Origin of the sequence: Klebsiella sp. MBT K-1, assembly GCF_002556465.1 — a bacterium.
Lineage (GTDB): Bacteria > Pseudomonadota > Gammaproteobacteria > Enterobacterales > Enterobacteriaceae > Klebsiella > Klebsiella grimontii.
On record NZ_PDEL01000015.1, the window covers coordinates 114,069 to 171,361 of the forward strand.

The 57,293-nt window shown below is 56.7% G+C and carries 55 protein-coding genes (2 of these 55 cut by a window edge); 15 read left to right on the top strand and 40 right to left on the bottom strand.

Annotated elements, in window-relative coordinates:
- Positions 1-777, top strand: partial view of a 3-mercaptopyruvate sulfurtransferase gene (gene sseA, locus CMQ96_RS21660; RefSeq protein WP_024359354.1) — the 3' portion only. Its footprint begins 69 nt before the window's first position; only the last 777 of its 846 coding nucleotides appear in the window; the start codon falls outside the window, past its left edge; the stop codon is at positions 775-777.
- A gap of 32 nt (positions 778-809) precedes the next feature.
- Here the strand turns inward: sseA and sseB are convergent, their stop codons facing one another.
- The 11 genes from sseB to trmJ all read right to left on the bottom strand — a co-directional run bounded on the left by sseB (position 810) and on the right by trmJ (position 9,675).
- Positions 810-1,586, bottom strand: coding sequence for an enhanced serine sensitivity protein SseB (gene sseB / locus CMQ96_RS21665; protein WP_004136447.1), 777 nt, complete (start codon positions 1,584-1,586; stop codon positions 810-812).
- Between the two features lie 96 nt (positions 1,587-1,682).
- Entirely contained in the window at positions 1,683-2,969 is a 1,287-nt protein-coding gene (pepB, locus tag CMQ96_RS21670) for an aminopeptidase PepB (RefSeq protein WP_098067315.1), read from the bottom strand.
- Positions 2,970-3,076: 107 nt separating this feature from the next.
- On the bottom strand, positions 3,077-3,277 hold the full coding sequence (gene iscX, locus CMQ96_RS21675) for a Fe-S cluster assembly protein IscX (protein WP_004104502.1): 201 nt from the start codon (positions 3,275-3,277) through the stop codon (positions 3,077-3,079).
- A 1-nt stretch (position 3,278) separates the two neighbouring features.
- Positions 3,279-3,614 carry an ISC system 2Fe-2S type ferredoxin gene (gene fdx, locus CMQ96_RS21680; RefSeq protein ID WP_004104503.1) on the bottom strand — a complete coding sequence of 112 codons (336 nt, stop codon included), beginning with the start codon at positions 3,612-3,614 and terminating at the stop codon, positions 3,279-3,281.
- Between the two features lies 1 nt (position 3,615).
- The gene (hscA, locus tag CMQ96_RS21685) at positions 3,616-5,466 is read right to left on the bottom strand and encodes a Fe-S protein assembly chaperone HscA (RefSeq protein WP_049100577.1); all 1,851 of its coding nucleotides are present in this window, start codon (positions 5,464-5,466) and stop codon (positions 3,616-3,618) included.
- 15 nt (positions 5,467-5,481) lie between these two features.
- Entirely contained in the window at positions 5,482-5,997 is a 516-nt protein-coding gene (gene hscB, locus CMQ96_RS21690) for a co-chaperone HscB (protein WP_004104505.1), read from the bottom strand.
- Between the two features lie 73 nt (positions 5,998-6,070).
- A complete protein-coding gene (gene iscA, locus CMQ96_RS21695) occupies positions 6,071-6,394 on the bottom strand; it encodes an iron-sulfur cluster assembly protein IscA (protein ID WP_002913979.1) in 324 nt (107 codons plus the stop codon).
- A gap of 19 nt (positions 6,395-6,413) precedes the next feature.
- Positions 6,414-6,800: a Fe-S cluster assembly scaffold IscU gene (gene iscU / locus CMQ96_RS21700; protein ID WP_002913991.1), complete on the bottom strand. Its 387-nt coding sequence runs from the start codon at positions 6,798-6,800 to the stop codon at positions 6,414-6,416.
- A 26-nt stretch (positions 6,801-6,826) separates the two neighbouring features.
- On the bottom strand, positions 6,827-8,041 hold the full coding sequence (gene iscS, locus CMQ96_RS21705) for a cysteine desulfurase (RefSeq protein ID WP_004134936.1): 1,215 nt from the start codon (positions 8,039-8,041) through the stop codon (positions 6,827-6,829).
- Positions 8,042-8,218: 177 nt separating this feature from the next.
- Positions 8,219-8,710 carry a Fe-S cluster assembly transcriptional regulator IscR gene (iscR, locus tag CMQ96_RS21710; protein WP_004104510.1) on the bottom strand — a complete coding sequence of 164 codons (492 nt, stop codon included), beginning with the start codon at positions 8,708-8,710 and terminating at the stop codon, positions 8,219-8,221.
- A 233-nt stretch (positions 8,711-8,943) separates the two neighbouring features.
- Positions 8,944-9,675, bottom strand: coding sequence for a tRNA (cytosine(32)/uridine(32)-2'-O)-methyltransferase TrmJ (trmJ, locus tag CMQ96_RS21715; protein ID WP_004134934.1), 732 nt, complete (start codon positions 9,673-9,675; stop codon positions 8,944-8,946).
- A 120-nt stretch (positions 9,676-9,795) separates the two neighbouring features.
- Between trmJ and suhB the strand changes: the two genes are divergently transcribed.
- A complete protein-coding gene (suhB, locus tag CMQ96_RS21720; RefSeq protein WP_024359357.1) occupies positions 9,796-10,599 on the top strand; it encodes an inositol-1-monophosphatase in 804 nt (267 codons plus the stop codon).
- Between the two features lie 54 nt (positions 10,600-10,653).
- On the opposite strand, the gene CMQ96_RS21725 is transcribed toward suhB, so the two are convergent.
- Positions 10,654-11,634, bottom strand: a complete 981-nt coding sequence (locus CMQ96_RS21725; protein WP_064410815.1) for a nickel/cobalt transporter — start codon at positions 11,632-11,634, stop codon at positions 10,654-10,656.
- Positions 11,625-12,263, bottom strand: a complete 639-nt coding sequence (locus tag CMQ96_RS21730) for a DUF1007 family protein (RefSeq protein WP_049085708.1) — start codon at positions 12,261-12,263, stop codon at positions 11,625-11,627. Before CMQ96_RS21730 ends, CMQ96_RS21725 begins: the two co-directional genes overlap by 10 nt.
- 124 nt (positions 12,264-12,387) lie before the next feature.
- Here CMQ96_RS21730 and csiE point away from each other — a divergent pair, with 124 nt between their 5' ends.
- The gene (csiE, locus tag CMQ96_RS21735) at positions 12,388-13,665 is read left to right on the top strand and encodes a stationary phase inducible protein CsiE (RefSeq protein ID WP_004134927.1); all 1,278 of its coding nucleotides are present in this window, start codon (positions 12,388-12,390) and stop codon (positions 13,663-13,665) included.
- Here the strand turns inward: csiE and CMQ96_RS21740 are convergent.
- The 4 genes from CMQ96_RS21740 to CMQ96_RS21755 form a co-directional block, all read right to left on the bottom strand.
- Complete coding sequence (locus tag CMQ96_RS21740) at positions 13,662-14,795, bottom strand: 3-phenylpropionate MFS transporter (protein WP_004134925.1); 1,134 nt, start codon at positions 14,793-14,795, stop codon at positions 13,662-13,664. The genes csiE and CMQ96_RS21740 overlap by 4 nt on opposite strands.
- A gap of 77 nt (positions 14,796-14,872) precedes the next feature.
- Positions 14,873-15,709 (bottom strand): aldose 1-epimerase, encoded by an 837-nt coding sequence (locus CMQ96_RS21745; protein WP_098067316.1) that lies wholly within the window; start codon positions 15,707-15,709, stop codon positions 14,873-14,875.
- A complete protein-coding gene (locus tag CMQ96_RS21750; protein ID WP_016809513.1) occupies positions 15,709-17,145 on the bottom strand; it encodes a sugar porter family MFS transporter in 1,437 nt (478 codons plus the stop codon). Before CMQ96_RS21750 ends, CMQ96_RS21745 begins: the two co-directional genes overlap by 1 nt.
- A gap of 70 nt (positions 17,146-17,215) precedes the next feature.
- Entirely contained in the window at positions 17,216-20,491 is a 3,276-nt protein-coding gene (locus tag CMQ96_RS21755) for a DUF5107 domain-containing protein (RefSeq protein ID WP_098067317.1), read from the bottom strand.
- 112 nt (positions 20,492-20,603) lie between these two features.
- Here CMQ96_RS21755 and CMQ96_RS21760 point away from each other — a divergent pair, with 112 nt between their 5' ends.
- Both CMQ96_RS21760 and CMQ96_RS21765 read left to right on the top strand, forming a co-directional pair.
- Positions 20,604-21,800: an ROK family transcriptional regulator gene (locus CMQ96_RS21760; protein WP_098067318.1), complete on the top strand. Its 1,197-nt coding sequence runs from the start codon at positions 20,604-20,606 to the stop codon at positions 21,798-21,800.
- A gap of 74 nt (positions 21,801-21,874) precedes the next feature.
- A complete protein-coding gene (locus tag CMQ96_RS21765; RefSeq protein ID WP_004123642.1) occupies positions 21,875-22,297 on the top strand; it encodes a DoxX family protein in 423 nt (140 codons plus the stop codon).
- A gap of 55 nt (positions 22,298-22,352) precedes the next feature.
- Here CMQ96_RS21765 and glyA read toward each other — a convergent pair whose 3' ends face one another.
- A complete protein-coding gene (gene glyA, locus CMQ96_RS21770; protein WP_004134918.1) occupies positions 22,353-23,606 on the bottom strand; it encodes a serine hydroxymethyltransferase in 1,254 nt (417 codons plus the stop codon).
- Positions 23,607-23,931: 325 nt separating this feature from the next.
- Here glyA and hmpA point away from each other — a divergent pair, with 325 nt between their 5' ends.
- A complete protein-coding gene (hmpA, locus tag CMQ96_RS21785; protein WP_098067320.1) occupies positions 23,932-25,122 on the top strand; it encodes an NO-inducible flavohemoprotein in 1,191 nt (396 codons plus the stop codon).
- A 91-nt stretch (positions 25,123-25,213) separates the two neighbouring features.
- Here hmpA and glnB read toward each other — a convergent pair whose 3' ends face one another.
- The 5 genes from glnB to purL all read right to left on the bottom strand — a co-directional run bounded on the left by glnB (position 25,214) and on the right by purL (position 33,547).
- Positions 25,214-25,552, bottom strand: coding sequence for a nitrogen regulatory protein P-II (glnB, locus tag CMQ96_RS21790; RefSeq protein WP_002914032.1), 339 nt, complete (start codon positions 25,550-25,552; stop codon positions 25,214-25,216).
- Positions 25,553-25,617: 65 nt separating this feature from the next.
- On the bottom strand, positions 25,618-26,955 hold the full coding sequence (glrR, locus tag CMQ96_RS21795) for a two-component system response regulator GlrR (RefSeq protein ID WP_024359365.1): 1,338 nt from the start codon (positions 26,953-26,955) through the stop codon (positions 25,618-25,620).
- Positions 26,942-27,646 carry a two-component system QseEF-associated lipoprotein QseG gene (qseG, locus tag CMQ96_RS21800; RefSeq protein ID WP_049085699.1) on the bottom strand — a complete coding sequence of 235 codons (705 nt, stop codon included), beginning with the start codon at positions 27,644-27,646 and terminating at the stop codon, positions 26,942-26,944. The genes glrR and qseG overlap by 14 nt, the downstream gene beginning before the upstream one ends.
- Before the next feature lie 13 nt (positions 27,647-27,659).
- Positions 27,660-29,096, bottom strand: coding sequence for a HAMP domain-containing sensor histidine kinase (locus tag CMQ96_RS21805; RefSeq protein WP_098067321.1), 1,437 nt, complete (start codon positions 29,094-29,096; stop codon positions 27,660-27,662).
- A 563-nt stretch (positions 29,097-29,659) separates the two neighbouring features.
- Complete coding sequence (gene purL, locus CMQ96_RS21810; protein ID WP_098067331.1) at positions 29,660-33,547, bottom strand: phosphoribosylformylglycinamidine synthase; 3,888 nt, start codon at positions 33,545-33,547, stop codon at positions 29,660-29,662.
- Between the two features lie 174 nt (positions 33,548-33,721).
- Between purL and mltF the strand changes: the two genes are divergently transcribed.
- On the top strand, positions 33,722-35,338 hold the full coding sequence (gene mltF, locus CMQ96_RS21820; protein WP_024359368.1) for a membrane-bound lytic murein transglycosylase MltF: 1,617 nt from the start codon (positions 33,722-33,724) through the stop codon (positions 35,336-35,338).
- Here mltF and tadA read toward each other — a convergent pair.
- Together tadA and yfhb are read right to left on the bottom strand one after the other, a co-directional pair.
- Positions 35,335-35,841, bottom strand: a complete 507-nt coding sequence (tadA, locus tag CMQ96_RS21825) for a tRNA adenosine(34) deaminase TadA (RefSeq protein WP_004134899.1) — start codon at positions 35,839-35,841, stop codon at positions 35,335-35,337. The two genes, mltF and tadA, sit on opposite strands and share 4 nt — an antisense overlap.
- Before the next feature lie 58 nt (positions 35,842-35,899).
- Positions 35,900-36,535: a phosphatidylglycerophosphatase C gene (gene yfhb / locus CMQ96_RS21830; RefSeq protein ID WP_064343101.1), complete on the bottom strand. Its 636-nt coding sequence runs from the start codon at positions 36,533-36,535 to the stop codon at positions 35,900-35,902.
- A 209-nt stretch (positions 36,536-36,744) separates the two neighbouring features.
- On the opposite strand from yfhb, the gene CMQ96_RS21835 reads away from it, so the two are divergent.
- Together CMQ96_RS21835 and CMQ96_RS21840 are read left to right on the top strand one after the other, a co-directional pair.
- Positions 36,745-37,593, top strand: a complete 849-nt coding sequence (locus CMQ96_RS21835; protein ID WP_098067322.1) for a MurR/RpiR family transcriptional regulator — start codon at positions 36,745-36,747, stop codon at positions 37,591-37,593.
- 166 nt (positions 37,594-37,759) lie between these two features.
- Positions 37,760-38,020, top strand: a complete 261-nt coding sequence (locus tag CMQ96_RS21840) for a YfhL family 4Fe-4S dicluster ferredoxin (protein WP_004114478.1) — start codon at positions 37,760-37,762, stop codon at positions 38,018-38,020.
- Positions 38,021-38,056: 36 nt separating this feature from the next.
- Here the strand turns inward: CMQ96_RS21840 and acpS are convergent, their stop codons facing one another.
- The 12 genes from acpS to rseD form a co-directional block, all read right to left on the bottom strand.
- Entirely contained in the window at positions 38,057-38,437 is a 381-nt protein-coding gene (gene acpS / locus CMQ96_RS21845; protein ID WP_004123676.1) for a holo-ACP synthase, read from the bottom strand.
- Entirely contained in the window at positions 38,437-39,168 is a 732-nt protein-coding gene (pdxJ, locus tag CMQ96_RS21850; RefSeq protein ID WP_098067323.1) for a pyridoxine 5'-phosphate synthase, read from the bottom strand. The genes acpS and pdxJ overlap by 1 nt, the downstream gene beginning before the upstream one ends.
- 11 nt (positions 39,169-39,179) lie before the next feature.
- Positions 39,180-39,917: a DNA repair protein RecO gene (gene recO / locus CMQ96_RS21855; protein WP_004134893.1), complete on the bottom strand. Its 738-nt coding sequence runs from the start codon at positions 39,915-39,917 to the stop codon at positions 39,180-39,182.
- An 11-nt stretch (positions 39,918-39,928) separates the two neighbouring features.
- On the bottom strand, positions 39,929-40,834 hold the full coding sequence (gene era / locus CMQ96_RS21860) for a GTPase Era (RefSeq protein WP_004134890.1): 906 nt from the start codon (positions 40,832-40,834) through the stop codon (positions 39,929-39,931).
- Positions 40,831-41,511 (bottom strand): ribonuclease III, encoded by a 681-nt coding sequence (gene rnc / locus CMQ96_RS21865; protein WP_004104573.1) that lies wholly within the window; start codon positions 41,509-41,511, stop codon positions 40,831-40,833. Before rnc ends, era begins: the two co-directional genes overlap by 4 nt.
- A gap of 224 nt (positions 41,512-41,735) precedes the next feature.
- Positions 41,736-42,710: a signal peptidase I gene (lepB, locus tag CMQ96_RS21875; protein WP_004123684.1), complete on the bottom strand. Its 975-nt coding sequence runs from the start codon at positions 42,708-42,710 to the stop codon at positions 41,736-41,738.
- Between the two features lie 14 nt (positions 42,711-42,724).
- Positions 42,725-44,524 (bottom strand): translation elongation factor 4, encoded by a 1,800-nt coding sequence (gene lepA / locus CMQ96_RS21880; protein WP_004123687.1) that lies wholly within the window; start codon positions 44,522-44,524, stop codon positions 42,725-42,727.
- 184 nt (positions 44,525-44,708) lie between these two features.
- Positions 44,709-45,188, bottom strand: coding sequence for a SoxR-reducing system protein RseC (gene rseC, locus CMQ96_RS21885; RefSeq protein WP_098067324.1), 480 nt, complete (start codon positions 45,186-45,188; stop codon positions 44,709-44,711).
- A complete protein-coding gene (rseB, locus tag CMQ96_RS21890; protein ID WP_098067325.1) occupies positions 45,185-46,141 on the bottom strand; it encodes a sigma-E factor regulatory protein RseB in 957 nt (318 codons plus the stop codon). The genes rseC and rseB overlap by 4 nt, the downstream gene beginning before the upstream one ends.
- Positions 46,141-46,791, bottom strand: coding sequence for an anti-sigma-E factor RseA (gene rseA / locus CMQ96_RS21895; RefSeq protein WP_004132795.1), 651 nt, complete (start codon positions 46,789-46,791; stop codon positions 46,141-46,143). The genes rseB and rseA overlap by 1 nt, the downstream gene beginning before the upstream one ends.
- 32 nt (positions 46,792-46,823) lie before the next feature.
- Positions 46,824-47,399 (bottom strand): RNA polymerase sigma factor RpoE, encoded by a 576-nt coding sequence (gene rpoE, locus CMQ96_RS21900; protein ID WP_004104583.1) that lies wholly within the window; start codon positions 47,397-47,399, stop codon positions 46,824-46,826.
- Between the two features lie 39 nt (positions 47,400-47,438).
- Complete coding sequence (gene rseD, locus CMQ96_RS29050) at positions 47,439-47,537, bottom strand: rpoE leader peptide RseD (RefSeq protein WP_155552530.1); 99 nt, start codon at positions 47,535-47,537, stop codon at positions 47,439-47,441.
- 285 nt (positions 47,538-47,822) lie between these two features.
- On the opposite strand from rseD, the gene nadB reads away from it, so the two are divergent.
- Positions 47,823-49,442 carry an L-aspartate oxidase gene (gene nadB, locus CMQ96_RS21905; RefSeq protein WP_049085824.1) on the top strand — a complete coding sequence of 540 codons (1,620 nt, stop codon included), beginning with the start codon at positions 47,823-47,825 and terminating at the stop codon, positions 49,440-49,442.
- Here the strand turns inward: nadB and CMQ96_RS21910 are convergent.
- Positions 49,427-50,167, bottom strand: coding sequence for a tRNA1(Val) (adenine(37)-N6)-methyltransferase (locus tag CMQ96_RS21910; RefSeq protein ID WP_004132794.1), 741 nt, complete (start codon positions 50,165-50,167; stop codon positions 49,427-49,429). The two genes, nadB and CMQ96_RS21910, sit on opposite strands and share 16 nt — an antisense overlap.
- Positions 50,168-50,299: 132 nt before the next feature.
- Between CMQ96_RS21910 and srmB the strand changes: the two genes are divergently transcribed.
- Entirely contained in the window at positions 50,300-51,631 is a 1,332-nt protein-coding gene (gene srmB / locus CMQ96_RS21915; protein WP_024359371.1) for an ATP-dependent RNA helicase SrmB, read from the top strand.
- Positions 51,632-51,675: 44 nt separating this feature from the next.
- Here the strand turns inward: srmB and grcA are convergent, their stop codons facing one another.
- Positions 51,676-52,059, bottom strand: a complete 384-nt coding sequence (grcA, locus tag CMQ96_RS21920) for an autonomous glycyl radical cofactor GrcA (RefSeq protein WP_098067326.1) — start codon at positions 52,057-52,059, stop codon at positions 51,676-51,678.
- A 311-nt stretch (positions 52,060-52,370) separates the two neighbouring features.
- On the opposite strand from grcA, the gene ung reads away from it, so the two are divergent.
- On the top strand, positions 52,371-53,060 hold the full coding sequence (gene ung / locus CMQ96_RS21925) for a uracil-DNA glycosylase (protein WP_098067327.1): 690 nt from the start codon (positions 52,371-52,373) through the stop codon (positions 53,058-53,060).
- Positions 53,061-53,115: 55 nt separating this feature from the next.
- Here ung and CMQ96_RS21930 read toward each other — a convergent pair whose 3' ends face one another.
- Positions 53,116-54,189 carry a tRNA/rRNA methyltransferase gene (locus tag CMQ96_RS21930; RefSeq protein ID WP_049085826.1) on the bottom strand — a complete coding sequence of 358 codons (1,074 nt, stop codon included), beginning with the start codon at positions 54,187-54,189 and terminating at the stop codon, positions 53,116-53,118.
- A 203-nt stretch (positions 54,190-54,392) separates the two neighbouring features.
- Here CMQ96_RS21930 and trxC point away from each other — a divergent pair, with 203 nt between their 5' ends.
- The 3 genes from trxC to pat form a co-directional block, all read left to right on the top strand.
- The gene (gene trxC, locus CMQ96_RS21935) at positions 54,393-54,818 is read left to right on the top strand and encodes a thioredoxin TrxC (protein WP_004104599.1); all 426 of its coding nucleotides are present in this window, start codon (positions 54,393-54,395) and stop codon (positions 54,816-54,818) included.
- 69 nt (positions 54,819-54,887) lie between these two features.
- Positions 54,888-55,586: a tRNA-uridine aminocarboxypropyltransferase gene (locus CMQ96_RS21940; protein WP_004132777.1), complete on the top strand. Its 699-nt coding sequence runs from the start codon at positions 54,888-54,890 to the stop codon at positions 55,584-55,586.
- Between the two features lie 35 nt (positions 55,587-55,621).
- Positions 55,622-57,293, top strand: the 5' portion of a protein-coding gene (gene pat / locus CMQ96_RS21945) for a protein lysine acetyltransferase (RefSeq protein WP_098067328.1). Its footprint extends 1,007 nt past the window's final position; only the first 1,672 of its 2,679 coding nucleotides appear in the window; it begins with the start codon at positions 55,622-55,624; its stop codon lies off the right edge, out of view.

Sequence of the window (57,293 nt, forward strand, 5' to 3'; positions counted from 1 at the left end):
ATTGACGCCCGTATGGCTCCGCCGGGACAGGAACAGCGCGATCTTAACGCTGAGTATCAGGCGGGCCATATTCCCGGCGCCGTTTTTTTCGATATCGAAGCCCTCTCCGACCATACCAGCCCGCTGCCGCACATGATGCCGCGCGCGGAGGCGTTTGCCGTCGCCATGCGCGAACTGGGCGTCAGCAGCGATAAGCATCTGGTGGTATACGATGAAGGCAATCTCTTCTCCGCGCCGCGCGCCTGGTGGATGCTGCGCACCTTCGGCGTTGAAAAAGTGTCTATTGTTGCCGGCGGCCTCGAAGGCTGGCGTCGCGATGAGCTGCCGCTGGAGCAGGGCCTCCCTGAACTGCCGGAAGGTGATTTTGACGCTCGTCTCGATCCGCAGGCGATCAAGCGTCTGACCGATGTGCTGCTGGTCAGCCATGAAGGATCGGCGCAGATCGTCGATGCTCGCCCGGCCGGGCGTTTTAATGGTCAGGTGGCCGAGCCGCGCCCGGGTTTGCGCAGCGGGCATATTCCCGGCGCGCTAAACGTCCCCTGGAGCGAACTGGTGATTAACGGCGAACTCAAAACCACCGATGAACTGAACGAGATTTTCGCTCGCCAGGGCGTCGACTTTGAGCAGCCGATTATTGCCAGCTGCGGATCCGGCGTGACGGCGGCGGTCGTGGTGCTGGCGCTAACCACGCTGGGCGTTAACGGTGTCAGCCTGTATGACGGCTCATGGAGCGAATGGGGCGCGCGGACGGATTTGCCGATTGAACCGGCGCAGTAGACAAAGCAACGGGGGCGTAAGCCCCCGTTCGGTTAGATAATGCGATTGTGCTTAAAGTCACGCAGGAAGCTGCCCCAGCGTTTTTCATAGAACGGCGTAATGTGGGCAATCATAAAGTGGCTAATCCCCTTTTCACCCTCCACCACCTGGCAGATATCAATCGGCTCGTCGCCGGGAAGCGTATCGGTCGCAACGCTGCCGGTGGCCTGAATCACCGCCTCAATATCGCCTTCCGCTTCAATACCAATCAGCAGGTTGGCCGGGGCATCGGCGCTGTCTTTAATAGAGCATAAAAACGCGCGCTTCACCGTTTTCAGCGTCTTGAACAGCGTGGTCAGCGAGTCCACCATCTGCGCGGGCGGTTCGGCAACCTCAGACAGCAGCAGCGACTCGCCGCCCTCAAGCACGGTCTGGGTACTGAGCGGGCTGCCCTCTTCCCCCAGCAGATGGCTAATTTCTCGCGGCGCAAACTCTTTGCCAGTAGGGAGTTTGGCATTGAGATAGAGCGTTTCGCCCAGGGTCATCGCGAACAGCGTGCGCACCGGCATCACCACGAAAGACTGTTCGTCCTCAACGGCCTGCTGCAGCGCTTCCAGCGAGGTGAAAAAAGGAATAACCGATGTGCCATCATCTTTTTCCCAGTGCAGCAGGTCCAGTACGCTATCTTCCACAACCTGCTCGCCCTGAGCGGCGGCTCCCGGCACCCAAACGGTGGCTTCGAGCAAAGTACGGAAAAACGCCGGACGGTGGCCTGGCTCGGTCGCCGCCTTCTCCAGCAGGGTTTCTAGCTCATTTTTAGTTTCGGACATAGTTTCGCTACTTCAAAATCGCCCGGCGGCGCTGCGCTCGCACGGGCCCACGAGTTTTGTCGGTCGGGTAAGCGCAGCGCCACCCGGCAAAATCCATTACTCTGCCGTCAGCAGGTTGGCAATGGTGCGCACACCGAGGCCGGTCGCGCCCGCCGACCACTGCTCAACGGCAGATTTACGGTAGGTCGCCGAACAGTCGATATGCAGCCAGCCCTGGTGATAGTTCTCCACGAAGTGGGACAGGAAGCCCGCTGCGGTGCTGGCGCCCGCCGGATAGGCCGCGCTGCCGGTATTGTTCAGCTCGGCGAAGTTCGACGGCAGCTGGCCGCGGTGGAACTCAGCCAGCGGCAGACGCCAGAAGGCCTCGTTTTCAGCCTGCGCGCTCGCCAGCAGGCGATTCGCCAGACCATCGTCAAAGCTGAACAGCGCGTGATAATCATTACCCAGCGCGGTTTTCGCGGCGCCGGTCAGCGTGGCGGCATCAATAATCAGCTCAGGCTTTTGCGCAGAAGCATCGATCAGGCCATCAGCCAGCACCAGGCGACCTTCCGCATCGGTATTCATGATTTCCACGGTTTTACCGTTGCGATAGTGAATAATATCGCCAAGTTTAAAGGCGTTGCCGCTAATCAGGTTATCGGCGCAGCACAGATACAGCTTCACGCGCTTATTGAGGCCGCGAGTGATGGCAAACGCCAGCGCGCCGGTCACCGTTGCCGCGCCGCCCATGTCGGACTTCATCGAGTCCATAAAGGCGCTCTGCTTGATGCTGTATCCGCCGGAGTCAAAGGTGATGCCTTTACCGACCAGGCAGGCGTACACCGGGGCTTCTTTATCGCCGGTTGGGTTATAGTCCAGCGCCAGCAGGACCGCCGGGCGCTCGGAGCCGCGACCGACCGTGTGCAGGCCCAGGTAGTTCTGCTCGCGCAGGTCTTCACCCTTGGTGATACGATAAGAGACGTTATCGCAGGCCACGCTGCACAGCAGGTCTACCGCACGCTGCGCCAGCTGTTCCGGCCCCAGCTCTTCCGCCGGGGCGTTAATGGTGTCACGGACCCAGTCAATAATGGTCAAGCGGTTATCCAGTTCGCTTTTCTGCGCATCGTCGAGGGCCGGCCACTCCACTTTGCGGCTGCCTTTCGGCCCCTTATAACCCGCCCAGAACGCCCATGCGCGGTCGGTGTCCCAGCCTTCGCCATCAAGCGCAACGTGTTTGATGCCCATGCCGTCAATTTTCCGCGCCGCGCGCTGAATCAAGCCCAGGTCGTCTTTGCCGTTCAGGTGCAGGGCGATGCCGTCGTTATTAATGCTGTAAGACGCTTTTTCTCCCCAGCGCGCATCGGCTGGCTGAGCGGTAAGCGTAATTTTCATAGCTTCGGTCATTATCATTATCCTTCTTAGCAAACGGGCCGCCGTATGGCAGCCCGTAAAGTTCTTTCGCCCGTTGATTTATCCGGCTTATAACCACCGGGTAAATCATAACGCGAAAATTATTCGGCTTCGTCTAACCAGACTAGCAGAATCGCCTCAAGAATTTTTTCATTGGATGCGTTTGGATCGTCATCAAACTCTTCCAGGTCGCATATCCACTGATGCAGATCGGTGAAGCGAACGGTTTTCGGGTCGAGATCCGGGAAGGCGTCGTACAGCGCTTCGCCGATTTCGCGACTATCGGTCCATTTCAGTCCCATATTAATGCTCGCGTGCGTGGTTGATGGTGTAACGCGGAATTTCGATGACCAAATCTTCGTCAGTCACCCGCGCCTGGCAGCTCAAACGGCTGTCGGGCTCAAGCCCCCAGGCCTTATCCAGCATGTCGTCTTCATCTTCGGTACTTTCCGCCAGCGAGTCAAAGCCTTCACGCACAATGCAGTGGCAGGTGGTGCAGGCACAGGATTTTTCGCAGGCGTGTTCAATCTCAATACCGCTACGCAGCGCAGCATCAAGAATGGTCTCACCGGTCTCAGCTTCCACAACTACGCCATCCGGACACAGGTCCTGGTGGGGCAGAAAAACAATTTTTGGCATTTTAAACCTCGTCCACGGATTGGCCTTTCAGCGCGATACGGACCGATTGGTCCATACGACGTGCGGCGAATTCCTGGGTTTGTGTGTCGATATTTTTAATCGCTTCTTTGATTGCATCGGCATCATCGCCTGCCGCAGCGGCGCGCACTTGCTCCGCGGCGTCATCGATAGCCTGACGCTCTGCGGCGCTTAACAGCGCGGCGTCGGCGGCCAGCGCGCTGACCAGACTTTCCAGTACGCGCGCGGCTTCAACTTTTTGCTCGGCCAGCATGCGCGCCTGGACGTCCTGTTCGGCGTAGCTCATCGAATCTTTAATCATGCTGGCGATCTCGCCATCGGTCAGACCGTAGGACGGTTTCACCTGGATAGAGGCCTCGACGCCGGTCGATTTCTCCATCGCCGTCACGCTCAGCAGGCCGTCGGCATCCACCTGGAAGGTGACGCGAATATGCGCCCCGCCCGCCGGCAATGCCGGAATGCCGCGCAGCGCAAAACGCGCCAGGGAGCGACAGTCCTGCACCAGCTCGCGCTCGCCCTGCATGACGTGGATAGACATCGCCGTCTGACCATCTTTGAAAGTGGTGAACTCCTGCGCGCGCGCCACCGGAATGGTGGTGTTGCGCGGGATAACCTTCTCTACCAGACCGCCCATGGTTTCCAGCCCCAGGGAGAGCGGGATCACATCGAGCAGCAGCAGTTCGCTGTCCGGCTTGTTGCCCACCAGAATATCCGCCTGAATCGCCGCCCCGATGGCGACGACTTTATCCGGGTCGATAGAGGTCAGCGGCGTACGGCCAAAGAATTCGCCGACGCGCTCGCGCACCAGCGGCACGCGGGTCGAGCCGCCCACCATCACCACTTCCAGCACCTCTTGCGCCTCAACGCCGGCGTCTTTCAGCGCGCGACGGCAGGCCAGCAGAGTGCGTTTGACCAGCGGCGCGATCAGATCGTTAAACTGGCTGCGGGTGATTTCCCCCTGCCAGCCGCCGACATTCACCCGCGCCGTCTCGGCATCGCTGAGGGCGATTTTCGCCGCGATCGCCGCATCGAGCAGCTCGCGCTGCAGGCGGTTGTCGCTGCGATCGCTCAGGCCAGCCTGCTCGCGCAGATAATCGGCCAGCAGGTGGTCGAAATCGTCGCCGCCGAGCGCGGAATCGCCGCCGGTAGCCAGGACTTCAAACACGCCGCGGCTTAAGCGCAGCACGGAGATATCAAAGGTGCCGCCGCCGAGATCGTAAACCGCGATGACCCCTTCCTGACCGGAGTCCAGGCCGTAAGCAATCGCCGCCGCGGTGGGTTCGTTCAGCAGACGCAGCACGTGCAGGCCCGCCAGACGCGCCGCGTCTTTGGTTCCCTGACGCTGAGCATCATCGAAGTAGGCCGGCACGGTAATCACCACCCCGTCGAGCTCGCCCGCCAGCGCTTCGGTAGCGCGCTCGGCCAGCGCCTTGAGGATATCGGCAGAAACGCGAATCGGGTTGAGCAGACCGCCTGGCGTCTGAATCATCGGCAGGCCGTTTTCGCTTGCCTGCAGCTGATAAGGCAGATGCGGGTAGCGGGCCTCGATATCGGCCAGAGAACGCCCCATCATGCGCTTGACCGAGCTGATGGTATTGACCGGATCCTGAGCGGCGTTTTGCCGCGCGTCATAGCCCACCGTCAAACCCGAAGCCTGATAGTTCACCACCGACGGCAGCAAATAGCGCCCTTGACGGTCGGGCAGAGTTTCGGCCTGGCCGCTACGCACGGTAGCCACCAGTGAATTGGTGGTGCCCAGGTCGATACCCGCCGCCAGACGTCGCTGGTGCGGCGCGGCGCTCAGTCCGGGCTCACTAATTTGTAATAAGGCCATAATTGCTTCCGAAAATTAAAAATCGAGCAGTTTTTCTTCGAGTTGTTCCGCACTGCTTCGCAGTTTATCGAGAAAACGCAGCTTGCGCACGGTATCCGCCGCCGCCTCCCACGTCTCGTTATTCAGTTGTTCAACCATCAGCTGATGCCGGGTATCAAATTGCGCTTTGACCCGCTTGATAAAGCTTTCCAGCCGCGCTTCATCCTTCGCTTTGCCTATTTCATCCAGCTCTTCGCGCAGCTCCAGCTGTTCCATCAGGAACGCGGTATCGCGCACGGTGTGCTGCTCGCTGGCGAGATCGAAACCATGAAGCGAAAGGAGATATTCGGCGCGGGTCAGCGGGTGGCGAAGGGTTTGCCACGCCTGATTAATGGTGGCGGACTGCTGCACCGCGGCGAGCTGTTCGGCCGCGCTGCCGCTGGCGAACTTATCGGGGTGATACTGGCGCTGTAGTTCCTGGTACCGGGCAGCCAGGGGTTCTAACGAAAGGGTATAGCTGGCCGGTAACCCGAAGAGGGTAAAATAGTCCATAGCAACCTCAGGGTTAACGAGATAAAGCAAACCCCACGCGCAGCGAGACTACGGTGGGGTCAGGGATAACCGATTACACGTTAAAGCTTTCGCCGCAGCCGCACTCGTCCTTCACGTTCGGGTTGGTGAACTTAAACCCTTCGTTAAGGCCTTCTTTGACGAAGTCCAGCTGCGTACCGTCGAGGAACTGCAAACTTTTGCCGTCGATCACGACCTTCACGCCTTTGTCTTCAAACACGGTGTCTTCTGCCGCTGGTTCGTCAACAAACTCCAGTACATAAGCCATACCTGAACAGCCGGAAGTTCTGACTCCCAGGCGCAGGCCAAACCCTTTACCGCGGTTGGCCAGAAAGGCGTTGACTCGCGCTGCTGCACTGTCGCTTAAAGTAATCGACATAACAAACCTCAACTCTTAATTATTTTGCTTCACGTTTGCTTTTGTAATCCGCAATCGCGGCTTTAATCGCGTCTTCCGCCAGAATAGAGCAGTGAATTTTCACCGGCGGCAGCTCGAGCTCGTCAGCGATATCGGTGTTTTTAATCGCCTGAGCTTCGTCCAGCGATTTCCCTTTTACCCATTCGGTCACCAGGGAGCTGGAAGCAATAGCGGAACCGCAGCCGTAGGTCTTGAAACGCGCGTCTTCAATGATACCTTCATTGTTGACTTTAATCTGCAACTTCATCACGTCGCCGCACGCCGGCGCGCCAACCATACCGCTGCCGACGTTTTCGTCGCTATTGTCGAAAGAACCGACGTTGCGCGGATTCTCGTAATGATCGATAACTTTTTCGCTGTAAGCCATGATGAATTCTCCTTATTGGTGCCGAATTAGTGATGTGACCATTCAATGCTGTTCAGATCCACGCCCTGCTTGAACATTTCCCACAGCGGTGAGAGTTCGCGCAGACGGCCGATGGAGTTGCGGACCAGATTGATGGTGTAGTCAATCTCTTCTTCGGTAGTAAAACGACCTAAAGAGAAACGAATAGAGCTATGCGCCAGCTCGTCGGTCATCCCCAGCGCGCGCAGCACGTAGGACGGCTCGAGGCTTGCGGAAGTACAGGCTGAACCGGAGGAAACCGCCAGGTCTTTCAGCGCCATAATCAGCGACTCGCCTTCAACGTAGTTAAAGCTGACGTTGAGGATATTCGGCGCGCCCTGCTCAAGGTCACCGTTGAGATAAACCTCTTCCATATCTTTCACGCCGTCCCACAGACGGTTACGCAGGCCGCGCAGGCGGGCCATTTCGCTTTCCATCTCTTCTTTCGCGATACGGTAAGCTTCACCCATACCGACGATCTGGTGGACAGGCAGCGTACCGGAACGCATGCCGCGCTCGTGACCGCCGCCGTGCATCTGCGCTTCGATACGAATACGCGGTTTACGACGCACGTACAGCGCGCCGATACCTTTCGGGCCATAGATTTTGTGGCCGGAGAAGGACATCAGGTCAACTTTCAGCTGGCTCAGGTCGATAGGCAGTTTGCCCACGCTCTGGGTCGCGTCAACGTGGTAAATGATACCGCGGGCGCGGCACATCTCGCCGATGGTAGCGATATCCTGCACCACGCCGATTTCGTTATTCACGTGCATAATGGAAACAAGGATGGTGTCATCACGCATCGCGGCTTCCAGTTCTTTTAAATCGATAATGCCGTTACGCTGCGGGGCGAGGTAGGTGACTTCAAACCCTTCGCGCTCCAGCTGACGGCAGGTGTCCAGCACGGCTTTGTGTTCGGTTTTGCTGGTGATGATGTGCTTGCCTTTTTTCTGATAAAAGTTGGCTGCACCTTTAATCGCCAGGTTATCGGATTCCGTCGCGCCGGAGGTAAAGACAATTTCGCGCGGGTCGGCACCGACCAGCTCGGCAATCTGATTACGGGCGATATCTACCGCCTCTTCAGCCTGCCAGCCAAAACGGTGGGAACGGGAGGCCGGGTTACCAAAGGTCCCGTCCAGAGTCAGGAACTGCATCATTTTCTCGGCAACACGCGGGTCCACCGGCGTGGTTGCGGAGTAATCGAGATAGATCGGTAATTTCATTGCTCTATAAACTCCGTACATCGCTTCAATGCAAGGAATCAGGCAACCGGCTGGATGTACGACCGAGTACACAGGATGGCGGAGCATCCCGGCCTGATTCGAAAATCTTTTTTATCTTTTTGGCTCAGCTCGTTTCAGCTTGCAGCCGAATAGCTGCAAGATGAAACTGAACGAGAACTACGCGCGCAGTTTGACGTCAATAGCGTCCTGAGCACGGGTATTACGCTGGGATTCATGGTTGTGCTGACGACCGGAGACATCAAGGATTTCCTGGTTATTCACCAGTTCGCCCAGCGTGATGTTATTCAGAAAACCGGTCAGTCGCTCGCTCAGATCGCGCCACAGCGCGTGAGTAAGACACTTATCGCCGCCCTGGCAGCCGCCTTTGCCCTGACAACGGGTGGCGTCAACGGATTCGTCTACTGCGCTGATAACTTCGCCAACCGCGATGCTACCCGCTTCTTTACCTAACAGATAACCGCCGCCTGGACCACGTACGCTGGAAACCAGACCATTTTTGCGCAGGCGAGAGAACAGCTGTTCCAGATAGGAAAGCGAAATTCCCTGACGCTCTGAAATATCAGCCAACGGAACCGGACCCGATTCAGAGTTGAGCGCAACGTCAAGCATCGCGGTCACGGCATAACGCCCTTTAGATGTCAGTCTCATGTCTTACTTAACCTCAAACTCGCCCCTGCCCGGGCTTTTTATTAATATGGGTATTGCATAGCAAGGCAAGTCTGACATTCCCGAGTAAATTGGTCAACTATTTACTTGACTGTTTTAGTCAGGTATTTGGCTTTCCGTGCCGTTTTACTTAAGCGCGATCTGATGCCCTCCCCCATCGGGGGAGTCGATCGGTAGGCCGGGTAAGCGCAGCGCCCCCCGGCAAACAGACAGCGCTATTCTTTATTCTTCTGCTCAATTGACGCCAGCATACCGCGCAGGATGTTCAGCTCCTGGCTTTCCGGGCGGGCGCGGGTAAACAAACGGCGCAGCTTGTTCATCACCTGGCCCGGATGACTGGCGCGGATAAACCCGGTTGCCAGCAGCGTCTGCTCCAGATGGCCGTAGAAACGCTCTAAATCATCCACCAGTGGATAAGGCGTTTCTTCATGCTCGACGACGGGCTCATTTTGCTCCTGCGCCGCCAGCCATGCCATACGCACTTCATAGGCGATGACCTGCACCGCCATCGCCAGGTTCAGCGAGCTGTATTCCGGGTTAGCGGCAATCGCCACGTGATAGTGACACTTCTGTAGCTCGTCGTTAGTCAGGCCAACGCGTTCGCGGCCAAATACCAGCGCAACCGGCGCATGCTGCGCTTCGGCGACGCTTTTCAGGCCGCATTCGCGCGGATCGAGCATCGGCCACGGCAGCGTGCGGGAGCGGGCGCTGGTTCCGACAACCAGGCTACAGCCCGCCAGCGCTTCATCGAGGGTGTCGACGATGTTGGCATTGCCAATCACGTCGCTGGCGCCGGCCGCCAGAGCGATGGCCTGAGAATCGGGTTTAACCAGCGGATTGACCAGCCAGAGGTTGGTTAACCCCATGGTTTTCATTGCGCGGGCGACAGAGCCCATATTGCCGGTGTGTGAGGTTTCTACCAGTACGATTCGAATATTTTGCAGCATTATGGTTCTTCGGCTAAAGATTATTCGTGCATGCTATCATAAAACGGAGACATAGGCAGATTTCACTGTTACTATATGCGCCGTTTTTTCCCGTTCTTTAACATCCAGTGAGAGAGACCGATGCATCCGATGCTGAACATCGCCGTGCGCGCAGCGCGCAAGGCGGGTAATTTAATTGCCAAGCACTACGAAACCCCTGACTCCGTAGAAACCAGCCAGAAAGGCAGCAATGATTTTGTGACTAACGTCGATAAAGCCGCCGAGGCGATGATTATCGAAACCATTCGCAAATCTTACCCGCAGCACACCATCATCACCGAAGAAAGCGGTGAACACGCAGGTGAAGATCAGGATGTTCAATGGGTTATCGATCCACTGGATGGCACCACCAACTTCGTAAAACGTCTGCCGCACTTCTCCGTGTCCATCGCCGTACGCATTAAAGGCCGTACTGAAGTCGCCGTGGTTTACGATCCGATGCGTAACGAACTGTTCACCGCGACCCGCGGCCAGGGCGCGCAGCTGAACGGCTACCGTCTGCGCGGCAGCAGCGCTCGCGATCTGGATGGCACGATTATCGCCACCGGCTTCCCGTTCAAAGCAAAACAGCACGCGACCTCTTACATGAATATCCTCGGCAACATGTATACCGAATGCGCGGATTTCCGCCGCACCGGTTCCGCGGCCCTGGATCTGGCCTACGTTGCCGCTGGCCGCGTTGACGGCTACTTTGAAATCGCGCTGAAACCGTGGGATTTCGCGGCAGGCGAGCTGATCGCCCGTGAAGCAGGCGCTATCGTCTGCGACTTTACCGGCGGCCATAACTACCTGCTGACCGGCAACATCGTTGCAGGCAACCCGCGCGTTGTAAAAGCCATGCTGGCCAATATGCGCGAGCATCTGAGCGAAGCGCTGAAGCGTTAATCTCTCACTGAATGAAAAGCAAAAAGGAAGCCGCGGCTTCCTTTTTTTATCCCGTTAAAACGGACGCAGGCCGCCGCCCGGAGGTATCGCACTACTCCACATCACGATAGCCGCCGCCAGCAAAATCACGCCGCCGGCCAGCGCCAGCGTCGCCCAGCCTACCTGCTTCCATGGCGCCGGCGCCCGGTTCGCGCTCAGCCTGACCGCCAGTTGACGGAATCCGTGAACCAGCAGCGCCAGCGCGCTAATGGTGAGCGAGGTTCCCGCCGCCATCGCCATCGCGGCCGCCATCCCCCAGCCAAATACGCCGATAACCTTACTGAACAGCAGCACCATAATGGCTCCGGAGCAGGGCCGCATCCCCATCGACAGCACAATCGCCAGCCGCGCCCGCCAGTCATCGCCGCTTTGCAGCTGTTCCGGCGCCGGTAGATGCTGATGCCCGCAGCCGCAGTTGGCGTGATGAACATGATGCGGGGTAAAAGCGGTAAATTTCGGTCGCCGCAGCAGCATCCGCAGCTTTTTCAGCGCCCGCCAGCACAGCAACAGGCCCAGCGCGCCGACCAGCAAATAGCTTCCCTTTTCCAGCCAGAAGCTGCTCAGGTGCAGCGCTCTTGCCGGAAGACGTAGCAGGGTAAGCACGACCACCACTAAAGCGATGGCCACCAGCCCCTGCAGCAGCGAGGCGGCCAGGGTCAGGCCAATGCTGGATTTCAGCTTCGAAGGATGGGTCGCCAGCCAGGTGGTAATCACCACTTTACCGTGCCCCGGCCCCAGCGCGTGCAGGACGCCGTAGACGAAGCTAAACCCCAGCAGCGACAGCCCGGCGGCGGAGGGATTTTCCGCTACCGCCTGCAGAAGCCGGCTTAGTTCAAGATTCAGCGCGCGCTGCCAGACCGCGCTTTGCAGCAGCACCTGCGGCCAGGCCTGCCATAGCCAGAAGCCAGCCCCTGCCGCCAGCAGCAAAAAGAGCGCCAGCGGCCAAAGCTGACGCCAGCGCGGAGAACGGCTGTTTTGAGTAAAAATCAGCGACATTGCAGCGTCACCTTTTGCGCGAAGTAATTCCCCAGTTCCATATCCTCCGGCGGCGCATCCGCTTTATCCAGCGACTGCGCGTAGGACAACATTTTTTCGTTAGGCTTCGGCGTCATCACTTTTGCCGAGCAGCTTGTCTTCATCGCCGCCGGCAGAGCGAAATCAGCGTCTTTGTCATAATACATATCAACGTAATAGGTCGGGTCGTAGGTTGAAAAGGTAAAGGTTTGCCCGGCCAGAGGCTGCGGCTTCGCCAGCGGTAGGGTAAAGGTGAGCACCGCCTGATGGCCGCTGCGCTCCAGGCCATAGCCGTCGGGTCGATTATCAAACTTTACCCGCTGGCCGTTATGCCATAGCTCGCTGAAATAGTGCTGGCCCAGCACGTTCGCCATCACTTCCGCCGCCAGCTTTTTCCAGATTTCGCTACCGGGTTTAGCGTTGCCCGCATCATAGAGCAGATCGGCGGAGGTGATTTCATCCATCGTCCAGCGCATTTTAAAGCCGGTGAGCAGGCCATTTTCCGCCACGGCCTCCGTTTGCAAACTGATGAAACTGTGCGGATGCGCCGCCGCGGATAGCGATAAAAACATGAAAAACGCTGCGCTGACGCATTGTTTCACTCTCTTCATCTGTTCCTCACGTGAAAAATTCTGTGAACCGCGCCAGCAATCCTGATGTAAAGACGCGGGCGTGCCCTGCTCACCCTGAATACATTAACTACGCTTAACGAAAACCCTAACTGGAACTAACCGGATGATGACAGTGATTGAACCACCATCTGTGCTTTCCAGTCCACAGCGCCGTAGCCAGGTGCTCCTGATGTTTTATCTGCCCGGGCAATCCGTGACGCCCGAATGGCTGGGTAGCCTCACTCAGGTTGATGAGGATACCGCCAGGCAGGACATCGCGGAGACGGGACGCGAAATTCAGCGTTATCACCGCTTGACCCTGACTTCACAAGCGGACGGCAGCTATCGGATGGAAGGCGCCGCGCTCGATCAACGCTTGTGCCTGCTGCACGCTCTGCGCCGCGGGCTGCGTCTATGCCCGCATTTTGTCAGCCACCATTTTACCCCGGCATTAAAAACGCAGCTTAAACAGCAAGGTATCGCGCGCACGCTGTATGACGACACCAATCTCCAGGCCCTGGTGAACCGCTGCGCCCGGACCCTGAACCGGCAGTTTGACTGCCGCGACGTGCATTTTCTGCGTCTTTATTTACAGTATTGTTTACTGCAGCACCACCTTGGGCAGAGCCCCTCTTTCACCCACGAGCAGCAGCGCTGGGCGCAGGCCGCCGCCGAGTTTACCCTCGCGGAGGAGATTGTTCGCCACTGGCAGCGTCGGGTGGCGACGACGCCCCATGCCGGAGAACAGCTGTTTCTGACCCTGCTGTTTATGCTGCTGAAAACCCCCGATCCCATCCGCGACGGGCACCAGCAGGACCGGCGTCTGCATCTGGCCATCTCCGGGCTGATTCACCGCTTTCAGAACCTGGCGGGGCGTCCGTTCAGCGATGAGCAGGGTCTAAGCGATCAGCTCTATATACACCTCTCGCAGGCGCTACACCGCAGCGTTTTCGCTATCGGTATCGATAACGCGTTGCCAGAGGAGATTGGCCGTCTGTATCCCCGTTTGATGCGCACCACTCAGGCGGCGCTGGAGGAGTTCGAAGCCAGCTGGCAGGTCCGCTTTAGCCAGGAGGAAGTCAGTTTAATCGCGGTGATTTTCGGCGCGTGGTTGATGCAAAAAAACGATCTGCAGGAGAAGCAGGTGGTTCTGCTTACCGATGATAATCCTGACCTTGAGCAGTCGCTGGAGCAGCAGCTGCGCGAGTTAACCCTGCTGCCGCTCAATATCAAGTATTTGAGCGTAAGCACCTTTCAGAAAGAGGGCGCGCCGAAGGAAGTGACGCTGATCGTCACTCCCTATACCACGGCGCTACCGCTGTTTTCACCGCCGCTGTTTCATGCCGACGAGACGTTCAGCGCTCATCAGCAGCAGCAGATTTGCAAGATGCTCGAGGCCTAAGCCACCGCTTTTGGCCGCACCACCAGCGCCGGTAAGGCCACCAGCGCCATCACCCAGAAAACGCCCTGGTGCAGATGCTGGTAGAGAAAGCCGGCAAATACCGTCATTACCGCAATGCTGCCGCCCATCGCTACTGCGGAGTAGACAGCCTGCAGGCGGATCACTTCGCTTCCCTGGCGAGCCGCGATATAGCGCATCGCCGCCAGATGGCACACCGTAAAGGTGCCGCAGTGGAGGATCTGCGCGACGATAAGCCAGGGTAGCGCCGTCGTCCAGCCCATTAGCGTCCAGCGAATCACTCCGCACGCCGCGGACAGCAGCAGCAGATCGCGGGCACTAAAACGGCGGAAGACTTTTTTGCTCAGCGCGAAAATCACCACCTCCGCCACCACGCCCAGCGACCACAAATAGCCCACGGCGGAGGCGGAATACCCCGCCTCCTGCCAGTAGATTGCGCTGAACCCATAGTAGGCGGCGTGCGCCCCCTGCAGCAAACAGACGCAGGCGAGGAAGCGCCAGCTTTGCCGCACCAGCGTAAGCCAGGCCGACAGCCCGGCCGCTTCCTGGTGGCGGGATTCCCCCTGCGGCTGCACCGACGGTTTCAGCAGCATGCCGATCAGCATTGACGCGATACCGATGCTGAGCATCACCAGAATCATCCGGTAGTCATACAGGCTGACCAGCTTCCCGGTCAGTGCCGAGCCAATCACGAAAGCGATCGATCCCCACAGGCGCACGCGCCCGTAGTCCATGGTGATCTGCTTTTGCCAGGTATTCGCCAGCGCGTCGGTCAGCGGCACCAGCGGCGAGAAAAAGAGGTTAAAGCCGACGATAATCACCATTAGCCAGGCGACCTGGTGGCCGATCCAAAATGCGAGCGCGAAGAGCAGCGTCAGCAGCGCCAGAATGCGCAGAGAAGAGATAAGACGGGACGGGTCGCTGACCCGCGGGGCAATCAGCAGGCTGCCAAGAAATCGCGACACCAGCCCGGCGCCGAGCAGCATGCCGATCGTTTCCGGCGTCAGGCCAAGTCCGGAAAGCCAGACGCTCCAGAAAGGCAGGAAGATGCCGTAGCTAAAGAAGTAGGTGAAATAACTTAGCGCCAGCCAGCGCGTGGAGTGCAAGACCATAATTCCCTCCCGAATGGAGGCGACAGTCTGGCGATAAAGCGGGGCGGGTGCAAGATGCCCTCGCCCCATAAATGGCGCTACTCGCGCCCCTGAACGTCTATTTTTAGCGAAAAATTCAGCGTATCTCCGGCGCCCAAAACCCGCAGCCCCGGCTGACCGTCCATGTTATGGGCGTTTACCGGGTGAGTTTGCGGCTCGAGGCAAAGGAACGGTTCACCCTGCATTCTGAAGAGCATCAACCACGAAGTTTGCGAAAGAATTGCGATATTCATCACATTACTTACTATCCTCGCTCGTCCACTCCAGCCGGAATAGCCGACGTTTAGCCAGCGATCCTCACCGTACTGCGGGTGACTGAAATCGGCATAGCCGGGAAGATGGCTTTGCCAGTTCAGAGGAAGGTGCTGTTCCCCTTCCGGCCAGTAGCCACTGGCGGCAAACTGCACCGTGCTGCGCTTATCAAAGGAGAAAAAGGGATGAAAACCGCAGCCGTAGGGGATAGGCGTGCTACCGCAGTGGGTAAGCGTCAGCGACGCTATCAGTTGGTTACGCAGCAACTGATAGCGGATCTGCGCCAGGTAATCGAAACCGCAGACATGTTGCCGACGCAGCTGTAACACGCAAAAATCGCCGCCGCACGCAATGATATCCCAGCACTGCAGCCAACCGTCGCCGTGGAGAAAAAAATGCGCGTCGGCGTGGTGACGTGGCAGGACTATCTCGCGGCCCTGAAAAATAAAGCGATTTCCGGCAACGCGATTGGCCATCGGCAGCATCGGAAACATGCCGCCAGCGGGATTTTCATATAGCACCGGCGCCTGATATTGCCGCGAGAATAAACTTTGCACTTTGCCGCCCAGAGAAGAGACGCACATCCGCAGATGCGCGTTCTCCATAATCCACTCTTCCGCCATTAGCGCGTCTGCTCCTGCTTCGCCGCATTAACGCCCGTATGGCGTTGCGCCAGCTGTTCTTCCAGGGCTTCGAGAGTGATCCCCTTTGTTTCCGGCACGTTGCGCAGAATATAGAGATAGCCGGCAGCGCAAATGATGCCATACAGCAAGAAGCTGCCCGCCGCGCCCAGTCCGGCATTAAGCAGCGGGAAAGTGTAGGTTAACAAGAAACAGGCAATCCACAGCGCCAGGGTACCTAAAGACATGGCAAGTCCGCGAACGCGGTTGGGGAAGATTTCCGCCAGCAGTACCCAGGTGACCGGCGCCAGGGTCAAGGCGTAAATGGCAATAGCCGCCAGCACCAGCAGCAGTACCGGCCAGCCCATAATGCCCATGGCGTAAGCGCCGGCAATCAGCACATAGATCAGCGTCAAGCCTGAAGCGCCAAGCAGCATCAGTTTACGGCGGCCGATTTTATCCACCAGCGGCAGCGCGGCGAGGGTAAATACCAGGTTTACAACCCCCGTCGCGACGATCGATTTAAGCGTGCTGTTAATATCGAAGCCCGCTGAGGCAAAAATCTCCTGTGCGTAGTTAAAGATGACGTTGATTCCGCACCACTGCTGGAAAACGGCGAGAACCATGCCAATGATCACGATCGGTTTCACCTGCGGAGCCAGCAGTGCGCCATAGGATACTTTATGGTTATCTTTTTCCAGCGTGTGCGCGATGTCGCGTAATATTCTGTCGGCATAGTCGGCGGAACCAATGCGTTCCAGCGCGGCTCGGGCACGCTCCGGCTTACCGGCCTTCATGAGCCAGCGCGGCGATTCGGGAACAAAAAACATCAGTACCAGAAACGCCAGCGCCGGAACCAGTTCTGCGCCGAACATCCAGCGCCAGCCCATCTGCCCGTTCCAGGTTTCTACAATCATTTGCTGCGTCGCCCCCGTCTCTACGGGTTCCGCAATCATCAGGTTAATAAGCTGAGCGGCCAGCACGCCAATCACGATAGTGAGCTGGTTGACCGCCACAAAGCGCCCTCTTTTTTCTGCCGGGCTGACTTCGGCGATGTAAAGCGGGCTGAGAGCGGATGCCAGACCAATCCCCACACCGCCCACAATGCGGTAAACCACAAACATGTCGAAACTGCTGGCGACCGCCGTCCCCCACGCGGAAGCGCTGAACAGTACGGCGGAAAGTATTAATGGCAGCTTGCGCCCGAGTTTATCGGCGCACCATCCCGAGATTAATGCGCCGAAAACGCAGCCCACCAGCGCCGAGCTCATTGCCCAGCCGGACTGCGCCGGGTCGGTAATGGAAAACCAGGCTTCATAAAACGGCTTTGCGCCGCCAATGACTACCCAGTCATAGCCAAACAGTAAACCACCGCAGGCGGCGACCAGACAGATAGTCCAGACGTAGCCCATTTTCAGATGTGTCTGCGCGTTATTCATAATGATTCCTCTATAAGGGAAACGCAGGGAACAGTAGGATTCAGGCGGGCCAGGCCCGCCCGTTTCAGGTTCAGGAAAACATGCCGCTTTGCAGGGCGTGGCGAATCAGATGCGCCTTATCATGAGCCGGGTTCAGCTGCAGCAGTTGCTGCATCGCCTGCTGGCTGGCGGATAAGTTGCCCAGCCCCAGATGGCCCAACGCTTCAATAAACAAACAGTGCTGCTGGTGCTGCTGCTGCGCTGAGACATCAAGCACCACCAAATCCGGGAGAGAGACGGCAAAAAAGTCGGCTTGCGGAACGTCATCCCGATGCTGCCCGGCCCAGGCGATAAAATTCTGGAAGTGCTGCTCGGCCTGCGCCGGGTTACCGCCCTTACGCAGCGCGATGCCCTGCCAGAAAAGGTAATCAGCGGGCTGATCGTTGTAGTAACGCCCGGCGTCCAGCGTTGAGCCTCCTTGTAGGGCAAGCTGGTAATATTCCGCTGCCTGCTGTGCATCCCCAGCCTGTTCCGTGCAGTAGCCCAGCAAATACCAGATATCGTTGTCCGTCTGCCCGGGCAGTCGCCCCTCCCCCAGATTATCGGGATAGCGTAATGCGTCTTTCAGACAGTGCGCGGCCTGCGTAAACGCCTCGCGTTCGATAAACTGCAAAGCCCGATGCAGCTGATTGAGCAAATACTGACCGGTGATTCTCCCTTCCCCGCCTTCCCAGGGATGAAACACGCGCGTACCGAGAATAGCGGCGGCATCGGCATAATGGCCGGCCGCGTTCCACAGGCTTAGCAGCTCAGCGGTCAGATCGTCCCGCTTCAGCACCACCGCTTTGCGCGCCGCCAGCGTTTCCAGTCGTTCGTTTACCGGCGTACCCAGCGATTTTTTCAGGAAATCAAGCTCAAAGAGGAAGCGCGCATTTTCGGGCTCAAGCTCTACGGCCCGCTGCAGATAAGCCAGCGCCTGCGCGGCATCCTGTTGTTTGTTCCAAGCGTAGACCCCGAGCAGGCGATGAGCGGGCGCGTAGTCGGGAGATTTTTCCAGCGTCTCGCGCCAGCAGCTGACCGCCTCTTCATAGCGACGTTTGCTGTACCAGAAACAACCGAGCAGATAGCGGGCAAAAGCGCTATCGCTCAGAGTTTGCAGCATCCGGACTTCATCGAGCGTATTGGGGAAACGCACTTTTTGCGGATGGCAGCGCTCGGCTTCGGCAATTAACTGTTGCCGTTTATTCGCGTCATCACTTAACGAGGCGCGCCACAGCATCGGCAGCGCTTCCTGGCAATCCAGAACCTCAAGCACCTCCTTCGCCGCCTGCTTCTGACCGATGGAGAGCAGCCAGCCCGCCAGCAGGCTGCCGTTGATCCCTCTGCGCCCCGTTACCCGCAGCAGGTTCTCTCGCGCTTCGTCGCCGGGCTCAATCATCCAGCGCACGCAGTGCAGCGGATAGCTCAACGGGTATGGTTTAAGGCAGGCGAAAATATACTCCTGCGCCGCTTTCGTCCGCCCGCTCTTCGCTAACGCCAGCGCTTTCAGCCCCATAGCCAGATGGTTGCTGGCGTTGAACTGCAGGCTGGTGTTGACCTTTTCCAGCGCGTCGACCGTATCACCGCGCTTCATCGCCAGCCGCGCCAGCGCCCACCATGCAGCATCGCGGCAGTTACCGCTCCAGGATGCTTTGTAATAGTGATCCCAGGCGCCTTGTTCATCTCCCTGCCTTTCCAGCGCGCTGGCAAGCAGCATACTGGCTTCGCCATCGCGCGGATTTTTATTCAGACGATGAGCGCGAAGTAGCGCGGCGCGGGCACATTGCTCCGCTAAAACCCAGTCGGCCTGGTTAAACGCCAGCGTCCCGAGAGCAACATTATTACGATAATCCTGCGGATCGAGGGCTATCGCCCGGCGATAGTAATCTGCGGCATAGCGGCTGGCGTGATTGTATTGTTCAAGATGCTGGCCGATAAAATAGAGCTCATCACCGTTGTGAATCTCTTCAGGCATCGCCGGCGCAGAGGCCGGTTCGGGCAGCGACGTCTGCTGAGTAATATGTTCGCGATAATCCAGCAGCAGCTGGTTGTCTGCGGTTTTTACCTTAATGGTCAAACGACCGGCGTCATTTTGCGGCAGCGTATGCCGCCAGCTCTCTCCCGGCTTCAGCGTAAGCTGAGTCTCATACAGCTGCTGCTTTTCCGAGCTGAGTTCAACAACAATATTTTCCAGCGGCGCAATGGCGTAAACGCCGAGCTGCAGCTGCTCAGAATCGCGAACCAGCTTCAGCGCCAGCTGCGTATTGGCATTTTGCACCATCCCCAGCTCGCTATAGGGAAGGAAATTTTGCACAAACACCTTCTCTTCATAAGGCGCAAGCCAGGTAAAGTCAGGCTGGTTATCGGTGTAGACGCCGGTCATTAGCTCAATATAGGGGCCGTTTTCATCCGTCAGATTGCGGTCCCACGCCTGGCCAAAGTCGCCATAGCCCCAGCTCCACTGTTTTTTGCCCGGCGAAACGTGGTGGTCGGCGACATGCAGTAGCCCACCGCGCTCGTCGTGGTGATAAGCGCCGACAAAATCGTAGTCCGATTTCTCCGCCATATACGAGGTGGGTACAGGAACGTTTTTATAACGGGAGATATCGACGCCCGCAGAATAGTCGACTTTGTAGTAGGTGCCGGTGGCAATAGGGAAAGCGGAAACATCACGCTTGCCGTGATCGAACACGGCGGTGACGTCGGGCGGAAAAACGCTCTGATGAGCATCGCCGCCTTTTACCGCCGGGTTGGCCCACCACAGGAAATGACGCGGCGTGGCGTTACCGTTAAAGACCTTGCCGGTAATTTCAATCAGCGCGCGGTCAGGATAAAGTGTAAACCCGGTCATGACCTGCAAACCGCGCATGGGCTCCGCTTCCCCCATCCATACGGTCTGCACGCCGTTTTCCCCGCACTGGATCGAAAAGTCGACCGGCATAAAGGTCGTCGGGCGATGATGCTGCGGCCAGTTGAACTCGATACCGCCGGAGATCCAGGGCCCCAGCAGCCCCACCAGGGCGGGCTTCACCACTTCATTGTAATACACGAAATCGCGCTGTTTAACCTTGTCATACGCCCGATGTATACGGCCGCCGAGTTCCGGTAACAGCATAATTCGAATGAAATCATTCTCCATCCACACTGCCTGATAATCGCGCATCTCACGTTCGCCGGTCAGGGTGTCAATCACGCCGTAGGGATAGACGTTACCGGAAGAACCTTGATAAACGCGTTTTTCCAGAAACATAGGGTTCGGATCCTCCGCCCCCGTTGTCCACGTAGGTAATGTAATTATTTCCTGCCAGACCTTAACCGAACCGTACATGACGCCTCCACTAAACAAAGTAAGGTAAAATTCGCTATGAGAGGAGTTTATATCGTCACTTAGCTGCTAAAATGCGCAATGCTCACGCTATATAGTTAAGGGAGTTAAGTGTATGCAGCGTACCGGTTTAAATAACGCCCGGGTCAGACAGACCAATAAATCCATTTTTCTGGCTCATCTCTGGCGGGAGAAGCAACTGAGTAAATCCCAGCTTTCTCAGCTCACCGGACTCTCTATTCCGGCGGTGAGCAATATTCTTGAAGAGCTGCTCAGCGAGGGACTGATCGACCATTCCACGGAAAAAATGAGCAAACGCGGAATGAACAGCGGAAGCTACCAGATCCCCGCGCGCGGAGCCTGGACACTATGCATGAATATCACGCCAACCAGTATTGAGTATCAGCTTGCCGACGCCCGTCTACTGGCAGTTGACGGCTGCCAGCATTTGCCCATCGACGCGCCTACGCCGCAGGCCCTGCTGGAGAGCATTATTGCATGCTGGCGGCGTATCCACCGGCTCTACCCGCAGCACAGTATTCATCTGGCGCTTGGCGTCCATGGTCAGGTAGATCCGATAACCGGCGTTTCACAAACCATGCCCCAGGCGCGCTGGAAAACGCCGATTGAAATAAAGTATCTGCTGGAAGAACAGCTCGGCGTGCAGGTGCGGGTAGATAATGACTGCGTGATGCTGGCGCTGGCCGAGAAATGGCAGCATCAGGGCCCACAACCGGATTTTTGCGTGATCAACGTCGATTACGGTATTGGCTCATCGTTTGTGATTAACGATCAGATTTATCGAGGAAGCCTCTACGGCAGCGGGCAGATTGGACACACGATTGTGAATCCTGACGGCAAGGCCTGCGACTGCGGCAGATACGGCTGTCTTGAAACCGTAGCCTCCCTCAGCGCGTTGAAAAAACAGGCGCGAATGTGGCTCAAAACCCAGCCTGAGGCGCAGCGCTCCCCGGAGCAGTTAACCACGGCATCGCTCATTGAGGCCTGGGAAAAGGGGGACGTGCATATTCGCGCATGGGTTGACAGCGCGGCCAACGCCATTGGCTTAAGCCTTTATAATTTCTTGAATATTTTGAATATTAATCAGATCTGGCTATACGGTCGCAGCTGTGCCTTTGGCGAACAGTGGCTGGAAAGTATCGTTAAACAAACCGGCTTTAATCCCTTTGACCACGGCGATACGCCGAGAGCGCACGCCACTCAAATCGGCTTTGGCACACTGACCCGCGCCCAGCAGCTGATGGGGATCGGTTATCTGTATGTTGAGGAGCAATTGCAGACGCTGCGTTAATCATCAGGAGGACGTGGCGGAGCGCAAATTTGTGTATTACGTTTAAATCACACGTCTCTTATAACGAGCTGATTATGAACACTCTACGCTACTTTGATTTTGGTTCCTCCCGCTCTCTGCTGCTGCTGATTGCGCGTATCGCGGTAGTGGTGCTGTTTATTCTTTTCGGTTATCCCAAGCTGCTCGGCTTTAGCGGCACGGTGCAGTATATGGCCTCCTCCGGCGCGCCGATGCCAACGCTTGCGGCCATCATTGCCATTATTATGGAGGTGCCGGCGGCCATTTTAATTGTGCTGGGCTTTTTCACCCGCCCTCTGGCGGTGATCTTTATTTTTTATACTCTTGGCACCGCGGTAATAGGCCATCACTACTGGGATATGTCTGGCGATGCGGTGCTGCCGAACATGATTAACTTCTGGAAAAACGTCAGCATTGCCGGCGCCTTCCTGCTGCTGGCAATAACCGGGCCCGGCGCTATTTCCCTCGATCGACGCTAATCTTCAGACGCAAAAAAGGCCGCGATTGCGGCCTTTTTAATTTTAACGACTACGATTACGCATAAACCGGGAAGCGGGAGCAGATGTCCAGCACTTTGCCCTTCACGCGCTCAATGACCGCTTCATCATTGATGTTGTCCAGCACGTCGCACATCCAGCCGGCCAGCTCTTTCACTTCCGCTTCTTTAAAGCCGCGACGGGTGACCGCCGGAGAACCGATACGGATACCGGAGGTCACAAACGGGCTCTTCGGATCGTTCGGTACGCTGTTTTTGTTGACCGTGATGTTGGCGCGACCCAGCGCAGCGTCAGCTTCTTTACCGGTCAGGTTTTTATCCACCAGATCCAGCAGGAACAGATGGTTTTCAGTGCCGCCGGAAACCACTTTGTAGCCGCGGTTCAGGAACACTTCGACCATCGCTTTGGCGTTTTTCGCTACCTGCTGCTGGTAAACTTTGAACTCTGGCTCCATCGCTTCTTTCAGCGCAACCGCTTTGGCCGCAATAACGTGCATCAGCGGGCCGCCCTGAGCGCTCGGGAATACGGCGGAGTTCAGTTTTTTGTACAGTTCTTCGCTACCGCCTTTCGCCAGGATCAGGCCGCCGCGCGGACCCGCCAGGGTTTTGTGGGTGGTGGTAGTCACGACGTGAGCATGCGGAACCGGGTTCGGGTACACGCCTGCGGCAATCAGGCCGGCAACGTGGGCCATGTCAACGAACAGGTATGCGCCAATGCTGTCAGCGATTTCGCGCATTTTTGCCCAGTCAACGATACCGGAGTAGGCAGAGAAACCACCGATAATCATCTTCGGTTTGTGTTCCTGAGCCTGCTTCGCCATATCTTCGTAGTCAATTTTGCCGGACTCATCAATGCCGTAAGGAATGATGTTATACAGTTTGCCTGAGAAGTTAACCGGAGAACCGTGAGTCAGGTGACCGCCTTGCGCCAGGTTCATACCCAGAACGGTGTCGCCCGGCTGCAGCAGAGCGGTATAGACCGCGAAGTTGGCCTGGGAACCGGAGTGCGGCTGCACGTTAGCGTAGTCAGCGCCAAACAGCTCTTTCGCGCGGTCGATAGCCAGTTGCTCCACGATATCGACGTATTCACAACCGCCGTAGTAGCGCTTACCCGGATAGCCTTCAGCGTATTTGTTAGTCAGCTGAGAGCCCTGCGCCTGCATAACGCGTGGGCTGGTGTAGTTTTCGGAGGCGATCAGTTCGATGTGCTCTTCCTGACGTACTTTTTCTTGCTCCATAGCCTGCCACAGTTCGGCATCATAATCGGCAATGTTCATTTCACGCTTTAACATCCGCATCTCCTGACTCAGCTAACAATAGAATTTCGGCCTTAAAAGGCGGTCCGATTGGACAACGGCCCACAGTATAACTGAATCATTCTGTGATAACAGGTCTTGACAAAGGATTTTACGCAAACGATTGGCTCCGCGTAACACAAGGCTTTGAGCAATAAAGCTCCTGCAATTATCAACGGATTTGTTTTCAGGTTTGTGATGCGAATATTTCATGTTGTCACTGCCGTAGGGCAAAACGTTAAAGAACCATTTACAAAGCAGGGGTATTTTTATAAGATGCATTTAAAATGCATCATTAAGATAACCTACAAAGGAAGCTGCTATGCTCGACGCGCAAACCATCGCTACGGTGAAAGCCACCATCCCCCTGCTGGTTGAAACCGGTCCGAAACTGACCGCCCATTTTTACGACCGGATGTTTGCTCATAATCCTGAACTCAAAGAAATCTTCAATATGAGCAATCAGCGCAACGGCGACCAGCGCGAGGCGCTGTTTAACGCTATTGCCGCCTATGCCAGCAATCTTGAGAACCTGCCTGCCCTGCTGCCGGCGGTGGAAAAAATCGCCCAGAAGCATACCAGCTTCCAGATCCAGCCCGAGCAGTACAACATTGTCGGTACCCACCTGCTGGCCACTCTTGACGAAATGTTCAGTCCGGGCCAGGAAGTACTGGATGCCTGGGGCAAGGCCTACGGCGTACTGGCCAACGTCTTTATTAATCGTGAAGCGCAAATCTATAACGAAAGCGCCAGCAAAACCGGCGGCTGGGAAGGCACCCGCGCGTTCCGCATCGTCAAAAAAACGCCGCGCAGCGCGCTGATTACCAGCTTTGAATTTGAGCCGGTCGACGGCGGCGCGGTAGCGGAATATCATCCAGGCCAGTATCTGGCGCTCTGGCTGAAGCCGGAAGGTTTCCCGCATCAGGAAATTCGTCAGTACTCCCTGACCCGCAAACCCGACGGCAAAGGCTATCGCATTGCGGTTAAGCGCGAAAACGGCGGGCAGGTGTCGAACTGGCTGCATGATTCTGCGCAAGAAGGCGATGTGGTTTATCTGGCGGCACCAGCGGGGGATTTCTTCCTCAACGTGGCGCCAGAAACGCCGGTCACGCTGCTCTCCGGCGGCGTGGGGCAGACGCCGATGCTGGCGATGCTTGACGTACTGGCGAAAGCGCAGCATCCGGCGCAGGTGAACTGGTTCCATGCGGCAGAGAACGGCGACGTGCACGCCTTCGCGGACGAAGTGAAAGCGCTGGGTGAAACGCTGCCGAAGTTTACTTCTCACGTCTGGTACCGCAGTCCGAGCGAAGCGGACCGTCAGGCGGACGCGTTTGATAGCGAAGGTTTGATGGATTTATCGGCCCTGGCCGACAAGATCGGCGACCCGCAGATGCAGTTCTATCTCTGCGGCCCGGTGGCGTTTATGCAATTTGCCGCGCAGCAGCTGGTTGAATTGGGAGTCAATAAGGACAACATCCATTACGAATGTTTCGGGCCGCATAAGGTGCTGTAACCCGGTATAATAACCCCGGTGGCGGTGCGCTTACCGGGGCTACAAATCTGGACGGAATTGAAGTTCTTAAGCCATCATCCGTTTTTTAAGCTTAAATCGCCGCGTCGTCTTCTTCGCCGGTGCGGATACGAATCACGCGCGCGACATCGAAGACAAAGATTTTACCGTCGCCGATTTTGCCGGTCTGCGCCGTACGGATGATGGTATCCACGCAGGTGTCGACGATATCATCGGTGACAACGATTTCGATTTTCACTTTCGGCAGAAAATCCACCATATACTCCGCGCCGCGATACAGCTCGGTATGCCCCTTCTGGCGGCCAAAGCCTTTCACTTCCGTTACCGTCATCCCGGTGATGCCGACTTCGGCCAGCGCTTCGCGCACGTCATCCAGTTTGAAAGGTTTAATAATCGCATCAATCTTTTTCATGGTGTTCCTGTCTTAGTCGCGTAACCGGTTGCTAACCGTATCATAACTTGCGTCATCCTACGGAGCTACTCTTTAAAGTCGTTAGCGTCGAGCTCGTGGCGCGACAGCAGCTTATAAAATTCGGTGCGGTTGCGCCCCGCCATCCGCGCCGCATGCGTGACGTTGCCTTTGGTAATTTGCAGCAGCTTGCGCAGGTAATTGAGCTCAAACTGGTTCCGCGCCTCGACAAACGTCGGCAGCGCGGTGTTTTCCCCTTCCAGCGCCTGTTCCACCAGCGCGTCGCTAATGACCGGCGAAGAGGTCAGCGCCACGCACTGCTCAATCACGTTCACCAGCTGGCGCACGTTGCCCGGCCATTTGGCGGCCATCAGCCGCTTCATCGCATCCGTGGAGAATGCGCGTACAAAGGGTTTATGGCGATCGGCAGACTGGCGCAGCAGATGGTTCGCCAGCAGCGGAATATCTTCCGTACGCTCGGCCAGCGGCGGGATTTTCAGATTCACCACATTCAGGCGGTAAAACAGATCTTCGCGAAACTCGCCGCGCGCCATCGCTTTTGGCAGGTCGCGATGGGTCGCAGAAATAATCCGCACATCAATGTCGATATCGCGATTGCTGCCCAGCGGGCGGACTTTACGCTCTTGTAAAACGCGCAGCAGTTTTACCTGTAACGCCACCGGCATATCGCCGATCTCATCCAGAAACAGCGTGCCGCCTTCCGCGGCCTGAAATAGCCCCTCCCGGTTGCTGACCGCGCCGGTAAAGGCGCCGCGCGCATGGCCGAATAGCTCCGACTCCAGCAGCTGTTCGGGGAGCGCGCCGCAGTTAATAGCGACAAAGGGTTTGTCCCGGCGCGGGCTGGCGTTATGGATGGCCTGGGCGATAATCTCCTTGCCGGTACCGCTCTGGCCGTTAATCAGCACGCTCACGTCCGACTGCGCCACCATCCCGGCCTGCTCCAGCAGGCGCTCCATCAGCGGGCTACGGGTCACAATCGCCTGGCGCCAGCGCTCATCGGTCGTCGGCGCGCTCTGCTCCAGCGCGTCATCAATGGCTTTATACAGGGCGTCTTTATCCACCGGCTTGGTGAGAAAGCTAAACACACCCTGCTGGGTCGCGGCGACGGCGTCCGGAATGGAACCGTGCGCGGTGAGAATAATCACCGGCATTCCCGGCTGCACCTTCTGGATTTCGCTGAACAGCTGAAGGCCGTCCATCTCGTCCATCCGCAGATCGCTGACCACCAGATCCACTTTGTCACGGCCCAGCATGCGCAGCGCCTCCGGCCCGCTCTCGGCGGTCAGCACGCTGTATCCTTCGCTGACAAGACGCATGCCCAGCAGCTTCAGCAGGCCCGGATCGTCGTCCACTAACAGCAGGCGGGCGGGTTTACGGATCGTCATGAATCACCTCCGGGACTTTATCGCTGCCGTGCCCGGCGTCTGAGCTAAAGTTCCCGCCGGGTTTACGGCTGGAGAGCTGACGCTCGATATCGGTGAGATTCTCCAGCTTGCGGGTCGTCAGCTCGAGCTGATTGCGTAATTCAATTTCCTGCTGACGCAGCGTCTCAAGCTCCGCATCGCTTGACTGCTGCAGTTTGGCGTAGCGGGAGCGCTCGTCAATCAGCTGAAGCTGCCGGCCCTGGGCATCGCGCCAGAGCTGATAGAGCGGGCGAACCTGGGCGGCAATTTGCGGGCTAAAGGTATCCAGGCTGGCCACCAGATCGCGACGCTCATTGGGCGTGATTTTGGCATCGGCCAGCAAAATGCCGCGCTTAAAGGCATCCTGCCAGCTGTTGGCATCGTGCTGCCGGGCTTCAGCCCGCGCCTGTACCGGAGCAAGGCGATCCGCGCAGTCAATTCCCCGCAGCCAGTACAGCGGGTTTTTATCGCTGGCCTCGCTCTGCAGGGTCCAGATGTCGGCGCACTCGACCGAAAGAAAATCGGCGACCTGGTGCTGCGGCAGCGCGGAGAGCGTTTTGCCATCCGCAGCGTGTGGTGATGTAGAGGCGGAACATCCCGCCAGCGCCAGGCACGAAATGCCTGACAGCAGCCATCCCCTGAGGGGACGGACAAGTGCGAAGAAGTGGGACATAATCACCCGATAGTTATACGTTATTTTTTCCAGACTCGGCGACGGGGAGCGTGATACGAAAACAGATTAGCCCGGATTTATCATCAACCAGGCTCAGCTCGCCCTGCATTTGCCGTACACAGTCGCGGGCAATGCTCAGCCCCAGACCGCTGCCTTTTACCGCCCCTTTACGCTGGTGGCTTCCCTGATAAAAAGGCTCAAAAATCATGTTTCTCTCTGCGGGCGGGATCGGCTCGCCGTTGTTAATGACGTCAATGCGCACCTGCTCGCCGTGCCGATAGCTATGGAATCGAATGTTACCGGATTCAGCACCATAGTGCACCGCATTGGAGTAGAGATTATCCAGTACGCTCACCAGCAGAGCAGGCTCCGCTTCGCAAAAACGCTCGCTGAGCGCCAGTTCGGTATGCATCATTTTAGCTCTTGCCGGCAGGCTGTGGGCGGAAACCACGTTTTCCACCAGTTCGGCCAGGTTGACCGTCTCGCGCGCAATCGGGCCATCGGCCTGTTTGCGGTTGTAGTCCAGCAGCTGCTCAATCAGCTTTTGCAGGTTGCGGCTGCTGTTATCCAGAATCTCCACGATCTCCTGCTGCTCGGGCGTCAGCGGCCCGGCCACCCGGTCGGCAAGCAGCTCTGTCCCTTCGCGCATGCTGGCCAGCGGCGTTTTCAGCTCATGGGAAAGATGGCGCAGGAACTGATGCCGCTGGGATTCCAGCCAGGCAAGGCGTTCGCTCAGCCAGATAATGCGTTTGCCGACGGAGCGCAACTCGCGCGGACCGGTAAACAGCGCGGCGTCATCCAGGGATTTTCCCTCCCCCAGCCGGTTAATCATTCTCTCAATGCCCTTCACCGGGCCGATAATCATGCGGGTAAAAAGCAGCACCAGCGCCAGGCTGAGCAGAAACAGCACCAGCGCCTGCCAGCCGAAGAACTGACCGCGCTCGGCGATTTCCTGCTGCAGCTGCTGCCCGCGCGAATAGACCACCGTTCGGGTCGCCTGAACCATGTCGCTATTGGCGGAGGCAAACGCTTCCAGGCTGGCGGCTGACTTCGCCGCCGGACCGCTATTTTTACACTGCAGCTCCGCCAGATCGTCGAGATCCTGACGCAACGCCCGCCAGATTTTCTCATCAGGCAGGACGCCCGCGTGAGCATCGAGCATTTCACTGTAGCGTTGGCGCTGATTCTGGTAGACCCGCGCCAGCGTCGGATCGTCCAGCACGCAGTACTGACGGTAGCTACGTTCCATCTCCAGCGATGCGTTAATCATCGCTTCGCTGCGGCGGGCATCGATAAGCGTGGTACGGTTGATATGCGCCGCCTGCGCGCTCAGCGCGTTGAGGCTTTGCCACGCCTGCCATGCCAGCACCAGCAGCGGAAGCAAGATCAGCACGAAGGATAGCGTGACCAGCTGGCGCAGCGAACGGGGAAAAAGGGAGAGTCGCTTCAAGGATAGTGTCTCAATCATTAGCTCATGACGATGCTAACTGAGGACGCAAGAAACATCTACGCCAGAAATAATAAAGCCAGGCTACGGGAGCCTGGCTTTATTAAGCAATGAGGCGGTGCCTTACTCGACGTTTCGCCCGATGACTGATAAAGCAGAGCTGTTATCAGGAGTTGGACGGCAGGCACCTGTTTGTGCGTCATTCGAAGTTTATGTAGCGCGTCCCGAAGGGGCTGACATAAGAAGGTGAATGAGCCACTGGTTATAATTATGCACGAACTATGCCACATCTCAAAACATTTTATTAACACAATGAAATATAATACCTTTTTACTATTCAAGCGTATAAATAATGATGATCGTTTTTTGCGCAAAGTGTCGCTAATTAGCAACACCGGATGAATGGTTTAGCAATGCTATTATAAATCAATAGGTTAAATGTCTCCTTTTGACGACATCGCTATAGCGCGTTTGTCGGCGATCCCCGACACCTTTTGCCGATGAGCTTCACAAATAAAAAAGCCTCCTGCGCGGGCAGGAGGCTTAATGCGATTCGCGAACGGTTTTTAGCCCAGCTGTTTACGCGCGTTGCGGAAAATACGCATCCACGGGCTGTCTTCGCCCCAGTTTTCCGGGTGCCAGGAGTTCGACACGGTACGGAACACGCGCTCCGGGTGCGGCATCATAATGGTCGCGCGCCCGCTTTCGCTGGTCACCGCGGTGATGCCGTTCGGCGACCCGTTCGGGTTAGCCGGATAGTTTTCCGTCACTTTACCGAAGTTATCGACGAAGCGCAGCGCCACCAGGCCTTTGCTTTCCAGCTGCGCCAGATGCGCGCCATCGCGGACTTCGACCTGCCCTTCACCGTGGGATACGGCAATCGGCATCATCGATCCCACCATTCCCTGCAGCAGCAGCGACGGGCTCTGGGTCACCTCAACCAGGCTGAAGCGCGCTTCAAAGCGGTCTGACTGGTTACGCACAAAGCGCGGCCACAGGTCGCTGCCCGGGATCAGCTCGCGCAGGTTAGACATCATCTGGCAGCCGTTGCACACGCCCAGCGCCAGGGTTTGCGGACGATGGAAGAAAGTGGCAAATTCGTCGCGAACCCGCTCATTGAACAGGATTGATTTCGCCCAGCCCTCACCGGCGCCTAAAACGTCACCGTAGGAGAATCCGCCGCAGGCCACCAGCGCCTGGAAGTCAGCAAGACCGGTACGGCCCGCCAGCAGGTCGCTCATGTGCACGTCGATGGCATCAAAGCCGGCACGATGGAACGCTGCCGCCATTTCAACGTGGGAGTTTACGCCCTGCTCGCGCAGCACCGCGACCTTCGGACGCGCGCCGGTGGCAATATAAGGCGCCGCGATATCCTCATTGATATCGAAGGAGAGCTTCACGTTGAGGCCCGGATCGGCATCGTTGGCTTTCGCCTCGTGCTCCTGGTCGGCGCACTCCGGGTTATCGCGCAGACGCTGCATTTGCCAGGTGGTTTCCGCCCACCACATGCGCAGCGTTGTGCGGCTTTCGCTGAATAGCGGATGACCGTCGGCCTCGATGACAAAGCGATCGCCCGCCGTAGCCTGGCCAAGATAGTGAACGCAATCCGCCAGACCATGAGCGGCCAGCAGCGCTTCCACCGCCTGGCGGTCGGCGGCACGTACCTGAATCACGCCGCCAAGCTCTTCGTTAAACAGCGCGGCCAGACGATCCTCGCCGAGCGCGGCGATATCAACCTTGACGCCGCAGTGGCCGGTAAAGGCCATCTCGGCCAGCGTGACCAGCAGGCCGCCGTCAGACCGGTCGTGCCACGCCAGCAGCTTACCTTCAGCCACCAGCGCCTGCATCGCATCCCAGAAGCCTTTCAGCTGCGCGACATCGCGAACGTCGGCAGTCACATCGCCAAGCTGACGGTAAACCTGCGCCAGCGCGGTCGCGCCCAGGGCATTGTTCCCCTTGCCTAAATCAATCAGCAGCAGGGCGTTATCAACGGTTGCGAGCTGCGGGGTGACGGTACGGCGTACATCTTCCACGCGGGCAAAGGCGGAAATCACCAGCGACAGCGGAGAGGTCATCTCGCGCTGTTCGGTACCTTCCTGCCAGCGGGTTTTCATCGACATGGAGTCTTTACCCACCGGAATGGTCAGTCCCAGGACCGGGCAAAGCTCTTCGCCAATCGCTTTTACCGCTTCATATAACCCGGCGTCTTCGCCCGGGTGACCGGCTGCGGCCATCCAGTTTGCCGACAACTTCACGCGATTGAGCGCGCCAATCTGCGTCGCCGCGATGTTGGTCAGCGCCTCGCCGACCGCCAGACGGGCGGAAGCGGCAAAGTCCAGCAGCGCCACCGGCGCGCGTTCGCCAATAGACATGGCTTCGCCGTAATAGCTGTCAAGGCTGGCGGTAGTCACCGCGCAGTTAGCCACCGGGATCTGCCACGGCCCCACCATCTGATCGCGCGCCACCATACCGGTGACGGTGCGGTCGCCGATGGTGACGAGGAAGGTTTTCTCCGCCACGGTCGGCAGGTGCAGCACGCGATTCACCGCGTCGGCAATAGTGATTTCCTGACGTACCAGACTCTGGCCCTGGGCTTTCAGCGTCTGCACGTCGCGGGTCATTTTCGGCGTTTTGCCCAGCAGCACGTCAAGCGGCAGGTCGATCGGGCGATCGTCAAAATGGCTATCGTCGAGGCTCAAATGCAGCGCTTCGGTGGCTTCGCCAATCACCGCGTACGGCGCGCGTTCGCGGCGGCACAGCTCATCAAACAGCGGCAGCTGCTCCGGCGCGACCGCCAGCACATAACGTTCCTGCGATTCGTTACACCAGATCTCCAGCGGGCTCATGCCCGGCTCATCGCTGAGGATATCGCGCAGTTGGAATTTACCGCCGCGTCCGCCGTCGCTGACCAGTTCCGGCATCGCGTTCGACAGACCGCCGGCGCCGACGTCGTGGATAAACAGAATCGGGTTGGCGTCGCCCAGCTGCCAACAGCGGTCGATAACTTCCTGGCAGCGACGTTCCATCTCCGGGTTATCGCGCTGTACGGAGGCAAAATCCAGATCGGCATCAGACTGGCCGGAGGCCATTGAAGAGGCCGCACCGCCGCCGAGGCCGATGTTCATCGCCGGGCCGCCGAGAACAATCAGCTTCGCGCCGACGACAACCTCGCCCTTCTGCACGTGTTCGCCGCGAATGTTGCCGATACCGCCCGCCAGCATAATGGGCTTGTGATAGCCGCGCAGCTCTTCGCCGTTGTGGCTGGCGACCTTCTCTTCATAGGTACGGAAGTAGCCGTTAAGCGCCGGACGACCGAATTCGTTGTTAAACGCCGCGCCGCCCAGCGGGCCTTCGGTCATGATATCCAGCGCGGTGACGATGCGATCCGGCTTGCCGAAATCCTCTTCCCACGGCTGTTCAAAACCGGGAATACGCAGGTTCGAAACAGAGAAGCCCACCAGGCCCGCCTTCGGTTTCGCGCCGCGCCCGGTCGCGCCTTCATCGCGAATTTCGCCGCCGGAACCGGTCGCCGCGCCCGGCCACGGAGAGATCGCCGTCGGGTGGTTATGGGTTTCGACCTTCATCAGAATATGCGCGTCTTCCTGGTGGAAGTCGTAGCGGCCGGTTTCGTGGTCGGCGAAGTAGCGACCCACGGCTGAACCTTCCATTACCGCGGCGTTGTCTTTATAAGCAGACAGCACGTAGTCCGGAGTTTTCTCAAAGGTGTTTTTGATCATTTTGAACAGCGACTTCGGCTGCTTTTCGCCATCAATGACCCAGTCGGCGTTAAAAATCTTGTGTCGGCAGTGCTCAGAGTTCGCCTGCGCGAACATATAAAGTTCGATATCGTTCGGGTTGCGGCCCAGCTTCTGGAAAGCATCCTGCAAATAGTCGATTTCATCCTCGGCCAGCGCCAGCCCCAGACGGAGGTTGGCGTCAATCAGCGCCTGACGGCCGAGGCCCAGCAGGTCAACGCTGGTGACCGGAGTGGGCTGATGGTGGGCGAAGAGTTTTTCACCCTCTTCCAGCGCCGTGAAGACGCTTTCCATCATGCGGTCATGCAGTTCGGCCGCCACCAGCGACCACTGTTCGTCATTCAGGCTGCCCGCTTCGACGTAATACGCCACGCCGCGTTCCAGACGCACCACCTGAGACAGGCCGCAGTTATGGGCGATGTCGGTAGCTTTAGAAGACCAGGGAGAGATGGTGCCGGGACGGGGGGTAACGAGCAGTAGCTTGCCGGTTGGAGTATGGCTGCTTAGGTTCGGGCCATATTTGAGCAACCTTGCCAGACTCTCGCGATCGTCGCCGCTGAGCGGGGCGCTAAGGTCGGCAAAATGAACGTACTCGGCATATATCGTGCTGACCGGAAGGTTGGCCGCCTGGAAACGTGCCAGCAGTTTATTGATACGGAATGCCGACAGTGCAGGTGAACCACGCAAAATTTCCATCATAAGTCTCTCGTCTTCGAAGCTTTCATGGTGAGCCAGGGGGGAAACGGGCGCCATTATAGTGAATCCTGCGCCCCGACGAAACCGTTTGCGTAGAAATAAAATGATTGCCGGGGTTTATCAATTAATGTGACTCATCTCGCGAATAAGTTGCCAACTGACGCATTCTTAAGCAAAATGCCGCTCAATCCAAGACAACCTTTTACTTTTTCTGGTCATAATCTGCTGAGGAACCCGAAGCTGCAGAAGATTAACTATCTGAAAAAACTAAAGATTAATTATCTGCTCATCGGCATTGTGACCCTCCTGCTGGCGGCCGCCCTGTGGCCGTCTCTCCCGTGGATGGGTAAACCAGAAAACCGCGTGGCGGGGATCATGGCGCGCGGAGAACTGCGCATCAGCACCATTAATTCGCCGATGACCTTCGCGACCCTCAATGATAAAACCTACGGTTTTGATTATGAGCTGGCGCAGCAGTTTGCCGACTACCTCGGCGTCGAGCTCAAAGTCACCGTCAGGCAGAATATCAGCCAGCTCTTCGACGATCTCGATGAAGGCAAAGCCGACATGCTGGCTGCCGGTCTGGTCTACAACTCCGAGCGGGTGAAAAACTATCAGGTCGGACCGACCTACTATTCCGTTTCGCAACAGCTGGTGTATCGCAAAGGCAACCTGCGCCCGCGCACCCTGGCAAATCTTACCGCCGCGCAGCTGGCGATCGCTCCCGGGCACGTGGCGATTAACGATCTCCAGGCATTGAAAGAGCAAAAATATCCCGACCTCGACTGGCGCGTGGACGATAAGCGCGGGACGACGGCGCTAATGCAGGCGGTCATCGATGGTAAGCTCGACTATACCGTGGCGGATTCGGTCGCCGTCAGCCTGTTCCAGCGCGTTCACCCGGAGCTGGCCGTCGCCCTCGATATCAGCGACGAGCAGCCGGTCACCTGGTTTAGCGAAAAAGGCGAAGACAATTCCCTGTCGGCGGCAATGCTCGATTTCTTCAATAATATTAATGAAGACGGCACCCTGGCGAGGCTGGAGGAGAAATACCTCGGCCACGGCAACGATTTTGATTATGTCGACACCCGCACCTTCCTGCGCGCCGTAGAAAGCGTTCTCCCGGACCTGCAGCCGATGTTTGAAAAATATGCCCGACAGATAGACTGGCGTCTGCTGGCGGCTATTTCGTGGCAGGAATCGCACTGGGATCCGCAGGCCACCTCTCCTACCGGCGTGCGCGGGATAATGATGCTTACCCGCAATACGGCCCAAAGCCTGGGGTTGACCGATCGCACCGACGCCGAACAAAGCATCGACGGCGGTATGCGTTATTTGCAGGATATGATGAATAAAGTGCCGGAGTCGGTGCCACAGGACGAGCGCATTTGGTTTGCGCTGGCGGCTTACAATATGGGCTACGCGCACATGCTTGACGCGATGGCGCTGACGAAAAAGCAGAAAGGCGACCCGAATAGCTGGGCCGATGTCAAACAGCGTCTGCCGCTGTTAAGCCAGAAAAACTACTATAGCCGCCTGAAGTACGGCTTTGCACGCGGACACGAAGCCTACGCCTACGTCGAAAACATTCGCAAATATCATATTAGCCTTGTGGGCTATCTCTCTGAAAAAGAGAGAAAAGAGGCGCAGATGGCGGCCCTGGGCGAACACTATCCGGCGGTCATGCCGGATGAGCTGGATAAACCGGAACAGTACGCTTCGTCCTTTTTCAACTTTCGCGCCGAAACGCTGGTTGATAACGCAAAATTAAAAATCCCCGGCGCCGGGCATTAGTCCTGCACTTGCTGGCCAGCTCGCTTCAGCGCTTTTTTCTCTTCGCGCCGCCAGCGAAAGAAATCGCTCAGCATGCCGGAACAGGCCTCCGCCATAATCCCTTCCGTTATTTCTACCCGATGATTCATGCCTGGATGATGCAACACATCCATCAGCGACCCGGCGGCGCCGGTTTTTGCATCCCTGGCGCCAAATACCAGCCGGGAAATACGGCTGTGCACCATCGCTCCGGCGCACATCACGCAAGGCTCAAGGGTAACGTACAGCGTTGCGTCAATCAGGCGATAGTTTTGCAGCACCAGTCCGCCCTGACGCAGGGCCATAATCTCGGCGTGCGCGGTCGGATCGTGGCGGCCGATTGGCCGGTTCCAGCCCTCGCCGATGACCTGATGATTATGCACCAGCACGGCGCCGACCGGCACTTCGCCCTCTTCCCAGGCGCGTTTGGCCAGCGTCAGGGCGTGACGCATCCAGTATTCATCATTTAATTCATGGTCAGACAAAGCGGGCACTCCTGCAGAAAAGCGGGGCGCATTATACATGGGCGCTATGTATTACACACTATTCTAACTGCTGAAGATCGCCCTGCGGCGTCACCCGCCAGCGGTGCTGGCAAAAATTGAGCAGCGGGTTGTCCTGCTCGCTGTCGCTGTAGCCGCTATACAATCGCAGCGGAGCGCCTATTTTCTGTTCCAGCTGCGCCACCTTTTCATTGCCGAGGCAGCGAAGGGTTAACCCCCAGCCGCCGCAGCGCCGCTCCATCCGGCTGGCAATCAGATTGACCCGCGGTAGCCAGGCAGTATCAAAATAGACTTGCTCAACCAGCGACTGCGGCGAACCGGTAATCAGCCAGACATCGGCGTCCGTGCTGGACAAATAATGGTTAAGCCGCGACTGAACCACCGGGAAGGCCGTAACGTGCTGGCGAAACCAGCGAACAAAATCGGCCTCCAGGCGTTTAAGGTGATGCTCGCTGCGTCCGAAGGTTGAAGCCCACAGCAGCAGGCTCATCGGCCAGCGCGCGGCGCGACCGTACAACATCAGTCCGGCGGCAATAACAGGCAATAAAGGAAGCACCAGCAGCGTATTCAGCGGCTGATGGCGCAGGATATAGCGCAAAAAGCTGCCGAACATATCCTGCTGATGCAAGGTTCCATCCAGATCAAAAAAAACCACTCTCCGCGTGCTGCTATTCAAAACCTACTCCCATGTACGATCGCTCGATTACCAATAGCTTAACAGCCTTGCGTCGCCAATAGCGAAAACATACGCTGTCGTTGAATCCGGATTAAGAAAACACATTTGCAGAGAAATCTTAGGCATAGAATTTTTAATTCGCGATAATCCTCTTATAATCGAATACAAAATTCTTTCAGCCGAGGGTGAAGCTGTCCTCCGGAGCCGCTATGAACTGTTTGACCCGTATTCGCCTGCGCTACCCTACGTTGGCCGCAAGCGATAAAAAACTGGCCGATTTCATTCTGGCTCAACCGGATCAAACCCGCCACCTTAGCTCACAGCAGCTGGCGGGCGAAGCCGGCGTCAGTCAGTCAAGCGTAGTGAAATTTGCGCAGAAAATGGGCTTCAAAGGCTTCCCGGCGTTAAAGCTGGCGCTGAGCGAAGCCCTGGCAAGCGCCCCTACGCCGCAGTCCGTACCGGTGCATAATCAGATTCGCGGCGACGATCCTCTTCGGCTGGTTGGCGAAAAGCTGATTAAGGATAACATCGCGGCTATGCACGCCTCGCTGGACGTCAACACCGAAGAGAAGCTGCTGGAAGCCGTCACGCTGCTGCGCCACGCCCGACGGGTGATCATTACCGGTATCGGCGCATCGGGCCTGGTGGCGAGAAACTTTAGCTGGAAGCTGATGAAAATCGGCATTAACGCCGTCTCTGAACAGGATATGCACGCGCTGCTGGCCACGGTACAGGCGATGTCGCCGGACGATCTGCTGCTGGCCATCTCCTACTCCGGTGAACGACGCGAGATCAATATGGCGGCCGGTGAAGCGTTACGGGTAGGGAGCCAGATCCTGGCGATCACCGGTTTTAACCCCAACGCGCTTCAGCAGCAGGCTACGCTGTGCCTGTACACCATTGCGGAGGAGCAGGCCACGCGCAGCGCCGCCATCTCTTCCACCAGCGCGCAGATGATGCTGACCGATCTCCTGTTTATGGGGCTGGTGCAGCAGGATCTTGAGCACGCTCCGGAGCGGATTCGCCACAGCGAAGCGCTGGTGAAAAAGCTGGTATAACGCCGAGTGCCCCGCCAGCTGGCAGAAACTCACTCACTCTTATTGGCTCAAGCCGGGCAAAATTTCTCCGCTACGGATGGTCGCCCCACGGTTGAAAAGAGCTGGCCCGGGCGGAAAATGGGCGTATAATGCCCGCCCTGTTTGTGTTGTTTCTGAGAATTTCCTGATGGCGCTGTTAATCACCAAAAAATGTATCAACTGCGATATGTGCGAGCCTGAGTGCCCGAATGAGGCGATATCCATGGGTGATAGCATTTATGAAATTAACAGCGACCGCTGCACCGAATGCGTTGGCCACTATGATACGCCGACCTGCCAGAAGGTGTGTCCGATCCCGAATACCATTCTGAAAGACCCGGCGCATAACGAAAATGAAGAGCAGCTGTGGGATAAATTTGTCCTGCTGCATCACGCGGACAAATTATGACATTGCCGGATGGACTTATCCGGCCTGCCTGTAAATCTAACTTTCGATAATCACCGTGGCGCAGGCATAGTGGCGTTCATCGGCCAGCGTCACGTGAATGCTGCTGACGCCCAGCCGCTCGGCCAGACTCTTCGCCTCGCCCCACAACCGTAGCTTTGGCTTCCCCAGCTCGTCGTTGTAAACCTCAAACTGGTTAAACGCCAGGCCATTGCGGATGCCGGTGCCAAGCGCCTTGGCCGCCGCTTCTTTAACGGCGAAACGCTTAGCCAGAAAACGGACCGGCTGCTGATGCTGTTGCCATATCGCCCACTCGTGATCGCTCAGTACGCGACGGGCCAGACGGTCGCCGCTGCGGGCGATCACCGCTTCAATACGGGCGATTTCAACTATATCAGTACCCAGTCCGAGAATAGCCATCAGGCACGGGCTTCCAGCATCAGACGCTTCATTTCCGCAACCGCCTCTTTCAGGCCGCTCATCACCGCCCGGCTAATAATCGCATGGCCGATATTCAGCTCGTGCATTTCCGGCAGCGCCGCAATGGCTTTTACATTATGGTAGGTCAGGCCATGACCGGCATTGACCTTCAGCCCCAGACTGGCGGCATAGGTCGCCGCTTTGGCAATACGCTCCAGCTCTTTTGCCTGCTCAGCGTCGGTTTGCGCATCGGCGTAGCAGCCGGTGTGAATTTCGATATAGGGGGCGCCCACGTCCGCTGCGGCCTTAATTTGCGCGTTGTCCGCATCAATAAACAGAGAAACCAGGATACCGGCGTCGGCAAGACGTTTACAGGCATCGCGCATTTTGTCGAGCTGGCCCGCCACGTCCAGTCCGCCTTCGGTGGTCACTTCCTGGCGTTTTTCCGGTACCAGGCAGCAGAAATGGGGCTGAGTCTCACAGGCGATATTCAGCATCTCTTCCGTCACCGCCATCTCAAGGTTCATGCGGGTATCCAGCGTCTGGCGCAAAATACGGACATCGCGATCGGTAATATGGCGACGATCCTCGCGCAGATGGACGGTAATACCGTCAGCGCCGGCCTGCTCGGCGATAAAAGCCGCCTGTACCGGATCCGGATAAGCGGTACCGCGGGCGTTGCGTAATGTCGCAATGTGGTCAATGTTGACCCCTAACAGTAATTCAGCCATGACAATCCTCGTTAATCGTTATTTGTTTTATCGGCTCGCGCAGCCCGCGCGGGCAAAAACTGACGAAAAAGCTCGCGACTTTTTAGCGGCTTCCCGCCCAGATAGGGCTTCAGGGCGATACGTGTGAAACGTTTTGCCGCGCGCAGCGCATCGCTGTCGGGAAATTCACGGCTCGCCAACGCTTTAAGATGGTGCCCGGTAAAGGTGCTGTTATCAATAACCACGCTGGCGATAAAGCCTTTTTCTTCACGGTAGCGATAGGTCATCGCATCGTCAACCGCTTCTCCACTGCCGGCGCAATGCAGGAAATCCACGCCATACCCCAGGTGCCCAAGCAGCGCCAGTTCAAAACGCCGAAGCGCCGGTTCCGGCGAGCCGCTTGCGCCAGCCAGAGACTGGATACAGTGCAAATAATCGAAGAAGAGTTCGGAGAAGCGCGTTTCGTGCTCAAGCACGCGAGAGAGCAGTTCGTTGACGTAAAGGCCGCTGTAGAGCGTGATACCGCTAAGGGGGAGCGCCAGCGAGACGGCTTCCGCGCTGCGCAGCGTTTTGACTTCGCCGCGCCCGCCAAAGCGAAGCAGTAAGGGAGTAAAAGGCTGAAGCGCGCCTTTGAGGTTGGAGCGTTTAGAACGTGCGCCTTTAGCCACAAGGCGCACGCGGCCGGATTCTTCCGTGAAGACGTCCAGCATCAGGCTGGTTTCGCTCCAGGGACGACTATGCAGGACGAAAGCGCGCTGCCAGCCTTCCATCAAAATGGCTCTTAGAGATCGTCGCCGTAACCGAGACTGCGCAGCGCGCGTTCGTCATCAGCCCAGCCGGATTTCACTTTCACCCACAGTTCGAGGTGAACCGGCGCTTCAAACATATCCTGCATGTCTTTACGCGCTTCGATACCGATAGTTTTGATTTTGGCCCCTTTGTTGCCAATCACCATCTTCTTCTGCCCTTCACGCTCAACCAGAATCAGACCGTTAATATCGTAACCGCCGCGTTCATTGGTTACAAAACGCTCGATTTCGACGGTGACGGAATACGGCAGTTCGGCGCCAAGGAAACGCATCAGCTTTTCGCGAATGATCTCGGAAGCCATAAAGCGCTGAGAACGGTCGGTAATGTAATCTTCCGGGAAATGATGAATCGCCTCCGGCAGATGCTTACGCACAATACCGGCAATAGTATCAACGTTCAGCCCGGTTTCCGCGGAAATCGGCACGATATCGAGGAAGTTCATCTGGCTGCCGAGGAACTGCAGGTGCGGCAGCAGATCCCCTTTTTCCTGTACGTTGTCGACTTTGTTGACCGCCAGAATCACCGGCGCTTTGCCGTCGCGCAGCTTGTTGAGCACCATCTCATCGTCCGGCGTCCAGCGGGTACCTTCAACGACGAAAATAATCAGCTCAACGTCGCCAATAGAGCTGCTTGCCGCTTTGTTCATCAGGCGGTTTATCGCACGTTTTTCTTCCATATGCAGGCCCGGGGTATCGACGTAGATCGCCTGGTACGGGCCTTCAGTATGAATACCAACGATGCGGTGACGCGTCGTCTGCGCTTTTCGGGAAGTAATAGAGATCTTCTGCCCGAGCAGCTTGTTCAGCAATGTGGATTTGCCCACGTTTGGACGACCAACGATGGCAATAAATCCGCAGTAGTTTTTTTCTTCGCTCATTCCAGCTCCAGCTTTTTCAGCGCCTGTTCGGCGGCAGCCTGCTCCGCCTTACGACGGCTAGAACCCGTGCCAACCACCGGTTCACTCAGGCCGCTAACCTGGCAGTGGATAGTAAATTCCTGATCGTGCGCTTCTCCGCGTACCTGTACAACGAGGTACGACGGCAGCGGCAGATGACGCCCCTGCAGATATTCCTGCAAGCGGGTCTTCGGATCCTTTTGCTTGTCACCAGGGCTGATTTCATCCAGACGACTCTGGTACCAGGAGAGAATAAGGCGCTCAACGTTCTGAATATCGCTGTCGAGGAAAATCCCGCCGATTAAAGCTTCAACGGTGTCCGCCAGTATCGATTCACGGCGAAAGCCTCCGCTTTTCAATTCACCCGGTCCAAGACGCAGACATTCACCTAATTCGAACTCGCGGGCAATTTCTGCCAACGTGTTACCTCGCACCAGCGTCGCGCGCATGCGGCTCATATCGCCTTCGTCTACCCGAGGGAAACGATGATAGAGCGCGTTTGCGATCACAAAGCTCAATATTGAGTCACCTAAAAACTCCAGGCGCTCATTGTGTTTGCTGCTGGCACTGCGATGAGTTAATGCCTGTTGCAACAGCTCCTGATGATGAAAAGTGTAGCCCAGCTTCCGTTGAAGCCGATTAATTACGATGGGGTTCATGCGTTACCAATAGATGAATGCGTCAAAAATGCAGCACACGAAACCGACCTGAGTAAAAACCAACGCGGTTTCGTGTGCTGTGTCAATCTTACGAGAGACAACCTAAAACTTCGGGGGGATATTCTATACGCAACGACAAGGGATGTCGTTAGTTTGAATAGATTTAAATCTTAAATAATTCACGCTGCCGTTATTGCGGCGGCAGCGTGAAGAGGGCAGGAAAATTACTGGATACCGCCGATACGCGATAAACGTACGCCGGTAGGCCATTCGCCTTCCTGTTTTTCGAAACTCATCCAGATTGCGGTCGCTTTACCCACCAGATTCGCCTCCGGCACAAAGCCCCAATAACGGCTGTCGGCGCTGTTATCGCGGTTGTCACCCATCATGAAATACTGTCCCGGCGGGACAATCCAGGTCGCCAGCGGCAGACCGGACTGGTGGTAATACATCCCCACCTGATCCTGAGCAATCGGTACGGTCAGAATACGGTGCGTCACTTCGCCCAGCGTCTCTTTACGTTCGGTCAGGCGGATACCATCGGCTTTGGTCTCGCCTTTCGGCAGCTGCCAGAAACCGCTGGTCGCTTCGCCGCCGTTGCTACGGGAGAAGGTCTGAACGAAATCGCTCGGCTCAACGTTGGAGTAAGTAACCGGCAGCGCGTTGCCGCAGGCCTGGCCAGAACTACAGCCCGGCTGGATAGTAACCTGTTTAGCTATGGGATCGTAGGTCACTTTATCGCCCGGCAAACCGACCGCGCGCTTAATATAATCCAGGCGCGGATCTTGCGGATATTTAAAGACGACAATATCGCCGCGTTTCGGATGCCCGGTTTCGATCAGCGTTTTCTGGTAAATCGGATCTTTAATACCGTAGGCAAACTTCTCAACCAGAATAAAATCGCCGATCAGCAGCGTCGGCATCATCGATCCGGATGGGATCTGGAAGGGCTCATAAATAAATGAGCGAACCACCAGCACAATCGCCAGAACCGGGAATACCGAAGCGCCGGTTTCCAGCCAGCCCGGTTTCGGGCCAACCTTTTTCAGCGTTTTCTTATCTAACTGGTCGCCGGTCGCCGCCTGGGCAGCGGCCTGACTTTCGCGACGTTTTGGCGCAAAGATAAACTTATCCAGGCACCACAACAGACCCGTCACCAAAGTAGCGATGACCAGGATCAGGGCAAACATGTTCGCCATGCCAACTCCTTAGGTTATTTGCCGTCTTTACCAACGTGCAGAATGGCGAGGAACGCTTCCTGCGGGAGCTCAACGTTGCCGACCTGCTTCATCCGTTTCTTACCGTCTTTCTGCTTCTGCAGCAGCTTTTTCTTACGGCTGACGTCGCCGCCATAGCATTTCGCGAGGACGTTTTTACGCAGCTGTTTCACGGTAGAACGGGCAATAATGTGGTTACCGATGGCAGCCTGGATAGCGATATCGAACTGCTGACGCGGGATCAGCTCTTTCATCTTCTCTACCAGTTCGCGGCCGCGGTACGGCGCATTGTCGTTATGCGTGATCAGCGCCAGCGCATCCACGCGTTCGCCGTTAATCAACACATCCACACGCACCATGTTGGAAGCCTGGAAGCGCTTGAAGTTGTAGTCCAGCGACGCATAGCCGCGGGAGGTGGACTTCAGACGGTCGAAGAAATCGAGTACCACTTCCGCCATCGGAATTTCATAGGTCAGCGCCACCTGATTACCGTGGTAGACCATGTTAGTCTGCACGCCGCGTTTTTCGATACACAGGGTAATGACGTTGCCTAAAAACTCCTGCGGCAGCAGCATGTGACACTCAGCGATCGGCTCGCGCAGCTCCTGGATATTGTTCAGCGGCGGCAGCTTCGACGGGCTATCGACGTAGATAACTTCTTTCGAGGTGGTTTCTACTTCATAGACTACCGTCGGCGCCGTGGTGATCAGATCCAGATCGTATTCACGCTCCAGGCGCTCCTGGATGATCTCCATATGCAGAAGACCGAGGAAGCCGCAGCGGAAGCCGAAGCCCAGCGCGGTAGAGCTTTCCGGCTCATAGAACAGTGAAGCATCGTTGAGGCTCAGTTTGCCCAGCGCGTCACGGAAGTTCTCATAATCATCAGAGCTTACCGGGAACAGGCCGGCATACACCTGCGGTTTCACCTTTTTAAAGCCAGGCAGCGCTTTCTCCGCCGGGTTGCGCGCAAGCGTCAGCGTATCGCCGACCGGCGCGCCGAGAATGTCTTTAATGGCGCAAACCAGCCAGCCTACCTCGCCGCATTTCAGCTCGGTACGGTCAACCTGTTTCGGCGTGAAAATCCCCAGACGATCGGCGTTATACACCTGACCGGTGCTCATCACCTTAATTTTATCGCCTTTGCGCATGGTGCCGTTTTTAATACGCACCAAAGAAACGACGCCGAGGTAGTTATCAAACCAGGAGTCGATGATCAGCGCCTGCAGCGGCGCCTCCGGATCGCCTTCCGGCGGCGGAATATCGCGCACCAGGCGCTCCAGCACATCCGGTACGCCAACGCCGGTCTTCGCTGAACAGCGTACCGCATCGGTGGCATCAATACCGACAATGTCTTCAATCTCTTCCGCCACGCGTTCCGGATCGGCTGCGGGCAGGTCAATTTTGTTCAGGACCGGTACGACTTCAAGGTCCATTTCCATCGCCGTATAGCAGTTAGCCAGCGTCTGGGCTTCTACGCCCTGACCGGCATCAACCACCAGCAAAGCGCCTTCACAGGCGGCAAGCGAACGAGAAACTTCATAAGAGAAGTCGACGTGGCCGGGAGTATCGATAAAGTTCAGCTGATAGGTTTCGCCATCGGCCGCTTTGTAATCCAGGGTGACGCTCTGCGCCTTGATAGTGATACCGCGCTCACGTTCAAGATCCATGGAGTCCAGAACCTGGGCTGCCATTTCACGATCGGAAAGGCCACCGCAAATCTGGATAATACGGTCAGACAACGTCGACTTACCGTGGTCGATGTGAGCGATGATTGAAAAGTTACGTATATTCTTCATATTTAGAGTTAATTATGCCTTACGCGAATCATGAGGCCGCTGTTCTGTGCCTGACGTTTTTTAATCCGAAAACGCCGCATTCTACACTACATCCACGAAACCAGGAAATGCTCTTACCGCTAGCATAACCGGAGTAAATGACGAGTTCTTGCGGGAGTTGTAAATAAAGATAAGGGCCAGTGAATCACTGACCCAGTTGGGAGGAAGGCGTCTCGATGCGGACTAAATCTGGCGGCAAGCCGACGCTGATAATAACCGGCTGCCACGACTGCCGGGAGGCTAAGCCCGGCGAAAGACCGCGCGCGACCAGAAACCCGCCCACGCCGCCCAGCATTGCCCCGCATAGCGAAGCGAAGTCGTTGGCAAACAGCACCTGGAATATCGATGCCATCACGAACAATCCGACTAACGGCGCCATATACACCAGTACTGCCGACCCGAGCAGGCTACTCTCAGCAATGCCCAGTTCCACTTTTTGCCCGACCGACAGCGGCTGCTCGCAGGGAACGCTAATGGTATGGCTGGTTTGCGGCCCAAGCTTATTCAGCACCCGGCTGCCGCAGCCGGCGCGGGAAGCGCAGCTGCTGCAGGATGCTTTAACATCGCAATGAACCAGCGCAACGCCATTATCCCAGGAGACGACCGTCGCCCACTCTTTAATCATTGAACTGCCCTGAATTTAATACTGTCGGAAATACGCTTTGCCGTTTGCGGCGGCAGCTCGCCAACAATGGTTATCTCTGCGTTATCACGCACGGTAGTCGCCACGGTACGACGCCCGGTACGCAGCAGCTGATCGCTGCTATTCGCGGTGGCGCGATTAATATTGATAGAGAAACTAAACAGCCCATCGGAATACAAACGGGACTCAACCGGACCATCAAAGGTAGGGAGACGACGCTGGCTGCTGGACACTTCGGCAACGCCCTGCGGCAGCCAGGTAGGCGCCCAGTTAAAGTTGGCCTTATTGCCCCCCTCCGGCACCGACAGCTGCGGAGGCAGATTCGCTTTAGATAAGGTTTCCATGCTGGCGCTCACGTTATCACCGACGTTGAACGAGACGACCCGGAACTGCTCAAGCGTTTCACCATCGCGGTCAAGCAGATCTACGCGCAGAGGCAGCTTAGTTTCAGCGTCTAGCCATGCGATATAGCTATAGCGGGTGCCATCGCGAGCCACGACGCGCACCACATCGCATAAACGATCGGCAATACGCGTTCGTCCAACGGAAATAAAGTCGTAATAGGACGCCAGACGTTTAAAGTCGGAGTAGACCAACGAAGGCAGGGAATCAACGATATAGTCGCCGTTCAGGGTAAAAGGATCGAGCCCAGGTTCAAAGTAGCTGATTTCCGTTCTGCGCAGCACGACTTCGCGACGAGGTCCGTCAAGCTGCAGGAGCTGAGCCAGGGTGCGATTATCCAGTTTAGCGTGTCGATAGCGCAGCGACTCAACGCCCTGCTTGTTGATGCTGACGAAAGAGAGCTCGTAGTTGAGGGACTGGCTGGCCAGGTTCATCTGCTGCAACAACGCCCCGGACGATGTATCAGCCGAGGCGTTGACGGAGAAGAACAGGCTGCCTGCCATGAGCGACATGGCACACCAAAGTTGCTTCATTACTGCGATTGCGTTCCTAAAGTTTGATAGCCCGGTACCTGAACGGCGGCTTGCTGAGTCTGGGCCTGACCAAACTGGAGCTGTTCCGCATGCAGGCGACGCTGCAATTCATAGTCCTGCAGCATAGCATTAATTCTGCGGCGCTGTTCCTGTACCTGAGCCTGCTGACCGCTACCGGCTGAAGCCTCAGCCGGTACGCCCAGGCTAACCGGGCTGGCCTTCCCCATCATCGGCATGGTGTTAAACACCGGCGCCTCCGGCTGCTGGGATGAATCAGACTGGCCATTATACTGCTGGACGCCGACAATCACAGCGAGGGATACGCACGCGGCAACGCCCATCTGGGTGAGCGAACTGGCCCATGGGCGTACTTTTTGCCAGAAAGGCATCTGACGCCACTGGTGCGGTGCGGGCTGAGATTCAGGAATAAGAGGAACCGTCTGACGAACGGGCTCGTTTTCAATGGCGGCCATGACGCGAGCTGAGATATCAAAATGGAGCACCTCACTCGTATCGCCTCGCAGCGAATCGCGGATGAGATGGTAGCTCTCCCAGGTTTTTTGCATTTCAGATGAACGCTCCAGCTCGTTGAGCAGTTCGTTATCCAGCGTTTCACCATCCATTAAGGCCGAAAGTTTTTCTTTCTGCATGCCTGATACCCTTTTCCAGTATTCCGCTATCGTCAACGCCTGATTAGCGGTTGAACTTTATTATCAATAGCTTCTCGCGCCCGGAAGATGCGCGAACGCACTGTGCCCACCGGACAATCCATGATGGCGGCTATTTCTTCATAGCTCATGCCATCCAGCTCCCGCAAGGTGATTGCCATGCGTAAATCTTCCGGAAGCGATTCAATGGTACGAAAAACTATTTGTCTCAGCTCTTCTGACAACATTAAGTTCTCAGGGTTCGAAATTTCTTTCAATGCCCCGCCACTTTCGAAGTTTTCAGCATCATTCGCATCAACATCGCTGGACGGCGGACGGCGTCCCTGAGCAACCAGATAATTTTTCGCCGTGTTGACGGCGATGCGATATAACCAGGTGTAAAAAGCGCTATCCCCCCGGAAAGAATCCAGCGCACGCCATGCTTTGACGAACGATTCCTGAACAACGTCAGCGATATCGCCCGGCGGCACGTAGCGGGAGACCAGGCTTGCAACCTTATGCTGATAGCGCACCACCAGCAGGTTAAATGCTTTCTGATCTCCTTTCTGGACCCGTTCAACGAGGACCTGATCCGTTAACTGCTCGCTCATCCGAGGTAATGTCTCCCCAAACCCAATTCCCATGCGTATTCAAAAACACCACCCAATTACTGCATAAATGAGCAAGCAGAGGGTTGGAGTGTCTGAAAACAATAAAGTTCCGTTACGCCTTTGTTTTTCGTCCGGCACCGGCTGACGGATTGTTATCTCTCATTATATGTCCCGGTAGCTAAACGATATGTAAGATAATAAGAAAAAGCGCAAGACCCGCCAGAAGGGTAACGTAACCCGGCTTTTATTTCACTATAAAATCTGAAGCTAACGAGCCGCTTCGCAAAACCTTTTTTCGCTTCCCCGCCCGCCTCATTAAGCCGTAATGTTTAGCCCTCACAACAATGAGTAAAAAAATTGTACGATTTCTCGCGGGCTGGTGCTATTGTTCGCTTATTGTGTTTAGTAAATTAAACAAAGGCTATGAAAACAACTTCCGATTCCTCCTGTGATGTGCTGATTATTGGCAGCGGCGCTGCCGGATTATCCCTTGCCTTACGCCTGGCGGAGCGCTGCACGGTCACGGTTCTCAGCAAAGGCCCTATCAGTGAAGGTTCTACTTTTTACGCGCAGGGCGGAATTGCCGCCGTGTTTGATGAAACCGACAGCGTGGAATCCCACATCGAGGATACGTTGATTGCCGGGGCGGGTCTTTGCGATCGCCATGCGGTGTCGTTTGTGGCGAGCAACGCCAAACCCTGCGTTCAGTGGCTGATCGATCAGGGCGTCTTGTTCGATACCCAGGTACAGGCGAACGGTGAGGAGAGCTACCATCTGACCCGCGAGGGGGGGCACAGTCACCGCAGAATCCTCCATGCCGCCGATGCGACCGGTAAAGCCGTTGAAACCACCCTGGTGAGCCAGGCGCTGGCCCACCCCAACATCCGCGTGCTGGAGCGCAGCAACGCCGTTGACCTGATTATCTCCGATAAAATCGGCCTGCCCGGTACGCGCCGGGTGGTGGGCGCGTGGATCTGGAATCGTAATAAAGAAGCGGTTGAAACCTGTAGCGCAAAAGCCGTAGTGCTGGCAACCGGCGGCGCGGCGAAAGTTTACCAGTATACAACGAATCCTGACGTCTCTTCCGGCGATGGTATCGCGATGGCCTGGCGTGCCGGCTGTCGGGTCGCCAATCTCGAATTTAATCAGTTTCACCCAACCGCGCTGTACCATCCGCAAGCGCGCAACTTCCTGTTAACGGAAGCGCTGCGCGGCGAGGGCGCCCTGTTGAAACGCCCGGACGGCACGCGGTTTATGCCGGAGTTTGACGAGCGCGGCGAGCTGGCCCCGCGCGATATCGTCGCCAGAGCCATCGATCATGAGATGAAACGCCTGGGCGCTGACTGCATGTATCTTGATATCAGCCATAAACCCGCAGAATTTATTCGCCACCACTTCCCGATGATCTACGAGAAGCTTCTGGGGCTTGGCATCGATCTGACTAAAGAGCCGGTGCCCGTCGTTCCCGCAGCGCACTACACCTGCGGCGGCGTCATGGTTGATGATAACGGGCGTACAGACGTCGACGGACTGTATGCCATCGGCGAAGTGAGCTATACCGGATTACACGGCGCGAACCGCATGGCGTCAAACTCGCTGCTTGAGTGCCTTGTCTACGGATGGTCCGCCGCCGAGGATATTGTTAAGCGCATGCCTTTCGCGCAGGCGGTCAACGAACTGCCATCGTGGGACGAAAGTCAGGTCGAAATACCGGATGAACTGGTCGTGATTCAGCATAACTGGCATGAGTTGCGCTTGCTGATGTGGGACTATGTCGGCATCGTGCGCACCACCCGCCGCCTCGAGCGCGCCCTGCGCCGCATTAATATGCTGCAGCAGGAGCTGGACGAATACTACGCCCGCTTTCGCGTCTCCAATAATTTACTGGAGCTGCGTAACCTGGTACAGGTTGCCGAGCTGATTGTGCGCTGCGCCATGCTACGTAAAGAGAGCCGAGGGCTGCACTATACGCTCGACTATCCGGAACAGCTGCCGGATAGCGGGCCATCTGTGCTCTCGCCGCTGGCTCACATAAAAAGATAAAAATCCTGGGTCAAAGCAGTAAAACCTTCGGAATACTGCTGCTCCGGCCCACGGATAATCAACCTGTCGCTAAAGCACTCGTCTCCAGGCGTTGGAGAAAAAGCCAACAGAACCCGATGCGGCGGACGCATTTCCGTTTCCGCAACATCGGTACGCAGACGCAGATGCCAGCCCATATTCTGCGCCCGTTGCACAAAGGCGTTTCCAATGTCGACCGGAAGCACGACGCAGAAAAATCCCTCCTCCGTAATCAGCTCGGCGGCGCAGGTTAATAATGTCGCATGATCGAGTGAGGAAGTATAACGAGCCTGCTCGCGCTGCGAGGTTGCGCAAGGCACGCCATCGGCAAAAAAGGGCGGATTGCTGACAATCAGCTCGTAGCGCCGGGTTTGCGGCGGCTGCCATTGCTGAATATCCGCCTGATGAATCTGCAGACGCCCGGCCCATGGAGAATCCGCAGCGTTTTCTTGCGCCTGCGCTGCCGCCTCTTCATCCAGCTCCACAGCATCTACGATAACCGTCTCCCCGGTTCGCTGCGCGAGCATCAGCGCTAACAGACCGCTGCCGGCGCCGATATCCAGCACGCGTTTAACCTGGGCGATCGGCGCCCATGCGCCAAGTAAAATACCGTCGGTACCCACTTTCATCGCGCATCGGTCGTGGGCGACAAAAAACTGCTTAAACGTAAAACCATTGCGCGGCAGCGCAAACTTCGACTGGGACATCCTCGATAACCTTGCGGGCAAAAAACTTCTGAGCTTAAGGCTATGCACAATACCGGAGAACAGATAGCCTTACAAACAGATGAACATTGCGTCCGTAACGTCTATAATCGGCGGTCCACTCAGAGGTAGATCATGACTGTAACGACTTTTTCCGAACTTGAACTCGACGAAAACCTGCTGGACGCACTCCAGGATAAAGGTTTCACACGCCCGACAGCCATTCAGGCCGCCGCTATTCCGCCTGCGCTTGATGGCCGTGATATTCTCGGTTCAGCCCCGACCGGCACCGGTAAAACGGCGGCGTATCTCCTGCCAGCGTTGCAGCATCTGCTCGATTTTCCGCGCAAGAAGTCTGGTCCGCCGCGCATCCTTATCCTGACCCCCACTCGCGAACTGGCGATGCAGGTTGCCGACCATGCGCGTGAACTGGCAAAACATACTCATCTGGATATCGCCACGATCACCGGCGGTGTCGCCTATATGAACCATGCCGAAGTGTTCAGCGAGAACCAGGACATCGTGGTCGCCACGACCGGTCGCCTGCTGCAATATATTAAAGAAGAAAACTTTGATTGCCGCGCCGTTGAAACGCTGATCCTTGATGAAGCTGACCGCATGCTGGACATGGGCTTCGCGCAGGATATCGAACATATCGCCGGTGAAACCCGCTGGCGTAAGCAGACCATGCTGTTCTCCGCCACCCTCGAAGGCGACGCCATTAAGGATTTTGCCGAGCGTCTGCTGGAAGAGCCGGCGGAAGTTTCGGCGACCCCATCCACTCGCGAACGTAAAAAGATCCATCAGTGGTATTACCGCGCGGATGACATCAAGCATAAAACCGCCCTCCTCGTGCATCTTCTGAAGCAGCCGGAAGCGACGCGTTCTATCGTCTTCGTACGCAAGCGCGAGCGCGTGCATGAACTGGCGGGCTGGCTGCGTGAAGCGGGTATCAATACCTGCTGGCTGGAAGGCGAGATGGTACAGGCGAAACGTAATGAAGCGATTAGCCGTCTCACCGATGGCCGTATTAATGTATTAATCGCTACCGACATTGCCGCCCGCGGTATCGATATCGCGGACGTGAGTCACGTATTCAATTTCGACTTGCCGCGCACGGCGGATATCTACCTGCACCGTATCGGTCGTACCGGGCGCGCGGGTAAAAAAGGAACCGCCATTTCTCTGGTTGAAGCCCACGACCACCTGCTGCTGGGTAAAATTGGCCGCTATATTGAAGAGCCGTTAAAAGCTCGCGTTATCGATGAACTGCGCCCGACAACCCGCGCGCCCAGCGAGAAGCAAACCGGTAAACCCTCCAAGAAGGTTTTAGCGAAGCGAGCAGAGAAGAAAGAGAAAGAAAAAGAGAAGCCGCGCGTCAAAAAACGCCACCGCGATACCAAAAATATTGGCAAGCGTCGTAAACCAAGCGCAGCGGATACACCGCAGCAGTCAAACGAAGAGTAAAAAAACGCCGGGATATCCCGGCGTTTTTATATCAAAACTTAAACTTACAGGTTTTCGGTAAAAGTACGGGCGATAACGTCGCGCTGCTGTTCCGGAGTCAGTGAGTTAAAACGTACCGCATAGCCAGATACGCGAATGGTCAGCTGCGGGTATTTTTCCGGATGTTCAACCGCATCCAGCAGAGTTTCGCGACGCAGAACGTTAACGTTCAGGTGCTGGCCGCCTTCAACGCGGACTTCAGGTTTCACGTCTACCGGAATTTCACGGTATTCGATCTCGCCCAGATTGCTCACCGCAACCACGTCATCTTCAGCAAAACCGGCCTTTGCGCACAGGCAGCGGGCTTCGCCTTTTTCGCTATCCAGCAGCCAGAAAGAGTTCAGCAGGTCGTCGTTTGCAGCTTTAGTAATTTGGATACCAGTAATCATTTTTTGCCTCCCAGGCAGGGTTTGTTCGATTATTGGCCTTCGCGGCCAATTGGTAAAACCATTGTTCTATGAGTGTATATATATCAGCCGGGCACCCGGCATTCTTTGATTTAAATCAACAAAAACCACATCACAAAAGTGGTCATAGCTGGATATTATTGTTTTACATCAAGTTACGCCGTGTCGGACACCAAATAAATTTGTAAATTTTCAATTTTTTTTGCATGAAAAACGGCAATCGCGCGGAGCAAATTTTGTGATGTTGAAAGATGCAGTTAAGCTATGGCGATGACACTTTGCAGGAGAGCAAAATGACCACCCCATTAACCTGGCATGACGTGCTGGCAGAAGAGAAGCAGCAACCCTGGTTTGTTAATACCCTGAAAACCGTAGCTGAAGAACGCCAATCGGGAATCACCATCTATCCCCCGCAAAAAGATGTCTTTAACGCGTTTCGTTATACGGAGTTAAGCGACGTCAAAGTGGTGATCCTCGGCCAGGATCCTTATCACGGACCCGGGCAGGCGCACGGCCTGGCCTTCTCGGTTCTGCCAGGAATTCAGATACCGCCGTCGCTGCTGAATATGTACAAGGAGCTGGAAGGGACGACACCGGGCTTTCAGCGCCCGACTCACGGTTATCTCGAAAGCTGGGCGCGTCAGGGTGTTTTGCTGCTCAATACCGTATTAACGGTTCGTGCCGGGCAGGCGCACTCGCATGCCAGCCTCGGATGGGAGACCTTTACCGATAAAGTGATTTCATTGATTAACCAGCATCGGGAAGGCGTGGTATTTCTGCTATGGGGTTCGCATGCGCAGAAGAAAGGCGCGATAATCGATCGCCAGCGCCACTGCGTGCTCAAAGCACCGCACCCGTCGCCGCTCTCCGCCCACCGCGGGTTCTTTGGCAGTAATCATTTCGTGCAGGCGAATCAGTGGCTGGCCGAACGCGGCGAAGCGCCGATTGACTGGGTACCCAGGCTGCCGGCTGAAAGCGAATAGCTCTGAAAATGAAAATGCCAGCATTACGCTGGCATTTTGACGCTGAGACAAGGTGTTACGCCTTGTTCTGACGCCACCATTCAGCCAGCAGCACGCCGGTGGCTACGGACACGTTCAGGCTTTCAACGTTACCGGTGCCTTCAATCGCGATGTTCAGATCGGCGCTGGAAATAGCGGCGTCGGAAAGACCGTCACTCTCCTGGCCTAACACCAGCACCATTTTCTTCGGCAGCTCGGCTTTAAACAGCGGAGTCCCGTTATGGCTGGAAGTAGAAACAATCGCGTAGCCCGCTTTACGGAAGCGCTCAAGCGTATCAATGAAGCTGTCGCCCGTAATCGGTTCAACGTGTTCCGCGCCGCCTTCCGCAGTACGAATCGCGGCGCCGGATTCCATAACGCCAGCATCCTGCACCACCACGCCCCTGACGCCAAAGTGCGCGCAGCTGCGCATAATCGCGCCGAGGTTATGCGGGTTACCGACATCTTCCAGCGCCAGAACACAATCTTCAGCATCGGCTTTAGCTACCCACTGCTCAACGGAAGTGCCATGGCGCTTTTTAATCAGGAAGCAAACCCCGCCATGGTGTTCAGTGCCGGACGCTTTCGCCAGCTCGGCTTCATCAACCACGTGATAGGCTTTACGATTCGCCGCCATCCAGCGCAGCGCTTCTTTGAAGCGCGGGGTCACGCTCTGGATAAACCAGGCGCGTACAATGGCGTCCGGACGGCTCTGGAAGAGCGCCTGGCAAGCGTTTTCACCATAGACGCGGGTTTCTTCCGCGCGCTGGCGACGCAGCACTTCAGGATCGATAAAGCTTTTTCCGCTGATCCCGCCGTGATCCGCTTTTACCGGCGCCTCATCACCCGGCGCGCGGGATACGGTACGCCACGGAGAGGAACCCTCACCGCCAAAGCCTTCACGCTTGCGATCGTCACGTTTACGATCGCCACCGCGGCTCTCTTTTTCATCGCGCGCAGGGCGGTTACGACCGTCAACACGAGACTTTCCTGGACGTCCCCCTCCCTTCCCGGTACGCGGGTTATGGGTACGTCGGTCAGAATCATCATCACTGCGGACATACATCACTTTGACCTTGCCGCTTTTATTTTTCAGTTCGTCGTCGCTCATTCATTTTCTCCACCTGCGCTGCGCGAAGCGCGCAGATTACCCGATGTGTCATCACTTAGCCATTATTTCATTTAAAAGCCTGAGTCTATCGTATTCATTGAATAAAACTCATTGTCCTTTATTAGCTGTGCATCGATAATATGTAACATTACAGAAACAAATCGGCCACGTGCCGCGCTGCAACCCATAACCAGAGGTTAGTTATGAATACCGTTTGTGCCAGTTGTCAGGCTCTGAACCGCATCCCCGACGATCGTAGCGCCGATGGCGCGAAATGCGGGCGCTGCGGTCACGATCTTTTTGATGGCGATGTGATCAACGCGACCGGGGCAACGCTGGATAAACTGCTGAAGGACGATCTGCCCGTTGTTGTTGATTTCTGGGCGCCGTGGTGCGGCCCCTGCCGTAACTTTGCGCCAATCTTTGAAGATGTGGCTGAAGAACGCAGCGGTGAAATGCGTTTCGTGAAAGTGAATACCGAGATGGAACGCGAACTGAGCGCTCGCTTCCGCATTCGCAGCATCCCGACCATTATGATGTTTAAAAATGGCGAAGTCATCGACATGCTGAATGGCGCCGTCCCCAAAGCGCCTTTCGATAGCTGGCTAAATGAAGCAGGCCAGCAGTAAACCTCACGGGGCACCGCTTGTGCCCCGTTTTCACCTCTGCGACAATGGCGTTTTTTCTTAGCGATCCCCATGACTGATAACGCCGTCCTCCGCCTTCGCGCCGAACGCCTCGCGCGCGCTACCCGGCCTTTTCTTGCTCGCGGCAACCGCATCCACCGCTGCCAGCGCTGCTTGCTACCGTTGAAACAGTGCCTCTGCGCCACCCTCAACCCGGTTGCCGCTACCAGCCGTTTTTGCCTGGTCATGTTCGATACCGAGCCAATGAAGCCCAGCAATACCGGACGCCTGATTGCCGATATCCTGCCGGATACCGAAGCCTTTCAGTGGTCACGAACCGAACCACCGCAGGCGCTGCTGGATTTAGTCGCCGACCCGCAATATCAGCCGATGGTGGTTTTTCCTGCGTCTTATGCCGACGCAGAGCGTCAGGTTCTTGATTCCCCGCTCCCGGGTAAACCACCGCTGTTTATCATGCTTGATGGCACCTGGCCCGAAGCGCGAAAAATGTTCCGCAAAAGCCCCTGGCTTGACGCGCTGCCGATGATTTCCGTCGATCTGTCGCGCATCTCCGCTTATCACCTCCGGGAAGCGCACGCAGAAGGTCAATACTGTACCGCCGAAGTCGCGATTGCGCTGCTGGATCTGGCGGGGGATAAAACCGCGGCCGCGGCTCTTGGCGATCACTTCAGCTTATTCAGAACGCGCTACCTGGCAGGAAAAACCCAGCATAAGGGCAGTATCACAGCACAACTGATAGAAAACGTTTAAAATCATTCGGTCACTGGGGATCAAAGGAGACCGGTATGAGCCAACGAGGCCTGGAAGCATTGCTGCGGCCAAAGTCGATCGCCGTTATTGGCGCGTCAATGAAACCACAGCGCGCCGGTTATCTGATGATGCGCAACCTGCTGGCTGGCGGGTTTAACGGCCCCGTCCTCCCCGTTACGCCAGCGTGGAAAGCGGTTCAGGGCGTACTGGCCTGGCCTGACGTCGATAGCCTGCCCTTCACGCCCGATCTCGCGGTGCTTTGCACCAACGCCCGCAGAAACCTTGAGCTGCTGGAAGCGCTGGGGCAAAAAGGGTGCAAAACCTGCATCATTCTCTCTTCCATACCCGAACAGTATCCCGCTCTGCTGGAATGTGCCGCCCGCTATCAGATGCGGCTGCTCGGCCCGAACAGTCTTGGCCTGCTTGCGCCGTGGCAGGGTCTTAACGCCAGCTTTTCGCCGGTGCCTATACATCGCGGTAAACTGGCGTTTATTTCGCAATCGGCGGCGGTCTCCAATACTATCCTCGACTGGGCTCAGCAGCGTGAGATGGGTTTTTCTTACTTTATTGCGCTGGGCGATAGCCTGGACATCGACGTTGATGACCTGCTTGATTTCCTCGCTCGCGACAGTAAAACCAGCGCGATTTTGCTCTATCTCGAACACCTCAGCGATGCCCGCCGCTTTGTCTCGGCGGCCCGTAGCGCATCACGTAATAAGCCGATCCTGGTGATTAAAAGCGGACGCAGTCCGGCTGCGCAGAAGCTCCTGCACGTCAACTCCGGCATGGATCCGGCGTGGGACGCCGCTATTCAGCGCGCAGGCTTATTGCGGGTACAGGATACGCACGAGCTGTTCTCTGCGGTCGAAACCCTCAGCCACATGCGCCCGCTGCGCGGCGAGAAACTGATGATTATCAGCAACGGCGCCGCTCCGGCTGCGCTGGCGCTGGATGAGCTCTGGCTGCGCAACGGCAAACTCGCCGCTCTCAGCGAAGAGACCAGCAGCGCTCTCCGTCAGGCATTACCGGAAACTATCGCTATCGCCAACCCGCTGGATCTCCGCGATGACGCCAGCAGCGAGCATTACCTCAAAGCGCTGAACATATTGCTGGATAGCCATGACTACGATGCGCTACTGGTGATCCATTCCCCCAGCGCTGCCGCGCCGGGGACAGAGAGCGCGCTGGCGCTGATTGACGCTCTGAAGCGTCATCCGCGCGGCAAATACGTTACGGTTCTCACCAACTGGTGCGGTGAGTTCTCTTCACAAGAAGCGCGGCGTCTGTTTAGCGATGCGGGGCTGCCGACCTATCGAACGCCTGAGGGAACGATTACCGCTTTTATGCACATGGTGGAGTACCGGCGTAACCAGAAACAGCTCAGGGAAACTCCGGTCCTGTCAGATTCGTTAACCACTAACACTGCCGAAGCGCACAGCCTGCTGCAACGCGCAATGAATGAAGGCGCAACGTCGCTGGATACCCATGAAGTGAGCCCCGTGCTGCGCGCTTACGGTATTCATACTCTGCCAACGTGGATTGCCGCCGATAGCGCCGAGGCTGTACATATCGCCGAGCAGATTGGCTACCCCGTCGCTCTGAAGCTACGCTCGCCCGATATTCCGCATAAGTCGGAAGTTCAGGGGGTTATGCTTTATCTGCGCACGGCAACCGAGGTACAGCAGGCCGCGGATGCGATCTTCGATC

Coding starts and splice junctions, on each gene's coding strand:
- sseB (WP_004136447.1), bottom strand. CDS start 1,586: ATGTCCGAAACTAAAAATGAGCTAGAAACCCTGCTGGAGAAGGCGGCG.
- pepB (WP_098067315.1), bottom strand. CDS start 2,969: ATGACCGAAGCTATGAAAATTACGCTTACCGCTCAGCCAGCCGATGCG.
- iscX (WP_004104502.1), bottom strand. CDS start 3,277: ATGGGACTGAAATGGACCGATAGTCGCGAAATCGGCGAAGCGCTGTAC.
- fdx (WP_004104503.1), bottom strand. CDS start 3,614: ATGCCAAAAATTGTTTTTCTGCCCCACCAGGACCTGTGTCCGGATGGC.
- hscA (WP_049100577.1), bottom strand. CDS start 5,466: ATGGCCTTATTACAAATTAGTGAGCCCGGACTGAGCGCCGCGCCGCAC.
- hscB (WP_004104505.1), bottom strand. CDS start 5,997: ATGGACTATTTTACCCTCTTCGGGTTACCGGCCAGCTATACCCTTTCG.
- iscA (WP_002913979.1), bottom strand. CDS start 6,394: ATGTCGATTACTTTAAGCGACAGTGCAGCAGCGCGAGTCAACGCCTTT.
- iscU (WP_002913991.1), bottom strand. CDS start 6,800: ATGGCTTACAGCGAAAAAGTTATCGATCATTACGAGAATCCGCGCAAC.
- iscS (WP_004134936.1), bottom strand. CDS start 8,041: ATGAAATTACCGATCTATCTCGATTACTCCGCAACCACGCCGGTGGAC.
- iscR (WP_004104510.1), bottom strand. CDS start 8,710: ATGAGACTGACATCTAAAGGGCGTTATGCCGTGACCGCGATGCTTGAC.
- trmJ (WP_004134934.1), bottom strand. CDS start 9,675: ATGCTGCAAAATATTCGAATCGTACTGGTAGAAACCTCACACACCGGC.
- suhB (WP_024359357.1), top strand. CDS start 9,796: ATGCATCCGATGCTGAACATCGCCGTGCGCGCAGCGCGCAAGGCGGGT.
- CMQ96_RS21725 (WP_064410815.1), bottom strand. CDS start 11,634: ATGTCGCTGATTTTTACTCAAAACAGCCGTTCTCCGCGCTGGCGTCAG.
- CMQ96_RS21730 (WP_049085708.1), bottom strand. CDS start 12,263: ATGAAGAGAGTGAAACAATGCGTCAGCGCAGCGTTTTTCATGTTTTTA.
- csiE (WP_004134927.1), top strand. CDS start 12,388: ATGATGACAGTGATTGAACCACCATCTGTGCTTTCCAGTCCACAGCGC.
- CMQ96_RS21740 (WP_004134925.1), bottom strand. CDS start 14,795: ATGGTCTTGCACTCCACGCGCTGGCTGGCGCTAAGTTATTTCACCTAC.
- CMQ96_RS21745 (WP_098067316.1), bottom strand. CDS start 15,709: ATGGCGGAAGAGTGGATTATGGAGAACGCGCATCTGCGGATGTGCGTC.
- CMQ96_RS21750 (WP_016809513.1), bottom strand. CDS start 17,145: ATGAATAACGCGCAGACACATCTGAAAATGGGCTACGTCTGGACTATC.
- CMQ96_RS21755 (WP_098067317.1), bottom strand. CDS start 20,491: ATGTACGGTTCGGTTAAGGTCTGGCAGGAAATAATTACATTACCTACG.
- CMQ96_RS21760 (WP_098067318.1), top strand. CDS start 20,604: ATGCAGCGTACCGGTTTAAATAACGCCCGGGTCAGACAGACCAATAAA.
- CMQ96_RS21765 (WP_004123642.1), top strand. CDS start 21,875: ATGAACACTCTACGCTACTTTGATTTTGGTTCCTCCCGCTCTCTGCTG.
- glyA (WP_004134918.1), bottom strand. CDS start 23,606: ATGTTAAAGCGTGAAATGAACATTGCCGATTATGATGCCGAACTGTGG.
- hmpA (WP_098067320.1), top strand. CDS start 23,932: ATGCTCGACGCGCAAACCATCGCTACGGTGAAAGCCACCATCCCCCTG.
- glnB (WP_002914032.1), bottom strand. CDS start 25,552: ATGAAAAAGATTGATGCGATTATTAAACCTTTCAAACTGGATGACGTG.
- glrR (WP_024359365.1), bottom strand. CDS start 26,955: ATGACGATCCGTAAACCCGCCCGCCTGCTGTTAGTGGACGACGATCCG.
- qseG (WP_049085699.1), bottom strand. CDS start 27,646: ATGTCCCACTTCTTCGCACTTGTCCGTCCCCTCAGGGGATGGCTGCTG.
- purL (WP_098067331.1), bottom strand. CDS start 33,547: ATGATGGAAATTTTGCGTGGTTCACCTGCACTGTCGGCATTCCGTATC.
- mltF (WP_024359368.1), top strand. CDS start 33,722: ATGCCGCTCAATCCAAGACAACCTTTTACTTTTTCTGGTCATAATCTG.
- CMQ96_RS21835 (WP_098067322.1), top strand. CDS start 36,745: ATGAACTGTTTGACCCGTATTCGCCTGCGCTACCCTACGTTGGCCGCA.
- CMQ96_RS21840 (WP_004114478.1), top strand. CDS start 37,760: ATGGCGCTGTTAATCACCAAAAAATGTATCAACTGCGATATGTGCGAG.
- acpS (WP_004123676.1), bottom strand. CDS start 38,437: ATGGCTATTCTCGGACTGGGTACTGATATAGTTGAAATCGCCCGTATT.
- pdxJ (WP_098067323.1), bottom strand. CDS start 39,168: ATGGCTGAATTACTGTTAGGGGTCAACATTGACCACATTGCGACATTA.
- recO (WP_004134893.1), bottom strand. CDS start 39,917: ATGGAAGGCTGGCAGCGCGCTTTCGTCCTGCATAGTCGTCCCTGGAGC.
- era (WP_004134890.1), bottom strand. CDS start 40,834: ATGAGCGAAGAAAAAAACTACTGCGGATTTATTGCCATCGTTGGTCGT.
- rnc (WP_004104573.1), bottom strand. CDS start 41,511: ATGAACCCCATCGTAATTAATCGGCTTCAACGGAAGCTGGGCTACACT.
- lepB (WP_004123684.1), bottom strand. CDS start 42,710: ATGGCGAACATGTTTGCCCTGATCCTGGTCATCGCTACTTTGGTGACG.
- lepA (WP_004123687.1), bottom strand. CDS start 44,524: ATGAAGAATATACGTAACTTTTCAATCATCGCTCACATCGACCACGGT.
- rseC (WP_098067324.1), bottom strand. CDS start 45,188: ATGATTAAAGAGTGGGCGACGGTCGTCTCCTGGGATAATGGCGTTGCG.
- rseB (WP_098067325.1), bottom strand. CDS start 46,141: ATGAAGCAACTTTGGTGTGCCATGTCGCTCATGGCAGGCAGCCTGTTC.
- rseA (WP_004132795.1), bottom strand. CDS start 46,791: ATGCAGAAAGAAAAACTTTCGGCCTTAATGGATGGTGAAACGCTGGAT.
- rpoE (WP_004104583.1), bottom strand. CDS start 47,399: ATGAGCGAGCAGTTAACGGATCAGGTCCTCGTTGAACGGGTCCAGAAA.
- nadB (WP_049085824.1), top strand. CDS start 47,823: ATGAAAACAACTTCCGATTCCTCCTGTGATGTGCTGATTATTGGCAGC.
- CMQ96_RS21910 (WP_004132794.1), bottom strand. CDS start 50,167: ATGTCCCAGTCGAAGTTTGCGCTGCCGCGCAATGGTTTTACGTTTAAG.
- srmB (WP_024359371.1), top strand. CDS start 50,300: ATGACTGTAACGACTTTTTCCGAACTTGAACTCGACGAAAACCTGCTG.
- grcA (WP_098067326.1), bottom strand. CDS start 52,059: ATGATTACTGGTATCCAAATTACTAAAGCTGCAAACGACGACCTGCTG.
- ung (WP_098067327.1), top strand. CDS start 52,371: ATGACCACCCCATTAACCTGGCATGACGTGCTGGCAGAAGAGAAGCAG.
- CMQ96_RS21930 (WP_049085826.1), bottom strand. CDS start 54,189: ATGAGCGACGACGAACTGAAAAATAAAAGCGGCAAGGTCAAAGTGATG.
- trxC (WP_004104599.1), top strand. CDS start 54,393: ATGAATACCGTTTGTGCCAGTTGTCAGGCTCTGAACCGCATCCCCGAC.
- CMQ96_RS21940 (WP_004132777.1), top strand. CDS start 54,888: ATGACTGATAACGCCGTCCTCCGCCTTCGCGCCGAACGCCTCGCGCGC.